This window comes from Microbispora sp. NPDC046933 (assembly GCF_040644635.1).
Taxonomy (GTDB): Bacteria; Actinomycetota; Actinomycetes; order Streptosporangiales; family Streptosporangiaceae; genus Microbispora.
The window spans coordinates 1-57,671 of sequence record NZ_JBEYWW010000001.1 but is presented as its reverse complement, the minus strand read 5'-3'; the positions used below and the strand labels follow the sequence as shown (position 1 = coordinate 57,671).

Here is a 57,671-nt window from a genome sequence, read left to right as displayed (position 1 = left end):
TCGCCAGTGCCGCGATCCTCGCCTCCGAGGGCAAGGCGCAGGCCGAGCTGCTGCCCGGGCTCGCGGACGGGTCGCTGACCGGCGCGGTGGCGCTCGACGCCGAGATCACCGGTGTCCGCGACGGCGACGCGCTGACGATCAGCGGCGCGGCCGGGTACGTCCTCGGCGCGGCGGTCGCCGACGTGCTGGTCCTTCCGGTGGCGGCGGACGGCGGCGAGGAGTGGGTGGCGATCGACGCGGCCCAGGCGACGGTCACCGCGGTCAAGCCGCTCGACCTCACCCGCGGCGTGGCCAAGGTCGAGCTGGACGGCGTACGGGTGCCCGCCGAGCGGGTGCTGACGGGCCTGACCGGCGCCGAGGTGCGCAACGTGGCCGCGATCGTCCTCGGCGCGGACGCGGTCGGGGTGGCCGCCTGGTGCGTGTCCGCGGCGGCGGACTACGCGAAGGTCCGCGTGCAGTTCGGCCGCCCGATCGGCCAGTTCCAGGGCATCAAGCACAAGATCTCGCGGATGCTGGTGGCGCTGGAGCAGGCCCGGGCCACGGTGTGGGACGCCACCCGGGCGGAGGGCGCCGAGCGCGACTACGCCGCCGCGATCGCCGCCGTCATGGCGCCCGACGCCGCCGTGCAGTGTGCCAAGGACGCGATCCAGACGTTCGGCGGCATCGGCTACACCTTCGAGCACGACGCCCACCTGTACTACCGCCGGGCGCTGACCATCCGCGCGCTGCTCGGCTCCTCCTCCGAGTGGTCCGACCGGGTGGCCGCGCTCGCGCTCCAGGGCGTCGCCAGGGAGATGGAGATCGACCTGCCGGAGGAGTCGGAGCCGCTGCGCGAGGCCATCCGGGCGGAGCTCGCCGAGATCGCCGCCCTGGAGGGCGTCGAGCAGAAGAGGGCCCTGGCCAAGGCCGGTTTCGTCATGCCGCACCTGCCCAAGCCGTGGGGCCGCGCGGCCTCCCCGCTGGAGCAGGTGCTCATCCACCAGGAGGTCAGGGCGGCCGGGATCAAGCCGCCGCAGATGATCATCGGTGCGTGGGTGGTGCCGTCGGTGGTCACGTACGGCACGCCGGAGCAGCAGGAGCGGTTCCTGCCGCCGACGCTGAGCGGCGAGCTGATCTGGTGTCAGCTCTTCTCCGAGCCGGGGGCCGGCTCCGACCTCGCGTCGCTGCAGATGAAGGCGGAGAAGGTCGAGGGCGGCTGGAAGCTCAACGGCCAGAAGATCTGGACGTCGGTGGCGCACGTGGCCGAGTGGGCCATCTGCATCGCCCGGTCCGACACCTCCAGGCCGAAGCACGACGGCATCACGTACTTCCTGGTGGACATGAAGGCGCCCGGCGTCACCGTGCGGCCGCTGACCGAGATGACCGGGGAGAACCTGTTCAACGAGGTGTTCCTCGACGACGTCTTCGTGCCGGACGAGATGGTCGTCGGCGAGGTCAACGAGGGCTGGCGGGTGGCCAGGAACACGCTGTCGAACGAGCGGGTCTCGCTGTCGTCCGGCTCGGGCGGCACCGGCGCCTCGGTGTCCGACCTGCTCGGCCTGGCCGGCCGGCTGGGCCGCGAGCTCACCGCCCCCGAGCGGCAGGACCTCGCCCGCGTCGTCTGCGAGGCGCACTCGATCAACGCGCTGTCGCTGCGGGTGACCCTCAAGCAGCTCGCCGGCAGCGAGCCGGGCGCCGACGCCTCGGTGCGCAAGCTGCTGTCCACCGCGCACGCGCAGCACGTCTCCGAGGTGGCGGTCTCGCTGCTCGGCCCGGCCGCCGTCACCGCCGCCGACTGGAAGCTCGGCGACGCCGGCTACTGGAACCGCGCCGTGCTCGCCACCCGCGCGATGACGATCTACGGCGGCACCACGGAGGTGCAGCTCAACATCATCGCCGAGCGCATGCTCGGCCTGCCCCGCGACCCGGAGCCGGGCAAGTAGCCCTGAAGGCGCCGGTCACGCGGGTCGTGAGCCCGCGTGACCGGCCGCTACCCGACCTTCCGGTAGGCGTAGCTCCACTTGCCGCACAGCTTCACCGTGCGGGTGACGGTGTCGAGGTAGCAGACCCGCACCGCGATGCTGTCGGGGATGTCCTCCTCCCAGACGCCCATGCGGTACGGCGCGTAGCCGACAGGACCGCACTTCTTGGCCGTGTGCAGATCCTTCACCCCGTCGACGTCCAACCTCATCTGCAGGTAGGCGCACAGCCGGGCCGGGGAGTTCCGGTCGTACAGCCGTGCCTCGAAGTTGAAGCTGCCGTCATCCTCGTTGTCCCACACCCTGCCGCGTGCCATCGCGCGGCCGTTGCCGTAGTACGCGGAGTAGACGGGACCCCAGTCGGCGGACAGGTCGTCGGAGCGGGCGGTGGTCGTCGCGGTGGTCGTCGTGGTGGTCGCCGCGTGCGCCGTCGAGGCGAGGGCGGGCAGGCCGCACGCGATGACCGCGGAGGCGGCGGCGAGACCGAGCAGGTGGCGGATCGAGCGGTGCATCTGGCTCTCCAGAGGGGCGGGTCGAGCTTCGTCGCCCCAGTCGTACGGCCGGCCGCTTGCAGTCGCCTTGATCGCCCCTTGCTCGTCCCCTTCGAGGACGCGGCTAGCCTGTACGGCATGCGGGGGCCCTTCCGGTTTGTGCGGCTTCGTCTCGCGCGGGTCGGGCCGGCCGTGCTGGGGTTGGCGTTCGGGGTGCTGGCGCTGGGGCCCGCCCTCGGGCCGGGGTTCGCGCTGCGCTACGACATGGTCTTCGTGCCGGACCCGCCGTTGCGTCTCGGCGGCGGCTTCCCCCGGGCCGTGCCGAGCGACCAGGTCGTGGCGCTGCTGTCGGCCGTGATCCCGGCCGAGATCGTGCAGAAGGCGATCCTGCTCGGGCTGTTCGTGCTGGCCGCGTCCGGGGCCGCGGCCCTGGCCGGTGACGCCCTGTCCTCGCGGGTCGCCCGCGGCGACGCGGCGGGGGGCACGGACGCGCGCGGGGTGGCTGCCGCGGGTGCGAGGGGCGCCGGGGCGAGCGGGACGGGGGTGCTCGTGCCCCGGCTGGCCGCGGCGGCGTTCTACGCCTGGAACGCCTACCTGGCCCAGCGCCTGCTCATCGGTCAGTGGGCGCTGCTGCTCGGATACGCCGGGCTGCCCTGGGCCGCCCGCGCCGCGGCGCGCGGCGGGGCCCCGCGGCTCGCGGTCGCCCTCCTGCCCGCCGCCGTGGGCGGGTTCCAGGCCATGCTCGTCAGCGCCCTGACCGTGCTCCCGGTGGCCGCGCTGCGGCTACTCCCCGCACATCCGCGGCCGGAGCCGCCCGGCCGCCTGACGGCGCGGCCCAGCGCGCCGGGAACAGGGAGGAACGCACGGGCCTACGGCCGTGGACGGCCGGTGCTGTCGTCGGTGCTGCCGCAGGTGCTGTCGTCGGTGGCGCCCCCGCTGGCCGTCGTCGCCGTGCTCAGCCTGCCGTGGCTCGTCCCTGCGCTCGTCCCCGCGCTCGGCTCGGACGCCGCGGCCGATCCCGCCGGGGTGGCCGCCTTCGCACCCCGGGCGGACGGGCCGTTCGGGACGCTCGGCAGCCTGCTCACTCTCGGCGGCATCTGGAACTCCCACGCGGTGGTGCCGGGACAGGGCATGCCCGCGCTCGCCGCCGCCCGCCTCGCCCTCACCCTCGTCGCGGTCGCCGGGTTCGTACGGCTCGGGTTCGTACGGCGGCCCGTGTGGCGGCCCGCGTGGCGGCCCTCGTGGTGGCCCGGCCTGGCCGCGGCGGCGTTCGCGGGTGTCCTGATCGCGTGCGCCGGGGCCTTCGCGCCGGGCGTGCCGCGCGCCCTGATCGGCTGGTGGGCGGGGTTCGGGCCGCTCCGCGACGGACAGGTGTACGTCGCGCCGTTCGCGCTGGCGCAGGCCGTGGGGATCGCGGTGGCGGTGGCGGCCCTCCGCGCGGCCATGCCGGCGCCGGTCGCGGCGGCCGCCCTCGCCGTGCCGGTGCTGGTCCTGCCGACGTTCGCGCTGGGCGCGTTCGGCAGGCTCGGGACGGCCGAATATCCCGAGGAGTGGCGCCGCGTCCAGGCCGTCGTCAACGCGGACCCCGCCCCGGGCGCGCTGCTGTCGCTGCCCTGGAGCGCCTATCGGGCGTTCTCCTGGAACGGCGGGCGGGTGGTCCTCGACCCCGCCATCAAGATGTTCTCCCGGCCGGTGGTGTGGAACGACGCGCTCGTCGTCGGCACGGGCGGCGGGAGCCGGATCCGGGTGGCCGCCGAGAGCCCCGGTGCGCGGCGGATCGGGGCGTTGCTGGCCGGGCCCGTGACGAATCCGCTTACCGGTGCGCTGGCGCGGGAGGGGGTGCGTTACGTGCTCACAGTCGGGTCCGATGAGAACACGTTCTTGTCCCGGCTGCCGGGGGCGACCCCCGTCTACAGAGGCCGGGAACTACTCCTGGTACGGCTGTGAGCAGTAAAGGTCAGCGACTCGCGGCATACTGGACGGTAAGTCTTTTTATCACGGTTTGACCAAGGCTATGGTGTAGGAGCTGTATCACGTTCTAGTCTCGGCGCACCCGCGCGTTCGAAGAGGAGGAAGCATCCGTGTTGAAGGTGCTGGCTGCTCTCGCGGTCGGGGCCGTGCTCGCCGGCGTCGCCTCCGTGGCGGTCGTCAACGTGGCCGCGCCCACCGCGGAACCGCCGAACAAGCCGCTCTACAACTACGGCGACAGGTGAGCGCACCAGACCTGACGCCCGTTCCATAAGGACTCCCTCGAAAAGGACTCCCCGCGAAGACCCAGTTCGTCAGGGGCGTGGTTTCGCCATGCCCTCATGCGTCCGTGCCCCGATTCGCCCGCACCGCCGCACCCGCCGCGCCCCAGGACCACACGTGCCGGCGGTCCGTCCCCGCGGTGCCCCCCGAACTCGCCGCCGAGACGCGTCACCCGAAGGAGTGGTCGTGGTCGCACAGGGTGCGAAGGCGAAGTCCTCGGGGCACCCGGCCCCCCTTCCCGAGCCGCCCGACAGGCCGCATCTGGCGGCCACCGGCGCCGGAGCGGCGCCGGTCGCGCTTCCCCTGCTCGACGGCGTGCGCGTGGCCGTGCTGAACTTCCGCGAACCGAGCCAGACGGTCGCCGGCGGCGCGGAGGAGTACGCCTGGCGGGTCTCCGCCTACCTCGTCGGCCAGGGGGCGCGCGTCCACTTCGTCACCAGCCGGGAGCGGTACCAGACCCGGGCCGAGTCGCGTGACGGCATCGAACTGCGCAGGATGGGCAACAAGTATCTGGTCTACCTTCTCGTCCCGCTCTGGCTGCTGCTGCGCCGCCGCCGGTTCGACGTCATCATCGACTGCATGAACGGCATCCCGTTCTTCTCGCCGGTCGTGGCACGCCGCCGTACGCGGGTGATCTGCGTGGTCCACCACGTGCACGACCGGCAGTTCTACGCCTTCTTCCCCCGGTGGCTGGCACGGATCGGCTGCTTCATCGAGGGGCCGGTGGCACGGCTGCTGTATCGGCGGTGCACGACGGTGACGGTCTCCGAGTCCTCCCGCGACGAGCTGCGCGAGCGCCTCCGCTGGCTGGCCCCGATCGCGGTGGTGCCCAACGGCAGCCCGGCCGCCAGGCCCGTCGCGAGGGAGCCGGTGCCGGGCGACCCGGCCGTCGTCTATCTCGGCCGCCTGGTGGGGCACAAGCGCGTCGAGCGGGTGGTCGAGCTCGCCGCCGAGCTGGCGCCCTGCCGTCCCGGCCTGCACGTGCACGTCGTCGGGCGGGGCCCCGAGCACGACCGGCTGTCCGGGCGGGCGGGCAGGCCCGACGTGGCCGGGCGCGTCCACCTGCACGGGTTCCTGCCGGAGGCGGAGAAGAACGCGGTGCTGAGCGGCGCCAGGCTCAACGTCACGGCCTCGGAGTTCGAGGGCTGGGGGCTGACCGTGATCGAGGCGGCGGCGCTCGGCGTGCCCACCGTCGCCTACGACGTGGCCGGCCTGCGCGACTCCGTACGGCACGGTGTGACGGGGTGGCTGGTGCGGGACGGCGAGCGGCTGGCCGACGTGGTCGGCCAGGCGCTGCGGGAGCTGGACGATCCCCTGACGAGGGCGCGCATGGCCCGGGCGTGCCGCCGCTGGGCGGGCGAGTTCACCTGGGGGAAGACGGGAGCGGCCATGACGAGGTTGGTCGCGGGCGAACTCGGCCGGCTCCCCGTGCGGATCCCCGGCGACCTCCATGAGAAGTCCTGAGCGCGCCCGTGTCCGTTGACGTTCCGGTCCAGCCGCGGGAGCCCGGTCCCACCCGGGAGACGGTGACCCCCGCGCGGGAGGAGATCGCCAGGGCCCCGGAACCGGCCCCCGCCGCACCTCCCGCGCCGCCGGGCCGGGCGCTGCGCCACCGGCTCCGGCTGCTGGCGGGCTGCCTGCTGCTGGCGGCCGTCGCCTTCAACACCGCGCCCGGCGCGGTGATCTCCGAGACCAAGCTCGACATGGCGGTGAACCCCCTGGGGTTCCTCTCGCGCGCGCTGCACCTGTGGGATCCGGCCTACTTCGGCCACCTGCAGAACCAGGCGTACGGCTACCTCTTCCCGATGGGGCCGTTCTACGTGCTCTTCCGGGCCATGGACATGCCCGCCTGGGACATCCAGCGGCTCTGGATGTCGCTCGTGCTGTGCGCGGCGTTCCTCGGGACCGAGCGGCTGGCCCGCGCGATGGGGATCGGCTCGCCCGGCACCCGGATCCTCGGCGCGCTCGCCTACGCCCTCGCCCCGCACGCGCTGGCCCTGATCGGGATCAACTCCTCGGAGTTCCAGCCGAGCGCCGTGCTGCCGTGGGTGCTGCTGCCACTGGTCCATGGGACGCGCGAGGGCGTGAGCCCGCGCCGGGCCGCCGCGCTGTCGGCCGCCGCGTTCCTGTTCGCGGGCGGCGTCAACGCGGCGGCGGAGCTGGCCGTGCTCGTCGTGCCGCTCGTCTACCTGCTCACCCGCCGCCACGGCGGGCGCACGTGGGCCCTGCTCGGCTGGTGGCTGCTGTTCGTCGGCCTCGTGTCGATGTGGTGGCTCGTCCCGCTGCTGCTGCTCGGACGCTACATCTTCTCGTTCCTGCCGTTCATCGAGACGGCGTCGGCGACCACCAGCGTCACCTCACTGGTGAACGCGCTGCGCGGCACGTCGAGCTGGATCTCGTTCCTGCCGGTGGACGGGCAGCCGTGGCTGCCGGCGGCCTACGACCAGGCGACCGTGCCGTGGCTGGTCGCCGCGACGGCGCTGGTGGCCGGGCTCGGGCTGACCGGAGTCGTCCGCAGGGCGACCCCCGAGCGGACGTTCCTGGTCCTGAGCGTGATCGCGGGCCTGCTGATCGTGACCGCGGGCCACGCTGGCGACCTCGCCCACCCCTGGACCGGCCAGGTCAGGGACCTGCTCGACGGCCCGCTCGCGCCCTTCCGCAACCTGCACAAGTTCGACGCGCTGATCCGGCTGCCGCTGGCGCTCGGCCTTGCCGCGCTGCCGCTCACGCTGCCTGCCGCGCTGCCGGTCACAGGGCCGGTGCGCCTGCGCGGGCCGGTCACCGCGGTGGCGGCCGGGCTGCTCGCGCTCACGCTCGTGCCGGTCGGGACGGCCGGGGTGACCGCCCGCGGCTCCTTCGCGGACCTCCCCGCCTACTGGCGGCAGGCGGCGGACTGGCTGAACCGCAACGCGGGCGACGGCATGGTGCTCGCCATGCCCGGCTCGGCGCGGGGCGAGTACCTGTGGGGCCGCCCGCTCGACGAGCCCATGCAGTCGCTGCTGACCGTGCGCTGGGCCACCCACGCCAACGTGCCGTGGGGATCGCCCGGCCTGGCCCGGCTCGTGCAGGCGGTGGACGAGCGCTTCGCCACCGGGCACGGCTCGCCCGGCCTGACCGAGGCCCTGCGCCGCGCCGGGGTGACTTACCTGCTCATCCGCAACGACCTGGTCAGGGAGACGCTCGGGACCGCCTGGCCCGCCCGGGTGCACCAGACCCTGCAGGACTCCGGGCTGTCCAGGACCGCCGAGTTCGGGCCGCTGGTCGGCCTGACCGCGAACGGCACCGCCTCGGGCTGGCTCGACCAGCCCTACCCGGCGCTGGAGGTCTACAAGATCCCCGGCACGGCCCCGCTCGCCTCGACCGTGCCCCGCGCGGGCACTTTGCGAGTGCAGGGCGCTCCGGAGGCCGTGCTCGACCTGGCCGAGGAGGGACTGCTCACCGGCGACCGCCCGGTGCTCGTGGGCGACGAGCCGGGCGCGGCGGCGATCCCCGCGGGCGACACGATCCTCACCGACACCCTGCGCAAACGGGACATCGTGTTCGGTGACGTACGGCGCATCGCGTCGGCCACGCTGCCGGACAACCGGGCGCCTGTCACCACCGATCTCACCGATCCGGCCTGGTCGGCGGCCACCTCGACGGCCCGCTACCTCGACGTGAAGGACGTCACCGCCTCGTCGGCGGACTCCGGCGTCACGGCCGCCGTGGGCCAGCGCGACCCGGGGCGGCAGCCGTACGCCGCGCTCGACGAGGGTCCGCGCACGGGGTGGCGGTCGGACGGCTGGAACGGCGCGGTCGGGGAGTGGCTGGAGGTCCGCTTCACCGGCCAGGTGGACCTGACCGAGATCTCGGCGGCCTTCGAGCAGGGGGCCATCGGGCCGCCGGTGGCCGAGGTCGCGCTGGAGACCGAGCGTGGCGTCGCCCGAGTGGCGGTGGCGCGCACCGACGCGCTCCAGCCGCTGCGCCCGGTGCCCGGGAAGAGCTCGTGGCTGCGGATCCGGGTGACCAGGCTCGCGTACGAGCCGAGGACCGCGCTCGGCAGCCGGGTCGGCATCACCGACCTGCGCATCCCGGGCGTTCGGGCGGTGCGGACGATCTCGGTGCCGGACACGTCCGACACGGGCACCGGCACGGGCGACCCGGGCACCCTGCTGCTCACCAAGCGGGGGGACGCCGACGCGTGCATGCGGGGCTCGGTCACCTGGACCTGCTCCTCCCGGCTGCGGATCGTCGGCGAGGACGGCTACGGGTTCGACCGGCTCATCCCGGTGGCGCGCGACGGCGTGCGCACGGTGCGCGGGCAGGCCGTGCTCACCGATCCGAAGGCGGCGGACCTGCTCACCACCCTGCCGAACCAGTATCCGCACGTCAGTGCGTCGTCCACGGCGACCGAGCACGGGGCCGTGCTGGGCCGCCAGGCGATGGACGGCGACCCCTCGACGCTGTGGTACTCCCAGCCGTTCGACCGGCATCCGACGCTGTCGATCGACCTGGGCAGGACCCGGACGTTCTCCCGGATCCGGGTGCTGTTCCCCGACTCGGCGCAGGGCATCCCGCCGGTGAAGCTCACGCTGCGCGCGGGAGCCGCGCTCACAGGGACACGGGCCGTGCAGGGGTGGGTGGACCGCGACGGCGTGTTCACGTTCCCCGCGCTGAAGACGCGGAAGTTCACCATAGAGTTCACCGCGCCCGCCTCCCGCGCGATCGAGGTGGCCGAGATCGCCATCCCCGGGGTGAAGCCCCTCGGCGGCCTCGGCGCCATCCCGCTGCGGCTGCCCTGCGGCTATGGCCCGACGCTGCGGGTGGACGGCGACGACGTGCCGACCCGGGTGGTCGGCGGCACGCTCGACGACGTGCTCAACGGCCGTCCGCTGACCTACTCGGGGTGCGCGCCCGTGCACCTGACCGAGGGCCGCAGCCGGGTCAGTGTGGCGCCGAGCGACGCCTTCCGGGTGCGCTCGGTGGTGCTGGCCGACGGAGCGGGAGAGGCCGGCGTGGGAGGAGAGAGGGCGGCGGTGACCGCGACCCCCGCCACGGTGACGTCGTGGGGGCCGCAGGAGCGCCGCCTCCGGGTCACCGCCGCCGCGCCCTCCTATCTCGTGGTCAACGAGAACTACAACGCCGGCTGGCAGGCGTACCTCGACGGCGCGCGGCTGACACCGGCGCGGCTCGACGGCTGGCGGCAGGCCTGGGAACTGCCGGCCGGCGGCGGCGAGGTGGTGTTGCGTTACGAGCCCGACCCGGCCTATCGCACGGCGCTGCTCGCCGGGCTGGGCCTGGCCCTCGTGGTGGTGGCCCTTGCGCTGGTGCGCGGCCGGTCGCGGCTGCGCGCCGTGGGGCCGGGCCGCGTCCGCGCGCCGTGGGCGTGGGCCGCCGCGCCGCTCGCCGGCCTGTGGGCCGGAGGCGTGGCGGGCGCGGTCGTCGTCACCGTCGCGCTGGCGGCGTTCCTGTGGCTGCGCGGGATCGCCGGCGCCCAGCACGCCGGTCCGAGCCGCCTGCGGGCCTTCGCGCGCCACGCCGCCTCCGCGTGGGTGGTGCTCGTCGCGCTCGGCCTCGCCGGGCTCGCCCAGGCCGCCGGGCAGGGCCCGGCCGCCGACGTGCTCTGTCTCGTCGTGCTCGCCCGGCTGCTAGCCGCCGTACGGGATCACCCGGTGCCGGATCAGGGGGAGGCAGCCCGATGACGGGCACGTTAGGGCGGCTTCGGCACACGCTCCTCCTGGCGGGTATCGCCTTCCTGATCACCGTGGGGGCGCTGTTCCACTTCTACGTCTATCCGCGGACCACGATCCTGCCGCTGGAGCAGACGAGGATCCAGCGGCTCGTCTCGCCCTCGGCCACCTATCTCGACACCGCCACCTTCCGTCTGCACCGGAACGTGCCGGTGCAGAACACGGTGGCCGTTTACGGGGATCCGCAGGCGGGTGACGACCGGACGGCCGTCTGGGTGGAGTTCTCCTCGCTCGACACGCGTGACGGCGAGCGCGTCGACTACCACGAGCGCCGCACGGCCTTCGACCGGCGGACCGGCCTCGCCGTCGAGTGCTGCGGGGAGTACGTCGACGAGGACCCCGGCGTACGGCAGACCGGGCTGGCCTTCCGCCTGCCCGCCGGGGCGGAGCCACGCTCGTACACCATGTTCGACCCGGTGCTGCGGCGGGAGGCGCCGATGCGGTTCGAGCGCGAGGAGACCGTCGAGGGCGTGCCGACCTACCGCTACACCTACTCGGCCGGGCCGGTGAAGACGGGCGACCTGCCCGGCCCGGTGCCCGGCCCGTCGGTGGGCATGCCGGACGAGGAGCGGGTCGCCGTGGCGAGGTACACCGAGATCACCCGCACGATCTGGGTCGAGCCGGAGAGCGGGCTGACCGTGCGCACGCAGGAGCGGCGGCGCGACACCCTGCGCACGCCCGACCAGGTCGAGCGGCAGGTCGCCTTCGACGCCGACCTGATGACGAGCAGCGCCGAGGTGCGCGCCTTCGCGGACGAGGCGGCCCGGTTCCGCCGGTGGATCCTGCTGGCGCGCGAGTGGATCCCGCTGGCGTGCGGCCTGCTCGCCGCCCTGCTCGCCGTGGTGCTCGCCGTCGGCTTCCGGATCGCGACCCGGCCGAGGAGGTCAGCGGCGGCGCAGCACCAGCAGCAGGTTCCAGGTCACGATCTCGCGAACGCCGGGTAGATGGATCACCGGGGTCGCCCAGCGAGGGTGGTAGCGCGGCAGGGCGTCGACGAGGTCGGCGCGGGGATGCCGCCTGGCCCACGCGAGCGCCCGGGCCACCGAGACGGCGTACAGGCTCGTGCCGTACACGTTCTTGGGGGAGCGGCCGTGGCGGCGCGTGTAGCGGCGCGCGGCGTGGTGCCCGCCCAGGTAGTGCCACGGCGAGGTCTCGTGGCCGCCCCAGGGCGACAGCCAGTTGGTGAACGACAGGTAGACGATGCCGCCCGGCCTCGTCACCCGCACCATCTCGTCGCCCATCCGCCACGGATCGGGCACGTGCTCCAGCACGTTGGAGGAGAAGCACACGTCCACGGAGCCGGTCTTCACCGGCAGATCGAGGGCGCTGCCGAGCACCGCGCCGTCGGGGATGGCGCCGGTGCGGGCGCTCATCTCCCCGGCGTCGCAGTCGACGCACACCGGCCGCGCGCCCACGGCGCGCAGTGCGTCGGTGAAGTAGCCGGGCCCGCCGCCCACGTCCGCGACGAGCGCGCCGTCGAGGTCGGCGTACGCCGCGAGCTGGGCGACGGTGTCACGGGCGAGCAGGCCGTAGAAGAAGTCGGGGTCGGTCTGCTCCTTGCGGAAGGCGCTGAACAGGCGAATCGAACGGGCCAGGTCGGCGCGGAACGGCTCGGCGTGCACGACGTCCCTCTCCTGTCGGGTGCGCCGGAGCATAACACCCCCTTTGTCCCATGGCGCTGGGAGAATCCCGATGACTCAGATCTCTTGGAGATCCCGATGACGCAGATCATGCGTACCGGACGGCCCGGCATCGCGCTGCCGGCATGGCGAGCGGGCCTGGCGAACCCTGTCATGATCGCGGCGGTCCTGCTGGTCGTGGCGTCGCTGGCGGTCCGGATCCCCGTCCTGACGTCCTCCTCCTTCGTCGAGGACGACTTCCTGTTCGTGGGCGACGCCTACGAGCACTCCCTCACGTTCGACTTCCTGTTCCGCGTCCACAAGGGCCACCTGATGCCGGGGGCGCTCGGGCTCACCTGGGTGCTGTCGCGGCTGTCGCCGTACGACTGGCTGCTGGTCTCGGCGGTGACGCTCGCCGTCCAGGCCGCCGTGGCGGTCATGCTGCTGCGGCTGCTCGTGCGGCTGTTCGGCACGCGGCCCGGCATCCTGCTGCCGCTCACCCTCGCCCTGTTCTCGCCGCTGACGGTCCCGGCCTTCGGCTGGTGGTCGGCCGCCGTCAACGCGGTGCCGCTCCAGCTCGCCATGGTCATGGCCCTGGCGGCCCAGGTCAGGTGGGCCAGGGAGGGCGGGGCGCGGCACGCCCGGTGGGCCTTCTCCTGGGTCCTCGCCGGTATGGCGTTCAGCACGAAGGGGGTCTTCGTCCCGTTCCTGCTGTTCGCGCTCACCACGTCGCACCTGCGGCCGTGGGCGGGCCCGTGGATCGCGCTCATGCTCCGCGAACTGCGCTCCCACTGGCGCCTGTGGGGCTCGTACGTGCTGCTGATGGGCGGATACGCGGCGCTGTACCTGGCCCGCCGCGGCACCGCGCCGGGCGAGGGCGCGGCCGTCCCGGCGCCGGGCAACGCGGCCGACCTGCTGGGCCGCCTGCTCGGCGAGGTCTTCCCGGCCGGAGTGGTCGGCGGGCCGCTGTCGTGGGGCCCGGTGCTGCCCAACGGCGGTCTTGCCGACCCCAGCCCGCTGCTGGTGGCCGCCGGATGGGCCGTGCTCGCCGCTCTGGTGGTCGCCACCGTGCTGTGGCGGCGGCGGGCCGCGCGCGCCTGGCTGATCCTGGCGGGCTACCTGGTGGCCGCGGACGGCGTGCCCACGGCGATCGCGCGGGGCACCGGGCTCACCCAGGTCGTCGGCTCCGAGACCCGCTACGTCGCGGACGCCGCGATCGTGCTCGCGGTCTGCCTGGGGCTCGCCCTGCTGCCCCTCCGGGACGAGGCCGAGCCCTACCGGCGGCCGGTGCCCGCAGGGAGCGGGCTGCCGACGGCGGCGGGGCTCCTCGCGGGCGCCTACCTCGCGATGTCGATCGTGTCGATCCAGAACTACCGCGACACGCTGTCGGGGGACCGGGTGCGGGCCTACCTGGCCGCCGTACGGGCCTCCCTCGCCAAGGTCCCGGACACGGCCGTGATCTTCTCCAGCCCACTGCCCGAGGACATCGTGCTGCCGTGGAACGGCAACCGCAGGCTCAGCCACCACCTGCTGGCCCCGCTCGCCCGGCCCGCGCTGCGCGCCAGGATGCGCGTGCCCGAGCCGTCTGAGCACGCGCTGGTCTTCGACGACAAGGGCGGGCTCGCGCCGGTCGACGTCAAGGCGTCGGTCGGGGTGGTGCCGCCGGGGGGCCGCTCGTGCTTCCCGCTCCTCGGCGACGCGATCTTCTTCCCCGACGTCCTGTCCTTCGGCGGGCCGGGGCCGGTCGCCGGGCTGGCCTACACCGCCAAGCGCGCCGGCACCGGCAGCTACGAGATGAGCGGGCAGCGGGGGCAGTTGCAGTTCCACGCCACCGGCTCCGGCGGCGCGCTGGTGCAGTTCCCGGTCATGGCCATCGGCAAGGGGCTGCTGATCCGGCTGGACGACCCGGCGGCGGTCTGCCTGAAGGGCTTCGCCTACGGCGATCCCGTGCCCGGCGCGCCCGCCCCTACGGCCGCGGCGACGCCGCCGCCGGCGCCGTCTCTGTCCCCGTCCCCGTCTCCGTCGCCCTCGGCCTCCCCTTCCGCGTCTCCTTCCGCGAAGAAGTCGCGAGGCGGGCGAGGCGCCTCGCCGGCTCCTCGACGTAGCGGTGGGTGAGCGTGGCGAGCAGCAGCGTGAGCGCGCCGACCACGGCCAGGTTGCCGGCGAAGTTCCCGCTCCACGCCTGCTGCTCCGTGAAGTCGTACCAAAGATAGAGGGCCACGAACTGCCACAGGAAGACGCCGTAGGACACCCGGCCGAGGAAGCGCATCACCCGGCTGCTCAGGAAGCGGCCGTACGGCGAGCCCTCGGCCGGCAGCAGCGCGGCCGGGGTCACCAGCCCGGCCGCCACGGTGGCGTACAGGGCCAGCTCCGACAGGTCGGCCCAGACGCCGTCCACGCCGCTGAAGCGCGTGCCGGTCAGCGGCGAGGCCGCCACGGCGTACGCGAGGGCGGCGACGAGCAGGAACGAGCCCGCCGACGCGCCCACGGCCCGGACGAACCGGTGCGCCGGGCCTTCGGGATCGCGTTCCTCCCGCGCCCACTCGGAGACGACGGCCAGCGCCATGCCGACCGCGAAGAACACCCAGGCCCGGGGGAGCCAGGTGTTCAGGTAGGGCCGGTAGACGGGGAAGTAGGTGAGCAGCGCCCACACGAACGACGAGGCGGCGAGCACGGCGACGCCGGTCAGCAGCCGCCGGGCGCGGGTGTCGAGACCCGGGCCGCCGCGCCGGGCGTACGCCGCCAGCACGGCGGCGACCAGCGGCAGCAGCACGTAGAAGGCGGCCTCGACGCACAGGCTCCACATCTGGGCGAGCCCGCGCGGCCCCAGGCCGAACCACCAGGGGTGGATCTCGTAGGTCTGGCCGAGCAGCAGCAGTTGCAGCCACGTCTTGACGTCGCCGAGGTGCGGCCCGGCCCACAGCACCATCGCCACGGCCACGACCAGCCAGTACGCCGGGAGGATGCGCAGGGCGCGCTTGACCAGGTAGACGCGGGTGTCCGGGGGGCGCTCGCCGAGCAGCGCGGCGCGCGCGTAGGGCCGGTAGAGGAGCAGCCCGGACAGCGCGAAGAAGATGGGGACCGCGACGTCTCCCCGGGCGAGCAGGCTGCTGAAGAAGTTGTCCCGCAACGCCGCCGCCGACTCGATCGCGACGTGGAAGACGAGGACGGCGACGGCCGCGAGCGCCCGCACGCCGTCGAGGGCGTCCACATGGCCGGATGGAACCTGACCGGAAAGCACGGGTGTGTCACGAACAGGTTGCGAACCGGCCGGTAACATGTCACGAGTCGCCGACGAGCTAGAACCTGTTTCGGTCACTTTTCCGCATCCCTCGTGACGTCGGTCACTGCCCCGTCTAACATACAGCGAAATAGGAACGTGTTTCAGGACAAATAGGCAGTAGCTGGCCTGCCCCAGGAGGAGCGATGCGCCGCGGATTAGGAGTGGTCCTCGTAGGACTCGGGGCGTTCCTTGTCGTTCTCGCGCCGCTGCTGAGGTTCCAGGTCGCGGACAAACTCGTGCAGGCGCCGGCGAACCAGTACAGCATCACGCGGCTGACCGCCGAGAACGCGCAGTACTTCAGCAAGCGGGATCTGAAGGTCCTCACCGGCACCCTCGACATCACGGTCACGACCAGGGGTGACGTCAAGGAGGCCAAGGACGACCACGTCGTGTGGGACCAGTTCACCAACGCCAACGACGTGACCAACAACAATCCGCAGATCTCCATGACGCAGTTCCGCAGCGCGTTCAACAAATTCAACGGCCAGGGCGTCACCTGCTGCGGCACGAGCGTGAACAGCGGGTCGGGAGCGCAGCCCGTGCAGTTGCAGGGCCAGGTCTTCCTGTTCCCGTTCGGCGTCGAGAAGAAGACTTACCAGGTGTTCAACACCGACACCCGCAAGGCGTACGACGCGACGTTCGACGGCGAGGACACGGTCAACGGCCTGCCGGTCTACCGGTTCGTCCAGAAGATCCCGCCGACGCCCATCGAGAAGCTCAGCGCGCCCGCCTCCGTGCTTCACATGAAGGGCAAGGGCGACATCCAGGTCGACCGCGTCTACGACGGCGTGAACACCTTCTGGGTCGAGCCGACCACCGGTGTCCCGGTCAAGCAGGAGCAGCAGCGCCACGAGGTGCTGAAGACGGCCGACGGCGTCGAGCGGATGCCCGCCCTCATCGCCACCGCCTCGTTCACGCCGCAGACCGTCGGCGAGCTCGTCCAGACGGCCCGCGACAACATGGCCCAGATCACGCTGATCAAGACGACGCTCCCGCTGGTGGCGCTCATCCTCGGGCTCGCGCTCGCCGTCGTCGGGGTGTGGCTGCTGCTGCGGCCGGGCCGCGTGGACTGACCAGGGAAAGCCGGCCGACCCGTGAAGCGGGACAGCGCGCTGAACCCGCCGATGGGCCCGCCTGTGGCGACGCCTCCGGCGGGCACCCCCTCCCGGCGTTCGCGCGCGGCGGGGCTGCTGCGGGCCTGCCGGCCCCGGCAGTGGCTCAAGAACGCGCTCGTCTTCGCCGCTCCGGCCGCCGCCGGCGTGCTGACCACCGGGGCGGGACTGCGCGGCTCGCTCGTCGCGTTCGCCGCCTTCTGCCTGGCCGCCGGGGGGTCCTACCTCTTCAACGACGCGGCCGACGTGGCCGCCGACCGGCGCCACCCGCGCAAGCGGCTGCGCCCGATCGCGGCCGGGATCGTGTCCGTACGGCTCGCGCGGACCGCGGGCGCGGTGCTGCTGGCGGCCGGCCTGCTCGCCGGGCTGGCGGGCGGGTGGCCGCTCGCCGCCGTCGTGGCCGCCTATCTGGCGCTCACCTTCTCCTACACCCTCTGGCTCAAGCACCAGCCCGTGGTGGACCTGGTCGCGGTGGCCGGTTGCCACGTCGTGCGCGCGTACGCGGGGGCGGTCGCCGTGGCCGTGCCGGTGACGAGCTGGTTCCTGGTCGTCGTCTCGCTCGGCTCGCTGCTGCTGGTGGCCGGCAAGCGGGAGGCCGAGCTCCGCGCCGGGCCAGGGGACGGCCAGGTCGCCCGGGCCACGCTGGAGACGTACACCGCGAGCTACCTCGGTCACGTGCGCGTCATGGCCTCGGGGGCGATGATCGTCACCTACTGCCTGTGGGCGCTCCAGGAGCACACCGGGCCGGCCAAGGCGTTCTGCGCGCTCAGCATCGTGCCGTTCGTGCTGGTCGTGCTGCGGCACGCGCTGCTGGTCGACCGCGGGGTGGGGGAGGAACCCGAGGAACTGGTGCTGCGCGACCGGCCGCTCCAGGTCTTCCTCACGCTGATGCTGATCCTGCTGGCATGCGGTATCCAACTGGCATGACGCTGCTGACGGGATGGGGGCGCACCGCGCCCACGCGTGCGACGGTGGCCCGCCCGCGCACCGCCGAGGAGGCCGCCGAACTCGTGGCGAAGGCGGGCCGGCGCGGGGTCGTGGCCCGCGGCCTCGGCCGCGCGTACGGCGACGCCGCGCAGAACGCGGGCGGGCTCGTGCTCGACTGCACGGCGCTCGAGCCGTCGTGGGGCCCGGGCCCGTGGCGCTTGGACTCGTGGCGCTTGGACTCTGGGGGCCTCGTCACCGCGTCGGCGGGGGTCAGCCTGCACGACCTCATGACCGCGCTCGTCCCGCGCGGCTGGTTCGTGCCGGTGACCCCCGGCACCCGGTACGTCACGGTCGGCGGGGCCGTCGCGGCCGACGTGCACGGCAAGAACCACCACGTGGACTCCTCCTTCGGGGCCCATCTGCGCTCGCTGCGCCTGCTCACCGCCGACGGAAGCGTGCGTACGCTCGAACCGGGCGACGACCTGTTCTGGGCCACCGTGGGCGGCATGGGGCTGACCGGCGTCATCGTCGAGGCGACGTTCCAGTGTGTGCCGGTCGAGTCCGCGTGGATGCGGGTGGACGTCGAGCGCACCCGCGACCTCGACCAGACCCTGGAGACGATGGCCGCGACCGACGACGGTCACCGCTACACGGTCGCGTGGATCGACCTGCTCGCGCGGGGCGGGCGGATGGGCCGGGGCGTGCTCACCCGTGGGGACCACGCCGCGCCCGGCGACCTGCCCGCCCGCGCGCGCGGCAACCCGCTCGCCTTCGCGCCGCGGCCCCTGCTGTCCGCCCCGCCCTGGGCGCCCGGCGGCCTGCTCAACCGGGCCACGGTGCGGGCCTTCAACGCCGCCTGGTACGGCAAGGCCTCCGCCGGCCCGCGCCGGGTCGTCCAGGGCATCGCGCCGTTCTTCCACCCGCTTGACGGTGTGGGCGGCTGGAACCGCATGTACGGCCCGCGTGGCTTCGTGCAGTACCAGTTCGTGGTGCCGCTCGGGGCGGAGGACACGCTGCGCCGGGTGGTCGAGCGGCTGTCCGGTGCGGGGGTCCTGTCGTTCCTGACGGTGTTGAAGAGGTTCGGGGCGGGGACGCCCGGCATGCTGTCGTTCCCGATGCCGGGGTGGACGCTGGCCCTGGACATCCCGGCCGGGCAGAGCGGGCTGGCCGCGATGCTGACCGAGTTCGACGGCTGGGTCGCCGCGGCCGGTGGCCGCCTCTACCTGGCCAAGGACTCCCGGATGTCGGCCGCCACCATGGCCGCGACGTACCCGCGGCTGGAGAAATGGCGGGAGATCCGGCGCCGGGCCGACCCGGACGGCGTCTTCGTCTCCGACCTCGCCCGTAGGCTGCGCCTGTGCTGAAGGAGTGGCGATGAGAAACGCGCTGGGATCGGTCGACACCGTCCTGCTGCTCGGCGGGCGCAGCGAGATCGGCCTCGCGATCGTGGAGCGCCTGGTCCGGCGGGGCGCCCGCCGGGTCGTGCTCGCCGCGCGTGACGCCTCTGCGTCCATGAAGGACGGCGGCACCGCGCCGGTGGATGACCTCGAACGGCTCGGGGCCGAGGTCCACGTGCTGGAGTTCGACGCCGCCCGCCCGGAGACGCACGCCGCCCTGATCGAGGAAGCCGCCGCCAGGGTCGGCGACCTCGACGTGGTGATCCCGGCGTTCGGCGTGCTCGGCAGCCAGGCGGTCTACGACGCCGACCCGGTGGCCGCCGCCCGCGACGTCGCGGTCAACTTCGGCGGCCACGTCTCGATCGGCCTGGCCGCCGCACGGCGGCTGCGGGAGCAGGGCCACGGCACGCTCGTCGTGCTGTCGTCGGTGGCCGGGGTGCGGGTGCGGAAGGCGAACTTCGTGTACGGCTCGGCCAAGGCCGGGCTCGACGGCTTCGCCCAGGGGCTGGCCGACGCGCTGCACGGCTCCGGGGCCCGGGTCGTGGTCGTCCGGCCGGGCTTCGTGATCGGCCGGATGACGCGGGGGATGACCCCCGCCCCGATGTCGGTGACGGCGGCCGAGGTCGCGGACGCGGTCGTGGAGGCCCTGGACACGCGGAAGGGGACCGTGTGGGTTCCCGCGCGGCTGCGGCTCGCGTTCGCCGTCATGCGGCTGCTGCCCCGGCCCGTATGGCGAAGGCTCCCCCGCTGAGCAGCTCCCCCGCCGAACCCGGAAACGGGCCGGCGGGGGAGCCTCCTGGTCGGCTGGGATCAGCTGGTGACGAGCGTCAGTCCGTAGACCGAGAGGGCCTCGTTGACGGGCTGGAAGTAGGTGGTGCCGCCGGAGGAGCAGTTGCCCGAGCCGCCGGAGGTCATGCCCTGGGCCTGGCTGCCCGAGATGAACGAGCCGCCGGAGTCACCGGGCTCGGCGCAGACGTTGGTCCGGGTCAGGCCGCTGACCGTGCCCTGGGAGTAGCGGACGCTGGCGTTGAGCTGCTGGACGGTGCCGCAGTGCCAGCCGGTGGTCGAGCCGGCCCGGCAGATCGAGGAGCCGACGGCGGCGACGCTGGAGCCGCTCACCCTCGCGTTGCCGTACGACACGATGTTCGTGGGCGTCCAGTTGCTGTTGACCGAGACCCAGGAGTAGTCGTTGCCGGGGAACGAGGAGCCCTGGAAGGTGCCCTGCGCGACCCGGTTGTAGCCGGTCGTGGTGTTGCCGGCGCGGCCGCAGTGGCCGGCGCTGACGAAGCCGGGCGTGCTGCCCCTGCGCACCGGGAAGCCGATGGAGCAGCGGGCGGAGCTGTTGATGTAGTACGCGTCGCCGCCCTGAAGGTTGTAGAAGGTCTGCGGCTGCTCGTTGGACTGCTCGACGCGTACGGCCGACTTGTCGGCGCCGCTCGCGGCCACGAACGCCTCGGCCTCGGCCGTGTTGGAGGACAGCACGACGACGCTGTTGCTGCGCACGTCGACGTACCAGACGGACGTGGAGGCGGGCGCACTGGCGGCGGCGCGGTCCAGCGCGGCCTCGGCGGAGTCGAGCGCGGCGAGGTTGCGGCTGACGATCTTCGGCTGCGCGCCGGCGGCCAGCACCGCGCCCGCCTTCGAGGCGTCGGAGGTGGCGACGATGAAGCTCTCGGAGGTGGCGCCGGAGACCCAGGATCCGGCGTAGGCGTCACCGATCGCGGCGCGGACCCTGGCGTCGGTGGACATGGCCTTCGCCTCGTTGGCCAGGCGGGCGTCGACCTGGGCGGGGGTGAGCCCGAGGTCGCGCTGCATGGCGTCCACCATCGCGGGCGGGGGCTTGACGGCGGAGGAGGCGGGAGAGTTGTTCGGCTCGGCCATGGCGGGGGTGGCGACCGTGGCGAGGGCCGTGACGGCCAGAGCGCATCCGGCGAGTACGGTGCGTCTGTGGAGCATGTGGGGCTCTCCTTGTCTTCGGGGGGTGCCGTCAACGTAACCGACCTCCGCTGTCAGGTGGATCTATCAATTCGCCCCTATCACCGAGTTATGGAACCGCCCTCGTCTGGGGATTCGCTGGCCCGGAAATAACCGCCCCCGAACCTCGGGCGTACGCGGGCACAGCGAGCTGCCTGAAGGCACGGCGGTACGCGTCTGCGTGTCAGGGGATCGCGCCGTATTCGGGGTTGGTGACGAGCCAGTCGGCGTAGCGGGCGCTGCGCCGCACCGCGTCGGCGTACGCGGCCCGGGCGTGGGCGGCGACGAGCGGGGCGGCGGCCCGCGCGCCGATCGAGTCGCCGTGCCAGCCGAGCAGGTGCCGCCAGCGCAGCGGCGCCCCGGCCAGCGGCATCATGACGAGCCCGGAGGTGAGCCGGAAGGTGGCCTGGCACAGGGCGACCGCCTTGCCGACCCCGACCAGGTGCAGGCAGGTCGCGACGTCCGTCTCGTAGATGGACTCGGGGACGAACCCGGCCCGCGCGCAGGCGGCGGCGAAGCAGTCGGCGAAGCAGCCGTCGCCGGGTGCGACCGTCCAGTGTCCGCCGGCGAGGCTGGACAGCTCCAGTTCCTTCTCTCCCGCGAGGGGGTGGTCCTCGGACAGGAGCACGAAGACCGGGTCGGTGCCGACCGTGGTCCAGTTCATCGCCTCGGCCGGGGGAGGCGGGCTGTCGCCGCACGTCCCGAGCAGCACGAAGTCGAGCCGGCCGGCCACCGCGAGCGCGGTCAGCTCACTGGCCGACCAGGACGTGCGGGTGGTGACGGGGATGCCCGGCTGGCCGGCGGTCAGGCGCTCGACGAGCCCGCCGAGTATGGGCCCGTTCGTCGCGCCGATGCGATAGCCGGGCAGTTTGACGGAGGTGTTGGCGAACCGCACCGCGTCCTCTTGGAGGTCCCGTACGGCGGGCAGCAGCACCCGGGCGCGGGACAGCACCATCTCGCCGAGAGGAGTGGGACGGGCGCCGTTGCGGTCGCGTTCGAACAGCGGACCCCCGAGTGAGCGCTCGATGCGCTTGAGCTGAGCGGTGAGCGACGGTTGGGCGAGGCCGAGCCGGGTGGCCGCTTTCGTGACGCTCCCGGCTTCGGCGACCGCGTGCACGATTCTCAGGTGCCGGATCTCCAGATCCATAGGGGGACGGTACGACCCCGGTGGTATGGCCGCAATCCCGCCTTGTCATGAAATCTGACTTTAACGGTGAGTCACGGCTGTCATCGGCCGTCCCAATGCTCTGGAACGTGTTCTCGCTAGAGTTGTGGCCCCATCCATTCCCGCTGAGTTACCGGCTGGTAGGAACCCATGCAAAGCGGATTACTAGAACGCGTTGCAGTTCGCTGAGGGCCGTCGTACGTTCGAGGCATGCGGACACGTGTCACCGACATGTTCGGTATCGAGTTCCCGATCTTCGCCTTCAGCCACTGCCGGGACGTCGTCGCCGCGGTCAGCCGCGCCGGCGGCATGGGGGTGCTCGGCGCCCTGTACTTCACCCCCGAAGAGCTCGAGATCGAGCTGAAGTGGATCGACGACCACGTGGACGGCCGTCCGTACGGCGTGGACGTTGTGATGCCCGCCTCCTACGAGGGGGCGGACCTCGACGTGGACTCCCCGGCCGAACTGGTGGCGCGGCTGCAGGGGATGATCCCGCAGGGGCACCGGGCCTTCGTGGAGGACCTGCTGGCCCGCCACGGTGTGCCGCCGCTGGACGGCTCCGACTCCGGCAAGGTGCTGCTCGGCTGGACCGACGCGACGGCACGGCCGCAGGTCGAGGTCGCGCTCCGGCATCCCATCGCGCTGCTCGCCAACGCCCTCGGCCCGCCGCCCGCCGACGTCGTGGAGCAGGCGCACGCGAAGGGCGCGAAGGTGGCCGCGCTCGCCTCCACGCCCCGGCACGCGATCAAGCAGGTCGAGGTCGGGGTGGACGTCGTCGTGGCGCAGGGCACCGAGGCGGGCGGCCACACCGGCGAGATCTCCACGATGGTGCTGATCCCGCAGGTGGTGGACGCGGTGGACGTGCCGGTCCTGGCCGCGGGCGGCATCGGCTCCGGCCGCCAGATGGCCGCGGGCATGGCGCTCGGCGCCGAAGGCGTCTGGACCGGCTCGATCTGGCTGGCCGTGGAGGAGGCCGACACCTCCGAGACCGTGCGGCAGCGCATCATCGCGGCCACCTCCCGCGACACGGTCAGGTCACGGAGCTGGACCGGCAAGCCCGCCCGCCTGCTGAAGAACGAGTGGACCGACGCGTGGGAGTCGGCCGAGTCGCCCGGCACGCTGCCGATGCCGCTGCAGTTCATGCTGATCTCCGACGCGCTGCGGCGGATCGGCAGGTCGGACGCGACCGAGCTGGCCACGTTCCCCGCCGGTCAGATCATCGGCGCGATGAACCAGGTCAAGCCGGCCGGACAGGTCGTCTTCGAGATGGTGGAGGAGTACATCGAGGCCATGGAGCGCCTCGGCCGCATCACCGGCGACGGGTGACGCCGCGGGCGGCAGGGCCCCTCGCGCGCCCGCTCCCCGCACCTCTGCCGCTGCCATTCACAGCTCGTTTGGCATCAGCGGCGGATCGCTAACCTGCCGGTTATGGAACGGCGTGACATAGAGATCTTTCTGACCCTGGCCGAGGAACTGCATTTCACCCGTACGGCCGAGCGGCTGGGCGTCAGCGGTGCCCGCGTCAGTCAGACGATCAAGCGGCTGGAGCGCCGGTTCGGTGTGGAGCTGTTCCGGCGCACCAGCCGCCAGGTGGCACTGACCCCGGTCGGCAGTGCGCTGCGCGAGGATGTGCAGGCCGGCTATCAACGCATACAAGAGGGCATCGCCAAGGCCGTCGCCGCAGGGCGCGGCTTCTCCGGGATCGTGCGGGTGGGCTTTTCCAGCCCGCTGGTGGGGGATGCCATCATGGCCGCCGCCGAGGTGTTCCGCACTCGTCATCCGGAATGCGAGGTGCGCATCCGCGAGGTGCACCTGTCGGATGCGTTCGGCGCGTTGCGAGCCGGCGAACTCGACGTGCAGATCACCGAACTGCCCGTGCGTGAGGCCGACCTGTCGAGCGGGCCGGCACTGGTGCGCGATAAGCGCATGCTGGCCGTATCCTCCCGGCATCCCTTCGCGCGGCGGGACAGCGTCACAGTGGAGGACCTCACCAGGGACACCGTTCTCGCGCCCACCGGCGCACCCGAGTATCTGCTCGACGCGCTGATCCCGGCGCAGGCGCCCAGCGGGCGTCCCATCCGGCGGACGCAGGTGATGACCTCGCGGCAGGAGTTGCTGACGCTGGTCAGCGGCGGCGCCGGGATGGCCGTGGTGGGCAACCAGGCCACTCGCTACCACGCCCGGCCCGACATCGTCTACGTGCCCATCGCCGACCTGCCACCCATCGAGTACGGGCCGGTCTGGCCGGCCGGCGCTCAGACCAGCAGGGTGCGTTCGTTCATCACGGTCCTCCGCACGGAGCTCGATCGCTGACCCGGAGGTTAACGATCGTTGCGGATCTCGTCGTTGTCGCAGGTAGACGGGCTGCCGAGGATGGAGACGCCAACGACGAGAGGAGCACATCATGACCAACCCCATCCCCCGGGAGTACAAGGGCGGCGTCCCCTACCTCAACGTGCACGACGCCAGGGCGGCCATCGATTTCTACAAAAGGGCTTTCGGCGCGGAGGTGAGCATCGAGATCCCGCGGCAGGGCGGCAAGATCGCTCACGCCGAATTCCGGATCGGCGAGGCGGTCTTCATGCTGCGCGACGAATACCCCGAATACCGCTTCCGCAGCCCGAAGACGATCGGCGGCACACCGGTCAACCTGCTGGTCTTCGTGCCGGACGTCGAGACGTTCGCCGAGCGGGCCATAGCTGCCGGAGCGCGCGTCATCCGGCCGCTGGAGATGCAGTTCCACGGCGATCTGCAGATCGAGGTGGAGGACCCGTTCGGCCACTCCTGGTTCTTCGCCAGCCGCGTCACCGACATGAACGCACAGGAGCTGCAGGAGGCCGCGTCAACGGTGGACCTCTGATGGCCACCATATGATCGGAAGGGATCCCGTCAATCGTCCTGACTTTACTGGCGGTGCGGTCCTGCGAGCCGAGGGAGGATGCCGGGATGAGTGGTGCCCGCGACGAGACCGTGGCGGACGCCCCGCCCATCATGGGGAACGTCCCCGGCTCCTATGCCCTGAGCGTCTTCAGGGAACGGCATCCCGTGCTCGTCCGCCAGGTCGCGCGGGCGCTGCCGTACACGCCGGACCGGCGGCGCGCGCTCGACCGGCTGCTCGACGAGGTCGTGCGCGACGTCATGGAGCCGCTGGAGCCGTCGGCGCACGACGGCGCCGCCTGGGCCGAGTGGGGGCGCGGCAAGATCGGCCGCCGCTACGTCGACGTGCCGTTCCTGTGGGGCGAGAGCTACTTCTACCGGAAGCTGCTGGAGGCCACCGGATACTTCGGCGACGGTCCGTGGCGCGGGATCGATCCGTTCGGCCCGATGAAGCAGGCCGAACTCGACGGCCCGGTCGTGGACGGGGAGCTGGCGGCGCTCGACGAGACGGCGACGCTTCCCCCGGGCGAGCGGGCCGAGGCGCTGCTGCTCGGCTCGCTCTGGGGCAACCGCGCCGACCTGTCCTTCGGCGTCACCCTCAAGGGCGACCACGAGAGGGCGGCAGACCTGGTGGTGGACGACCGCCCGCTGCTGTGGTCGCTGATCGAGGCCGCCGCGCCGGGAAGGATCTGCCTGGTCGCCGACAACGCGGGGCGCGAACTGCTGCCCGATCTCGTGCTGGCCGACCACCTCCTCGGCCACGGGCTCGCGGGCGAGGTCGTCCTGCACGTCAAACCGGTTCCGTACTTCGTGTCCGACGCCACCCCGGCCGACGTGCTCGCGTGCCTGCGGCGGCTCGCCGCGGCCCCCGGCCGGGCCGGAGAGGCGGGGGCCCGCCTCTGGGGCGCGATCGAGGAGGGACGTCTCACGCTGCGGGCGCATCCCTTCGCCTGCGCTCCGCTGCCCTACTCGGACATGCCGGACGACCTGCGGGAGGAGTTCGCGTCGGCCTCCCTGACCGTCATGAAGGGCGACCTGAACTACCGGCGGCTCGTCGGCGACCGGATGTGGCCGGCGACCACGCCGTTCGCCGAGGTCACCGCCTACTTCCCCGGGTCGGTCGTCGCGCTCCGCACGCTGAAGTCGGACGCGCTCGCCGGCGTGCCGGAGCGGACGCTGGCGGAACTGGACGCGGCCGGCCGCCCGTGGCGTACCACCGGCACCCACGCCATGGTCCAGGCCCGCCCCTGAACGGCTATCGGCCCTGATACACCGGCGGGCGCTTGTCGCGGAAGGCGCGGGAGCCCTCCTTGGCGTCCTCGGAGCCGATGACCGGCCAGCCGATCGCGTCGGAGACCTTGAACGCCTCGGCCTCCGGCATGCCCAGCGTCTCGCGGTAGGCGCGCAGGATCGCCTGGACGGCCAGCGGTCCGCAGGCGGCCACCTGGCCGGCGAGTTCCCGGGCCGCCGCGAGTGCCTGGCCGTCCGGCACGACCCGGTTGACCATGCCCATCGCGAGCGCCTCGGCCGCCGTGACCGCCCGGCCGGTGAGCAGCACGTCCATGGCGAACGCGTACGGGATCTGGCGCGGCAGCCGTACGGCGCTGCCGCCCATCGGGAACAGCGCCCGCCGGGCCTCGAACAGCCCGAGCGTGGCGCTCTCGCCGGCCACGCGCAGGTCGGTGCCGACGAGCAGCTCGGTGCCGCCCGCCACGGCGTACCCCTCGACCGCGCACACGATCGGTTTGGACGGCAGCGCCTTGGGATCCCGTAGCAGGCCCTTCCAGTGGTAGTCGGGGATCTCGGCGGCCCGGCGGCGCACGCGTTCGTCCTCGGACGGCGTGCCCATGGCCTTGAGGTCGGCCCCGGCGCAGAACGTGCCGCCCGCGCCGGTGAGGATGCCGACCCGCACCTCAGGCTCGTCCGAGATGTACTGCCAGGCCTCGGCGAGCCCCACCAGCATGTCCTGTGAGAGCGCGTTCCTGGCCTCGGGCCGGTCCATCGTGACGATCACCACGTGACCGTCGCGCTCGATCCGGCAGTGCGGGGTGCTGATGGGCAGGAGCTCCACAGGTGTCCTCCATCGGGGCGGCGTCACCGATTCGATCAAACGCTTGTTAGACATGGCGCGCGGGGTTAGTCTGCCCGCAAGAACTAGAACCGATTCTCATCTGAGTCGCTCCGCATTGCCAGGTCTTGTCAGCGTCGTGCCGGCGTGCTTCACTCCGGGGCCGCTCACGCCGCGGACGCCCGGTTGCGGAGCACGAGCGATCCGGAGGGGCGCGCCGCCGATCTGGACTGAGGAGCGCGCGGGAGCGAAGCGACCAAGCGCGACGAGGGACGTGCTCATTGCGTTCCTTCGGCTCGACCAGGCGGAAGTGAGCGCCCCGATGGTGAGCGGGAAACACAGCCGCATAAGGAGCTGGCATATGGGCTCACTCGGTTTCTGGAGGCTCGCGCAGGCCGACCCGGCGTGGATCGCCGCGGTCGATCCGGACGGAACGGAACATCCCGCGGGCGAACTGCTCGCCAGAGCCAACCGCCTGGTGCACGGCCTGCGCGAGCTGGGCCTGCGCCCCGGGGACGGCATCTGCGGCCTGCTGCCCAACGGCGCGGACGGCCTCGTGCTCTACCTCGCCGCCCTGCAGGCCGGGTGGTACTACACGCCGGTCAACTGGCACCTCACCGGGCCCGAGATCGGCTACATCGTCGCCGACAGCGAGGCCGCCGCGTTCTTCGCCCACGAGCGGTACGCCGCGGAGGCCGTCAGGGGCGCACAGGAGGCGGGAATCGCCGCCGACCGGTGCTTCGCGTACGGCGAGGTCGAGGGCTTCCGGCCGGTGGCCGAGCTGACCGACGGCAGGCCGGACACCATGCCCCCCGACCGTACGGCCGGGGCCACCATGCACTACACCTCCGGCACCACCGGCAGGCCGAAGGGCGTGCGCCGCGCGCTCACCGGCCTCGACCCCGACGACTCCGCCGAGCTGATGACGGGGCTGCTGCGGCTGTTCGGCGTGACGCCGGGCCGGCCGAACGCCCACCTGGTCACCTCTCCGAGCTATCACACGGCGGTCACCCAGTTCGCCGGTACGGCGCTGCACATGGGGCACACGCTCGTCTTCATGGACAAGTGGGACGCGGAGGAGACCCTGCGCCTGTGCGAGCGCCACCGTGTGACGAACTCCCACCTGGTGCCGACGCACTTCAAACGGCTGCTGTCGCTGCCCGAGGAGACGCGGCGCTCCTACGACCTGTCGTCGCTGCGGTGGATGATCCACGCCGCCGCGCCCTGCCCGGTGCCGGTCAAGTGGCAGATGCTGGAGTGGTGGGGCGACGTGATCTACGAGTACTACGCCGCCACCGAGGGCGGCGGCACGATCGCCACCCCCGAGGACTGGAAGAAGCGGCCGGGCACGGTCGGAAAGGCCTGGCCGGGCAGCGAGCTGCTGATCGTGGACGACGAGCTCGCCCCGGTGCCCACGGGCACGCCCGGCACCGTCTACATGAAGATGGGCATCTCCTTCGAGTACAAGGGCGACCCGGAGAAGACCGCGGCCAACCGGCTGCGCGATTACTTCACCGTCGGCGACATCGGCTACCTGGACGAGGACGGCTTCCTGTTCCTCTGCGACCGCAAGGCCGACCTGATCATTTCGGGTGGGGCCAACATCTACCCGGCCGAGATCGAAAAGGAGCTCATGGTCCACCCGAAGGTGGCGGACGTGGCCGTGTTCGGCATCCCGGACGACGAGTGGGGCGAGCGGATCATGGCAGTCATCGAGCCCGCGCCCGGCGCCGTTCCCGGGCAGGAACTGGCCGCGGAGATCGTCCTGTCGCTGGAGGGCCGCCTGGCCCACATGAAGTGGCCGAGCATGATCCAGTTCATCGACGAGATGCCCCGCGAGCCGAACGGCAAGCTGCTCAAACGCAAGCTCCGCGCCCCCTACTGGGAAGGCAGGGACCGTGCCATCTGAAGGGACCGTGCCATCTGAAGGGATCGTGCCATCTGACATGTCCGACGACCTGGTCGCGACGCACGTCCTGGAGTTCCCCGGCGGTTACACCCGGACGACCGGGCCCGTCATCGGGCGGTTCCTCACCGAACTGCGCGACCGGCGGCTGGTCGGGGTCCGTACGGCCGGGGGACGGGTGCTGGTGCCGCCGCTGGAGTACGACCCGGACACGGGCGAGTCGGCCACCGATGAGTACGTGGAGGTCGGCCCGGCCGGGACCGTCCAGGCGTGGGCCTGGGTCGGCTCCCCGCGCCCCGGTCACCCGCTCGACCGGCCGTTCGCCTGGGCGCTGATCAGGCTCGACGGCGCCGACACCGCCCTCGTCCACGCGGTGGACGCGGGGAGCCCGAAGGCGCTGCGGCCGGGGCTGCGGGTGCGCCCGCGCTGGCGGGCCGCCACCGCCGGGCACATCACGGACATCGAGTGCTTCCTGCCGGAGGTCACCTCGCTGATCGCGCCCGTACGCGCCGAGTATCGCGTCACGCCGGGCCGGGCGCTCACCCGGTTCCTTGAGGGCGTGCGCGACGGGCGGTTCGTGGGCGGCCGGTGCGCCGAGTGCGCCGCCGTCTACGTGCCCTACCGCGAGTCGTGCCCCGCGTGCGGCTCGGTCGTCGAGGAGGAGGTGGAGGTCGCCGACACCGGCACGGTCACCACCTTCGCGATCAACAACCTGCCCGACCCCCGGGCCCCCGAGGTGCCGTTCGTCTCCGCGTACGTGCTGCTGGACGGCGCGGACACCCCGATGATCGCGTTGATCGGCGGGGTGCCGGCGCACGAGGTGCGGCAGGGCATGCGGGTGCGCGCCGTGTGGGTGCCGCCCGAGGAACGGACGCTGTCGATGACCAACGTGAAGTGGTTCGAGCCGACCGGCGAGCCGGACGCCGACCTGGACGCCGACCTGGACGAGCCCCCGGGAGGTGGTGCCTGATGCGCGAGGTCGCCGTCGTCGCCTTCGCCCAGACCGTCCACACCGGTCACGACACCGGGCTGGCCGAGCCGGAGCTGCTGCTGCCGGTCATCGACGAGGTCAAGCGGGCGACCGGGCTGAAGAGGTTCGGCTTCACGTGTTCCGGCTCGTGCGACTACCTGGCCGGCGCGCCGTTCTCGTTCGTCTCGGCGCTCGACGCGGTCGGCGCCTGGCCGCCCATCAGCGAGAGCCACGTCGAGATGGACGGCGCCTTCGCGCTGTACGAGGCGTGGGTGCGGCTCCAGCACGGCGACATCGACACCGCCCTGGTCTACGGCTTCGGCAAGTCGTCGATGTCGGACATCCGGGAGATCATGACGCTCCAGCTCGACCCGTACTATCTGGCGCCGCTCGGGCTCGACCAGGTGTCGTACGCCGCGCTGCAGGCCGCAGCGGTGAACGCGGACAGAGCGGCGCTGGACGAGATCGTGCGGCGCAGCCGGGCGGACGGCCGGGCCAACCCCTACGCCCTCGACCTGCCCGACCCATCAGGGGAGGAGTTCGAGGTCGAGCCGTTGCGGCCGTACGACGTCGCGCCGGTCACGGACGGTGCGGCGGCCGTGGTGCTGGCCGCCGGGGACCGCGCCCGCGAGCTGGCCGGGCGGCCCGCCTGGATCAGCGGCATCGCGCACCGCGCCGAGCCCCATTACCTGGGCATGCGCGACCTCGCCCGGTCGGTGTCCACGGCCGAGGCGGGCCGGGCGGCCGGGGTGGACAAGGGCCCGGTCGACGTGGCGGAGCTGCACACCCAGTTCAGCCACGAGGAGCCGATCCTGCGCGAGGCGCTCGGTCTGTCCGCCGATGTGACGGTCAACCCGTCGGGCGGGCCGCTCGCCGCCAACCCGGTCATGGCCACCGGCCTGATCCGGATCGGGGAGGCGGCCCGGCGGATCCTCGACGCCGCGGCGGACCGCACGGTGGCACACGCCACCTCGGGCCCGTGCCTGCAGCAGAACCTCGTCGCCGTGCTCGAAGTCGCCGTGCTCGAAACGTCCGCGTAGGGAGTCGCCGTGGGAAACCGCTGTGCCGTCATCGGCGTGGGCCAGACCCGCTACCAGACCAGACGGCGGGACGTGTCGCTGGCCGGGCTGGTCCGCGAGGCCGCCCTGCGGGCACTGGAGGACGCCGGCCTGACGTTCGCCGACATCGACGCGGTCGTCATCGGCAAGGCCCCCGACCTGTTCGAGGGCGTGATGATGCCGGAGGCGTACCTCGCCGACGCGCTCGGCGCGGCCGGCAAGCCGGTGATGCGCGTGCACACGGCGGGCTCGGTCGGCGGCTCGACCGCGCTGGTCGGCGCCTCGCTGGTCCAGGGCGGCGTGCACGGGCGGGTGCTGGTGGTCGCCTTCGAGAAGCAGTCGGAGTCGAACGCCACCTGGGCCCTGTCCACGCACCTGCCCTTCAACGCCTCCCTGGTCGTGGGGGCGGGCGGCTACTTCGCGCCGCACATCAGGGAGTACATGCGCAGGTCGGGCGCGCCGGACCACATCGGCACGCTGGTCGCGGTCAAGGACCGGCTGAACGCGCTGAAGAACCCGTACGCCCACCTGCGCATCCCCGGGATCAACCGGGAGATGGTCGAGTCGACCCCGATGCTGTGGGAGCCGATCCGCTACCTGGAGACCTGCCCGTCGTCGGACGGCGCCTGCGCGATCGTGCTCGCCGCCGAGGACAAGGTGACCGGCACGCCCGCCTGGATCCACGGCACGGCGATGCGCTCGGAGCCCATCATGGTGGCGGGCCGCGACGTCGTCAGCCCGCGGGCCGGCCGCGACTGCGCCGCCGACGTCTACCGCCAGGCCGGCGTCACCGACCCGCGCCGGGAGATCGACGTCGCCGAGGTGTACGTCCCGTTCTCCTGGTACGAGCCGATGTGGCTGGAGAACCTCGGCTTCGCCCCCGAGGGGGAGGGCTGGAAGCTCACCGAGGCCGGATGCACGGCCCTCGACGGCGACACCCCGTGGAACGCCTCCGGCGGCGTGCTGTCGTCCAACCCGATCGGCGCCTCCGGCCTCATCCGCTTCGCCGAGGCGGCGCTCCAGGTGCGGGGCATGGCGGGGGAGCACCAAGTTGAGGGGGCGCGCCTCGCGCTCGGCCACGCGTACGGCGGAGGCGCCCAGTTCTTCGCGATGTGGATCGTCGGCAGCAGTAAACCCTGAGCGCGGGAGGTCCGCCGGATGGAGTTCAACCACGCCGATCTTTTCGAGGGGCTCGCCGACGCCATCGGGGACCGCGTCGCGGTGGTCTGCGGCGACGACCGCCTGACCTACGCCGAGCTCGACGCCCACGCCAACCGCCTCGCCCACCACCTGGCCGCGCACGGCGTCGGCCACGGCACGCACGTGGGCATGCAGCTCTACAACGGCGTGGAGTACGTCGCGGCCCTGCTGGCGACGTTGAAGCTGCGGGCCGTGCCGGTCAACGTCAACTACCGGTACGTCGAGTCGGAGCTGCTCTATCTCTACCGGGACTCCGGCGTCGCGGCCCTGGTGTTCGACGTGGAGTTCGACGACCGGGTCGCGGCCGTGGCCGCGCAGGTCCCCGGGCTGCGTCACCTCGTCGCCGTCGGCGGCCCCACCGCCGTGCCGGGCGCGGTGCCGTACGAGGAGGCGGTGGCGGGGCAGCCAGAGGGCAGGGGATTCCCGCCCCGGTCCGGCGACGACGTGTACGTCATCTACACCGGTGGCACGACCGGCATGCCCAAGGGCGTGATGTGGCGGTCGGAGGACCTGTTCTACGCCTTCGGCGGCGGCAACCCGTACGGCGAGCCGCTGAAGACGCCGGAGGCGGTGATCGAGCAGGCGAGCGCCGCGGCGTCCCCGCTGGTCATGATGACGGCGGCCCCGCTGATGCACGGCGCCGCGCAGGTGGGCACCTTCATCGCCTGGTGGATGGGCGGCACGATGGTGTACGTCCGCAGGTTCGACGCGGCCGCCGTGCTGCGCGCGATCGAGCGGGAGAAGGTCGTCAGCCTGAACATCACCGGCGACGCGATGGCCCGCCCGCTCGCCGACCACATCGCCGCCGGGTCCTACGACCTGTCGTCGCTGTTCGCGCTCAGCTCGACCGGGGCGATCCTCAGCGGGGCCGTACGCGCCCGGCTGGAGGAACTGCTGCCCGGCAGGATGATCCTCGACAACTTCGGCTCGACCGAGTCCGGCTACACGGCGTCCGCCGTCGACGGGTCGTCGCCCGAGACGGGCCTGCGCTACCGGCCCAACGCGGGCGCCTCCGTGGCCGTGCTGGACGAGACGCTCACCCCGGTCGAGCCGGGCTCGGGGCGGATCGGCACGGTGGCCAGGACCGGCCGGATCGCGTCCGGCTACCACAACGACCCGGACAAGACCGCCCGCACGTTCGTGACCGACGCCCACGGCGTCCGGTGGTTGCTCACCGGCGACCTCGCCACGGTCGAGGAGGACGGCACGATCCGCATCCTCGGCCGCGGCTCCCAGTGCATCAACACCGGCGGGGAGAAGGTCTTCCCCGAGGAGGTCGAGGCGGTGCTCAAGGGGCACCCCGCCGTTTTCGACGCCGTGGTCACCGGCATCCCCGACGAACGCTGGGGCTCGCGGGTCGCGGCCGTCGTCCAGCCATACGGCGGCACCGCGCCGACGGCGCAGCAGCTCGACGCCCACTGCCGCAGCCGGCTGTCGGGTTACAAGGTGCCGAGGACGTACGCGTTCGTGGAGGAGATCGTCCGCTCCCCGGCCGGCAAGGCCGACTACCGGTGGGCCGGTCAGGTGGCCGCCGCCGCGCGGTAGGCCTCCTTGTTGACCATCATCTGGATCGGCCCGGAGGCGAACGCGCCCGCGAGCACGAGCCCCACCACGATGGCGGCGATCAGCATCACGTTGGACAGCCAGACCATGGTGGACACCGGCAGCGTGAACGCGCCGATCAGCCGGGCCACGCACTCGGCGAGCAGCACGCCGCCCCAGATGCCGCTGAACCTCCGCTCGGCCCGGCGGAACCGGGCCGACCGCTCCGCGAGCCGGTCCCAGGCGGCCTCCTTCGCCGCGTTTCCCTTGGTGATGAACGGGCGCATGCCCGCCGTCATCACCGGCTGGCGGGTGAACGCCGAGAGCATGATCGCCAGGCTCAGCACGCCGCTGAGGCCGGAGTCCTTGGCGATCATCATGCGGGCGTCGCCGGTGACGAAGCTCAGCGCGATGCCCGCCACGTTCACCGCCAGCGTCAGCCCGGCGAGCCCGTTGAGGGTGCGGTCCCCGACGATCCCGGCGACCACCCGGACGGCCGGGATCACGCCGCTCACGGCCAGCGCGACCACCTCGCTCATACCGAACGCGCCGTGCAGGAGGTAGTAGCACGCCATCGGCGCGGCGACGTCGAGCGCCAGCGGCATGAGCGTCTTGCGGAGGTTGCCCCGCCGGGGCTGCGCGGCTCTCGCCGGGGCGGTGAGGGTCTGCGTCATCGGCTCCTCCGGTGCGTCTCCGTGTGCGCGTCAAGCGTCTCGAAAGCCGGAGGAGCCGGGCAGATTCAGCGATCCCGATTGCGGCAGTACAAATGTCCCGGTCGTCGTCAGAGCTTCCTGGCGCCCTCGGTCGCGAGCGCCGCCACGGCGCCGAGGCCGAGGTAGACGACCCCGCTACCCCGGTCGAGCCGCCGCCGGGCCCGCGCCGAGGAGCGCAGCCGCCCGGCCAGGACCGAGGCCAGCAGCGCGTACGAGCCGTCGCTGGCCATGCCGAGCGCGACCCACACGGCCCCGAGCACGAGCACCTGCGGGGCCACGGGACCGCGTGCCGGATCGACGAACTGCGGCAGGAACGCGAGGAAGAACATGGCCGTCTTGGGGTTCAGCACGTTGACCACGAATCCCTCGCCGAACAGCCGGCGGGGCGAGGCCACCTTGACCTCGGCGTCCTCCGCCTCCGTCCGCCGCACGAGCTTGCGGATTCCCAGGTAGACGAGGTAGGCCGCGCCCAGGTACTTCACGACGGCGAACGCCGTGGCCGAGGCGGCGAGCAACGCGGTGATCCCGAACGCCGCGGCGGCGATGTGGACCAGCGACCCCGCGTGGACGCCGAGGACCGACACCAGCCCCGCCGTACGGCCCTGGGCCACGCTGCGGGTGACGATGTAGAGCACGGCGGGTCCGGGGACCAGGAGCAGCGCCAGCGTGGCGGCCGCGAACAGGGCGAGCGTGGGCAGAGTCGGCATGCTCGGGATGGTACGGACATCGCGCCCGTTCCGGCACGTGGATTTAGAGCAGGGTGAGCACGCGGGGGCCGTCCTCGGTGATCGCGATGGTGTGCTCCATGTGGGCGGCCCGGCTGCCGTCCACGGTGTGCAGCGTCCAGCCGTCGGCGGCCGTGTGGTAACCGTCGCGGCCCCCGGCGATGAACATCGGCTCGATGGCCAGCGCGAGGCCGTGCCGCAGGGGGTAGCCCCGGCCGGGCCGGCCGTGGTTCGGCACCGACGGGTCCTCGTGCATGCGGCGGCCGATGCCGTGGCCGCCGAAGTCCCTCACCATGCCGTAGCCGGCCTCCCCGGCGACCGCGCCGATCGCCGCCGAGATGTCCCCGATGCGGTTGCCCACGGTCGCGGCGGCGATCCCGGCCTCCAGCGCCCGGCGCGTGGTGTCGACGAGCTCCAGGTCGCCGGGCCGGGGCGTGCCCACGATGAACGTGACGGCGGCGTCGGCCGCCCAGCCGTCCAGTATCGCGCCGCAGTCGACGCCGACGACGTCCCCGTCACGCAGCCGGTAATCGGTCGGGATGCCGTGCACGATCGCGTCGTTGACGGACACGCAGATCACGGCGGGGAACGGGGTCGGCGCGAAGGACGGCCGATAGCCGAGGAACGGGGAGCTCGCCCCGGCCTCACGCAGCACCGCCCGCGCCGTCTCGTCCAGCTCGGTGAGCCGCACCCCGATGGCCGCGGCTTTCCGTACGGCGTCGAGCGCGCGGGCCACCACGCGCCCCGCCTCCCGCATCGCGTCCAGCGCGGCGTCGGTCTTGATTTCCACCATGACATGCCCTCCCGGGGTGGCACCAATAGTTATACCGGTATTAGTATCACGGTCATGGTGAGAGTGCCTCTGACCCCCGAGGAGCGGCAGCGGGGGGAGCGGTTCGGCGTCCTGCTCCGGCAGGCGCGCGGCGAGCGCAGCATGGTCGAGGTCGCCGCGGCGGCCGGGCTGTCGGCCGAGACGCTGCGCAAGATCGAGACCGGCCGCGCGCCGACCCCGGCCTTCTTCACCGTCGCGGCGCTCGCCGCCGCGCTGAACCTGTCGCTTGACGAACTGGCCGCCGCCTGCGCTGAGGGCCAGTTCGGCCAGGGACAGGCCGCCGAGTTCCGCCAAGCCGGCTGACGCCCGCCGGCGTCGCCCGGCCAAGGGCGTACGGCGCGGCCCCTATGGCAGACGGGGTGCCAGGCCCTTGCCGTGCGCGCGGCGCCGTACCGCGACGAGCATGAGCCTCCTGATCAGGCCGCTGCCCGGCCGGATGATCCGCCAGTACCGGCGCATCGCCCGGTGCGCGGCAGGGCTCGTCGTGACCACCCTCGTCTCGGTCACCAGCAGCGTCCGCCCGCTGCCCAGGGGGTGCAGGGTGAAGGAGAACGTGCCCTTCGCGTAGCCCGGCTGTGCGAAGGCCGCGAAGTCGGCCGGCCCGGCAAGCCGGGGCTCGTTCACCTTGGCGGGTGGTCGCCACCACCGGCCGGCCAGGCCGACGGTGACCTCGTGTCCGGGCCTCTCCAGCAGGGGGACGAAGCCGCGGGTGAACCGCAGCGACGCCAGTGCGGCCCATACGCGGTCGGCGCTCGCCTCGATGGCGACGGCGTGCCGTTCGGCGAACTCGGGGTCGGGCAGGATCGGCGGTGTCCCCGAGATCTCCCGGTCCAGGTTGTCGAGCAGCGCCTCCACCACCGCGTTGTGCTTGCGCCGGATGACGAGCGGCCACAGCAGGCGCATCGCCCCCAGCGTGCGTCCCCTCACCTCGTGCCGGACCAGCGTGCCGCCCTCGGCCGGAGCGAGGGTGAAGCCGTGGCCCCCGCTGAAGGCGTCCGGGGTGTCGAACCAGAGCCGGCTGCCGGGCTCGACAACTCCGACCCGGTACCTCATCGGGCCATGCCGTACGGGTGCGCCCTCGGCGAGGCCCTCCGGCAGTGCGAACGTGCCGGGGAGCGGCCAGAGGCGGTCGCGCTCCGATCCGAGTGTGCCGAGCACGTCCCATACCTGGTCCGGAGTGGCGGAGACGACTCGTTCGTGCACGTTATGCACCATGGCTGACCTCCATACGCTTGCGTATGGTTCGACTATACGCAAGCGTATGGAAGACTGGCGGCATGGGGAGGGTGAGCGCGCAGGACTGGGCGAGGGCGGCGCTCGACGCCCTCGCCGACGACGGCTTCGCCGCCGTGGCCGTGGAGCCCGTGGCGGCCCGCCTCGGGGTGACGAAGGGCAGCTTCTACTGGCACTTCGCCAATCGTCGGAAACTCATCGAGGCCGCGCTCGGGCTGTGGGAGGCGGACTCCGAACAGATCATCGCGAACCTGTGGGAGATCACCGACCCGGCCCGGCGGATGCGTACTCTCCTCGGTGCAGCCTTCGGCGACCCACGTGACGCCGCGATCGCCTTCCGCCTGATCGGCGCGGCCGACGACCCCGCTGTCGCCGAGGTCGCGCGCCGCGTCACCGCGCGCCGCCTGGAGGTCATGCGGCAGACGCTCGAGGAGCTGGGTCAGCCTCCGGACCTCGCCCGGCGGCGCGTCCTCGCGGGGTACGGCGTCTACGTCGGCGTCGCCGCTCTCCGCCGGATCGGCATGCTCGACGACCCCGCCGAGTTCGTCGAGACGGCCGTCGCCGAGATGGGTCTCGACCTCCCGCCGTGATCCCGCGGCCCCGCTCGGAAGGAGCCGGTCCGCCGCCGTGGCGCGGTCCAAGCCGGCTGACGCCCCGGCCGCGCCGCGTCCCTAGGAGAGCTCGTACACCAGCGAGGTCGTCCCGCCGCCCGCGGGATCGGGCCGCCGTGTGTGCACCCAGAGCCGCGTCGTGCCCCGCACGGGCGCGATGTCGACGATCTGCTCGCCGGGGGCACCCGACGGCAGGGTGGACCTGGTCCATCCGCCGCCGTCGCGCAGGTTGAGGACGTAGGGCGCGCCGGAGGCGGGATGGGCGGCCATCCACACGCCGCCCTCGGGGCCCACGCGCACCGCCGTCAGGCCCGTCCTCGTCAGGTCCGTGCCCACCTGCACCCATCGGGTGCGGTCCCAGTGGAGGACGACGGGGCTGCCGCCGTCCGCCCAGGAGGGCCCGGCCGCCCACGCCTGGCCGTCCGGCCGCGCGGCCAGGTCCAGGTCGCTCAGGTGCGAACGCCCGCGGCAGGGCGGACGAGCGGAGTCGACGGCGCACGGGTAGGGCACGTCCTTCCATGACGCGCCGTCCCAGTGCAGCGTTCTGTCCCCCCGCTCCCGGCTGACGACCCACGCGTCGTCCGGGCGTGCCGCGGCGACCGCGGTGAGGTCGAAAGCCGGCGGCGACGGCTGCCGAGGCCAGGCGTCGCCGCTCCAGCGCAGCACGGTGGAGGGATCCCCGTCCGGGTCCATGCCGGTGACGAACCAGGCGCCGCCCCGCGAGTCGACGGAGATGTCGATCACTCCGTTCCACGTCGCGTTCCGGGAGAGCAGGCGCGCCCAGCGCCCGCCGGACAGCCGCCACAGGTGCTCTGCCACGGTGTCGTACTTCTGGGGGACGCTCACGGCCGCCCAGATCGTCTCCCCGGACGGAGATCCGCCGATCTCGAGCCCCCAGGCCTTGGCGAACTGTGCGGGCAGGCCGGCGCGTCTCCAGGAGGTTCCGTCCCATCGCAGCATCGACCAGCCGGGGCCCGGTCTCCTCCTGATGAACAGCGACACTCCGCCGTCCGCCGCGGGGACCATCGACAACGGAAAGTCCGCGTGGTCCTTGGCGGCGTACCTCAGGGTCCACCGCGACGACGACTCCACGGCGCGGCCGGCCGTCCACCCGGCGTCGTGCCGGGCCGTGTCGGAGGTCGTCGCGGATGCGCACACGAGCACCAGGGCGGCGACTGCTCCCACACCGGTACGCATCCAGACATGATCGCATGAGGGCCGGAGCCCGTCGGGGGGATCGTCTCATCTGAATCTTTCAACGGTCTTCACACGCGGCGGCCTCCCGCCCCGGCGGCCGTCGACGGCGTTCGGCGAGATGAGCGGGGGCGGCCGCCACGCGCCGGGCCGCCCAGGGCGAGAGCGGGCCGCCGGAGTTCCTGTACAGCGGGCGGAGGAGACCCGACGCTGGGAGCATCGCCGCCGATCAGCGGCAACCGGCCCCGGGCGGTTGGTCAGCCTGTCATGGAGGTGCTCGATGCGATCCCCCCACCGCCGGTTACGTCGCTCGGTCGTCCTCGCGGCCGTCGTGGCCGCGGCGTCCGCCGCGACCGGGCTCGTCCAGGGCACGGCCGACGCCGCGCCGTATGCGGCCCGCCTGCTGCCCACCCCGTCTCCGAGCGCCACGCCGAGCGCCACGCCGAGCGTCGTCGTCTCGCCCGCGGAGGTCGTCGTGCCCGAGGGAGGCTCGGCGCTCATCCACATGCGGCTCAGCCAGAGGCCGTCGTACGGCTGGGTGACCGTCGACAGCGAGCGGCTGCTCGGCGACCCGGACCTGTCGATCGGCCCCCGGCTGCTCTTCCCCGCGGACAGGTGGAGCACCTGGCAGTCCCTCATCGTCTTCGCGGAGGAGGACGACGACGCGACGGACGGCACGGCCACGTTCCAGTCCCGGATCAGTCAGCTGCCGGGCAGCGGCGTCGCCGTGTGGACCGCCAGGGAACTGGACAACGACGTCCCCACGCCGAGTCCCACCTGAGCCTGATCAGAAGTAGCGCGAGCTGAGGTCGCCGGTGGGCCAGCTCGTCACCTTCCCGATCTGAGCGTTGAACCGGTCGGCGAGCACGTCGAAGTCGGGGGACCCGCTCTCCTCCCGCCGGTTGAACAGGGCGGCGTAGGTGACGCCGTTCTGCAGGCGCGCGATGTAGGTGTAGGTGCCGGGCTGCGAGCCGTCGTGCCAGGTGTTGACGTGTCCGGTCACCTGGCGCACCCACAGGCCGGCGCCGTACCAGGAGCCGTACTGGTTCACGCCGATCTCGGGCTTGGCGAGCATCCTGCCGATGGAGGTCGAGTTGAGCACCGTGTTCGGCGCGTCGAGCACCTTCGCCAGGCGCACCAGGTCGACCGCGGAGGCGATCCAGCCGCCGTTGGGGCCCTGGCAGGCCATGCCGAACCCGCCGCCGTACGGCGCGGGCAGGACCTGGCCGGACTCGTCCAGGATGGTCTGGCCCGTCTGCTTCGACTCGTAGATCACCTCTCCGGAGGCGGCCTGCGACCGGAGCGTACGGCCCAGCCGCGGACGGGTGATGCCGAGGGGCGCCAGGACCTTCTGCCGGACGTAGGCCTCGTAGCCCGTCCCTGAGACCTTCTCGATGATCCGGCCCAGCAGCAGGTAGCCGTAGTTGCTGTAGGCGAACTTCGTGCCGGGGGCGAAGTCCAGTGGCCGGGCGCTCGCGTACTTCACGATGTGGTCCTGGGTGATCGGCAGTGGCACGCCGAGCGCCTTGGCGATGGCGCGGTCCATGTGCAGGTAGTCGCCGGAGACGTCCCGGTCCCAGCCCCCGGTGTGCTGCAGCAGCCGCCACACCGTCACCTGCGCCAGCCGGGGGTCGGCCGAGGTGGACATGCCGAGGAGCTTCGCGGCCGAGGCGGTCAGGCTGAGCTTGCCCTCCTGCGCGAGCCGCATGATCGCGATGGCGGTGATGTGCTTGCTCAGGCTCGCGATGCGGAACAGCGACGTGGGCGACACGGCGGGAACGGCATGGCTGCCGTCGGAGTATCGGTAGCCCCTGGCGAGCACCAACCTGCCGCCCTTGGAGACGGCGAGCTGCGCGCAGGTGATCCCTCGCTCCTTGACGTAGGTCTTCATCAGCGTGTCGAACCCGGCGAGCGAGGCGGGCGCCACCCCGGTGGCCTCCACGACGGTCGCGGGCAGCATCCTCGACCCGAACGCGAGGGCGGGCACCGTGATGGCGCCCATCTGGAGGAAGCTCCGCCTGCTCAAACCTCCCTGATCCTCAGATGCGGACGCGAACAGCGACATTTTCTGCATGTCCAATTTCTAGTGGATCAACGCCGCCGTCGCAGACGCTTCACGCGTCTGCCCGGGGGAGGAGGGCGGCGACCAGGGCGGCGACGGCGGGCGGGTCGGGCGGCTCGCCGTACGTCGCGGCGTAGACCCGGCGGGCCGATCCCGGCAGCTCGGACACCCGCACGTCCGGGTGGCGGTGGGCCGACAGCGCCAGCCGGGGGAGGATCGCCACACCCAGCCCGGCCGCGACCATGGCCTGCACGGCGACGTAGTCGTCCGTGGTGAACGAGACGCGCGGCTCGAAGCCCGCCTCGGCGCACAGCGTGAGCAGGTGCGCGCGGCACCGCTCGCACCCCGCGATCCACGGCCCGTCCGCGTACGCCGCCAGGTCCCCGGCGCCGCCGTACGCGGAGGGGGTGACGAGAAGGCTCGGGTCGTCGAGCAGGTGGACCAGGCGGACGCCGTCGTCCTCGGGAGCGGTCTCGCCATAGCGGAAGACCACCGCGACGTCCACCCGGCCGGCCCGCAGCAGGCGCAGCGCCTCGGGCGGCTCGGCCTCCATCAGCCGCAGGTCCAGCCCCGGATGGTCCTGTGCGAGCCGCGTGGCGGCGGCCGGGACGAACGTGCCGAGGGCCGAGGGGAACGCGGCCAGCCGTACCCGCCCGGCCCGCAGCCCGACGTGCGCGGCGAGCTCCGCCGACGCCGCGTCGAGGCGGCCGAGGATCTCCGCGCCCCGTTCGGCGAGCAGGCGGCCCGCCTCGGTGAGGCGGACACCGCGCCCCACGCGCTGCACCAGCTTCGCGCCCGTCTCCGCCTCCAGCCGGGCCAGGTGGTGGCTCACCGAGGGCTGCGAGTAGTGCAGCTCCCGGGCCGCCCCGGTCACCGTGCCCGTCCTGGCCACCGCCACGAGGACCCGCAGTCGTACGACGTCGAGCGGCATTCATCGATCCCGTCTATGGTTTCCCGTCGGAACTTCAGTTGGACCTATTGTCCCGTCGGCGGCCAGGCTGGGGGCCATGACCGACATCCGCGACATCCTGGACGCCCGGCGGCTCATCGCCCCGCACCTGCCCGAGACTCCCATGTGGTCCTATCCCGTGCTCGACGCGGCGGTCGGCGCCGAGGTCCACGTGAAGCACGAGAACGTCCAGCCCACGGGGGCCTTCAAGGTGCGCGGCGGCATCGCGCTGCTGGCCCGCATGGCCGGCCGCCGTCGCGGGGTCGTCACGTACTCGACCGGCAACCACGCTCAGTCCGTCGCGTACGCCACCCGCCTGTACGGCGTGCCGTGCGCCGTCCTGATGCCGGAGAACCCGAACCCCGCCAAGGTCGCGGCGGTCGAGGCGCTCGGGGCGACCGTCGAGGTCTGGGGGGCGACGATGGTGGAGGCCGCTTCGCACGCGCGCGACCTCGCCGAGCGCACGGGACGCAGGCTGATCAGCCCGGCCGACGAGCCGGACATCCTGGCCGGGGTGGGCACGCTCTACGTCGAGATGTTCATCGCCCGGCCTGACCTGGAGGCGGTGTTCGTGCCCGTGGGCAGCGGCAGCGGGGCCGCCGCCGCGTGTCTCGCCGCCGCCGCGCTCGCGCCGGGTTGCCGCGTGATCGCCGTCCAGTCGGCCCAGGCCCCGGCCGCGCACGACTCCTGGCGGTTGCGGGAACCGGTGACCCGGCCCGTCAAGACCGTCGTGGAGGGGCTCGCCACCGGTTCCGCGTTCGCGCTCCCGCAGGCTGTGATGCGGGACCGTTTGGCTGACTTCGTGCTGGTGGACGACGACGACATCCTGCGGGCCCAGCGCCTGCTGCTCACCGAGGCCCACACCCTGGCCGAGGGAGCGGGGGCCGCCGCCCTCGCCGGGCTGCTGGCCCGGCGCGAGGAGTTCGCCGGGCGCAAGGTGGCCGTGGTGTGCACGGGCGGCAACGCCGGCCCGGCCGAGTTGGCCCGCCTTCTGGGCACGATGAATTAGACGACCGACCGATCGGTCATATAGTTTGCAGGAGTGACAACACAAGACGGCCGGCGGCTGCGCGGGTTGCGCAGCCGCGAGACGATCCTGCGGCAGGCGGTGGAGCTGGCCTCCGTCGAAGGGCTCGACGGGCTCTCCCTGGGGCGGCTGGCGACGGCGACCGGCGTCAGCAAATCCGGGCTTTTCGCGCACTGGCGTGACAAGGAGCAACTGCAGCTCGACGCCGTGGAGTGGGCCGTCCGGCAGTGGACCGAGCAGGTGGTGGGGCCGGCTCTGCGCGCCCCCGCGGGCGTACGGCGCCTGTTCGCGCTGCACGAGGCACGGCTGGCCTTCTACGACGACGGCGTGCTGCCCGGCGGATGTTTCTTCTTCGCCGTGCAGGCCGAGTTCGACGACCGTCCCGGAGCCGTCCGCGACCGGCTCTCGCGGGCCATGCGCGAGTGGCAGGGACTCATCCGCCGGCTGGTCGCGGAGGCCGTGACGCTGGGCGAACTGGCCGACGGCGTCGATCCGGCCCAGCTGGCCTACGAGATCGACGCGCTCGGCGAGATGGTGATCATCCATTCCCGGTTGCACGACGGGGCGCAGGCCCTCGTCCACGCCCGCCGTGCCGTGCTCGCGCGTCTGCGTGCGCTCTGCCCCGACCCCGCACTTCTCCCGGAGGACTGACATGACCGCAGGTGGCGTCCACGAGACCGTCCAGGTGCATTTCGACGACCTCGACGCGATGGGGCTGCTGCACAACTCGCGCTACGCCGTGCTGGTCGAGCGGGCGATCGGCGCGTTCTGGCGCCGGCTCGGCTGGGCGGCCGACCCCGCCCGGTCGGCCTTCAAGGACGTGCTCATGGCCGTACGCGAGTTCAAGGTGACCTACCACGTGCCCATCGCGGAGCCCGGCGAGCAGTCGGTGCACTTCTGGCTGGAACGGATGGGACGCACCAGCGGGGTGTACGGCTTTCGCGTGCTGTCCGCGGACCGCGCCACCGTGCACGCCGAGGGCTACCGCGTCAACGTCAACCTGGATCCGGCCACTTTCCGGCCGACGCCGTTCAGCGACGAGATCCGCGAGGCCGCCGCGCCTCTGCTGCTCACGGCGCTCACGGCGCTTCCGGAGGCGGCGCCGTGCTGAGGACGCGCCGGACGAAGCAGTGGCTTCGGAAGGACACGTGGACACGGCCGCCCTGCGGCATGCGCTGACCGCCTCCTCCGGCTGAGCGAGAAAATCAGGGCCCGATGTCGTTGCGGGTGGCCTCCTCGACCTCGTGCAGGCTCTGCCGGGTCAGTTCGAGCTCCGAGGTCAGCTCGTCGAGAGCCCGGGCGCCGCCGCCCGCGCCGTCGGAGGTCGCCGTCATGGTGGAGATCTCGACGGCCCGCGCGACCAGGCCCTCCAGGCTGATGGCGCCCGACTGCAGCCGGGCCAGCACCCGCTCCCGCGCGCCCGACAACCTGTCGTACACCTCGCGCTGCGCGTCCAGGGCGGCGATCGACCGGTCGAGCTCGCCCGCGACCTCCTGCCGGGCCGTCTGCCGCGCCTGCGTGAGCCGTGCGCGCTCCTGCTCCAGGAACCGGGGGTCGAAGCGGGCCAGCGCGGCGCCGGTGACGGAGGCGTGCCCGGCCAGCCGGCGCAGCGTGCCGACGGTGTCGTCCACCTGCGGGCGCATCGCCGCGATCCGGTCGAGCAGGAGCTGCCCGCGCATCGAGGCGGTCAGGTCGGCGAACGACGCGGCGGCCCGCTCCGCCCGCCGCAGCCACGCCTCCTCCGCGCTGCCCTTGGTCACGGGCGGGGCCTGCGGCTCCGTACGGCTCTCGCCTCCGGTGGACTGCCACGCGGAGGCGAACGCCTTGATGAGCCAGACCGCGACCCCGGCGACGGGCACCCCCACAGCAGGGACGCCGACCGCCCAGGCCGCGCCCGCGGCGGTGGCGCCCAGGAGCAGCGCCCAGGGGTCGCGGAGTTCCTCGGTGAAGCGGGACAAGGGGGCTCCCAGGTCGGACGGTGGGGGTCGGTCAGAAGTTGGAGATGACGGCGGTGAACACCTCGTCGATGCTCCCCGGCTTGCGCGAATCGTAGGCCGCCGCGTCGGTCGTCTGCGAGATGCGCCGCAGGACGTTGAGGTCGGCGTCGCCGCCGTACGCGATGGTGAACATCCGCACGGTCTCCTGCCCGGCCTCCTTGCGCAGGTCGGGCAGCAGGTTGTCGAGCGAGATGGAGTTGTTGTCCTCGTTCTTGCCGTCGGTCAGGAACACGACCGCGTTGATCGCGTCGCCGTTCTGGTGCCGCAGCACGTGCCGGTAGGACGCGAGGGCCGTGTCGTACAACCCCGTGCCGCCGTTGGGGATCAGGCCGTTGATGCGGCTCTTGAGCCGTGACTGGTTGTCCCTGCCCAGGGGGACGAGCTCGCGGTAGTCCTTGTCGCCGTCCTGCTTGAGGCTGAACATCCACAGGCCGACCCGGTCGTTCGGGCCGAACTGCGGCAGTGCGTTGATCGCGGCCTGCTTCGCGAGGTCGAGCTTGGTCTTGCCGGTGCCGGGGACGTCGGCGCCCATCGAGCCGGAGACGTCCATCACCATCAGCACGTTGGCGGGCTTGCGCAGCTCGGCCCAGCTCTTGAGGATCCGGTCCAGCACCTGCGGAGTCGGGGTGCTGAGCGTGGTCGCGGGCTGCTTGGGGTCGAGGCCGTTGGCGGTCGTGATGAGGTCGCCCGGCTTGCTGTCGAACGACCGGAAGGCGTACTTCTCGAACTCCCGCTGCCGATCGGGCTCCCGCAGGTATTTCAGGAAGTCCGCCGCCGCGGCCTTCTTCGCGGCGTCCGCCCAGGACAGCACGGCGTACGGGTGGTCGGAGAAGAGCGTGCCCTCCTTGGGGTAGATCGCCACCAGCGGGACCTTCGGCTTGGCGTGGTCGCCGAGCGTTTTGGGGTCGCCCGTCGGGTTGCCCTGGTTGTAGTCCCACACCGACTTCTCCTCCACCGTCACGGCGGAGATGTACGACATGGCAGTTCCCGAGTCGTCGGCGTGCTGGAGGTTGGACAGGAAGGTCAGCGTCGTGTCGCCGTAGTGGACGATGGACCGCTCGACCCCCCTGACGAAGTCACGCGTCTTCGCCGCGGCGACGTCCCGCTCCGTCAGGTCGCCCGACAGCCCGGTGGCCGCGAAGTACGCCCCGATAGTCGCGTTCAGGCCGGAAGTGGAGAAGTTCGGGTTCGTCTTGCCGAGGCGGAACTTGCCCCACTCCGGGTGGTCGTACTTCGCCCAGCCCTTGGGGTCGTTGGCGAGGTCCAGGATGTCCGACCAGCCGATCTTCTTGGACGGCCAGCCGAGCGCCTGGGCCATCGGCTTGGGCATCGCGATGACCAGGGGAGAAGTGGCGATCGTCGGGGGGTCGGCGGACACCGGCGACGCCTGGTCGCCGCCCTCGACGCGCTGCCGCAGGAGGGTGACCCAGCCGGTGCTCGCCGGTGTCCAGACGTCCGGCTTCGGGCCGTCCTGCCGCTCGTCCCAGCCGCGCGCCAGGGCCTGCATCGCCCCGCCGGACGCCTTGGAGTTCACGATTACGTCCACGCACTGCCCGTCCACCTTGTGGCCGTTGTAGCCGTTGGCCATCGTGCGCAGCAGTTCGGCCTTCTCGCTGGAGGCGGCGATGGTCAGCGTGATCCCGTCGTCGCCGCAGGCACGTCTGCTCGCGTTCCCGTCCTCGTCGTCACCGGCCTTCCCGCCGCCGCCCGAGGCCCCGCCGAACAGCAGTCTCAGCCCGACGATGAGCGCTCCCGCGAAGATGACCGCGATGACGAACGGAGCCACGCTGCGGCGGCGCTTCTGCTGCGGTGGGGGGTACACGGTCTCCTCCATTGTCACGGGATACCTGCATTCATCCCGACGAACGGCGGATCACGTTAGTTGCCGATCATCTCGTCCTGCTAACGCCCCAGCCCCGTTCTCCCACTCATCCACAGGATCTGCTAATTCTCCGTAGTGAGTCGAATACTCTGAGTAAAGTCTGCCGCGTGCCGAACCTCATCCATCAGCAGACCGTCGATTTCTTCCACAACCAGCCCACCGCCGCCGTGGCGCTGTTACGTGAGGTCGGCGGCATCGAGCTGCCCCGGTTCGCCATGGCCACGACAGAGGCGGTGGACGCCACACAACTGACCCCCGTGGAGTATCGCGCGGACGCGGTCGTGGTGCTCCGCGACGGCTCGGGAACGGCCCGCCTGGCAGTGATCGTCGAGGTGCAGTTGCGTCGTGACGCGGACAAGCGCTTCAGCTGGCCTGTGTACGCCGCCGCGCTGCGGGCCCGGCTGAAGTGTGACACCGCCCTGCTGGTGGTCTGCCTGAACCGGGCGGTGGGCCGCTGGTGCGAGCAGCCCATCTCCATGGGGCCGAGCGGGACCGTCACCCCGGTGGCGATTCACTCGGACCGTCTACCTTTGATCACCGACCCGGGCGAGGCGCGCAGGTGCCCCGAACTGGCCGTGTTGTCGGTGGCCATGAACGGCGACCACCCCGACATCGACAAGGGGATGGAAGTCATGCTGGAGGGTCTGAACGAGCTGGACCGGCAGGGTGCCCAGCTATATTTGAGTTACGTGTTCGGTCTGGTACCCACAGTAGTGGGTGAGCGCCTGAAGGAGCTTCTGATGACAGCGTCAGCCGACTACGAGAAGGTCATCGCCGAACGCTACTTCTCAGAGTGGGTGAACAAGGGTCTGGAACAGGGTCTGGAGCAGGGTCTGGAGCAGGGTCTGGAGCAGGGGCTGGAACAGGGCCGCGCGGAGGGTGAGATCGAGGCGATCCTCACCGTGCTCGACGCCCGTGGGCTGGACATTCCCGACGAAGCACGTGAGCGGATCAGCCGATGCTCCGACCTGCATCTACTGGAGAAGTGGATTCGCCGGGCGGTGACGGTGACGTCGGTCGACGAACTCTTCGCCTGAGGCCCCGCGCTTCCCTACGTCATGCCGGCGACGAGCCTCGGCTCGGGCGGGAGTCGTCGCCGGGCAGGCCGGTCATCGAGGGGCGGTCAGGGCGAGATGCGGCGGTGGACGAGCTCGGCCAGGGTCGCGTGCACGTCCTCGACCGGTTGGTCGGGACGCAGCGCGCGGCGCTCGATGGCGACGGTGAGCACCATGCCGAAGACCGCCGTGGCCGCGGTGCCGGTGTCGAACCCGGGGCGCAGCTCGCCGGCCTCCACCGCGTCCGCGAGAACGCGCTCGTACACCGCGAGCACGCTCGTACGCAGCCGCAGGACGGCGTCCTGCCACGCCGCCCGCCACATCTCGGCCAGCAGCACCCGGGCGAACGGCCCGTACTCGTCGAAGAAGCGGAGCTGGGCGAGCATGAGCGCGTCGAGCACGGCGATCGGCGAGGCGGCGGGGCCGCGCGCGGCCTCGGCGAGGGCGTCGGCGAGCCGTTCGATGCCGTGGTCGAGCAGGCCGGCGAACAGCGCCTCCTTGCTGCCGAAGTTGTAGAAGACGGTGCCCTTGGCCACCCCGGCGCGTTCGGCGATCGCGTCGACGGTCGTGGCGGCGAAGCCCTGCTCGGCGATGAGGTCGGCCGCGGCCCGGTAGAGCCGCTGCCGGGTCTCGGCCCGCCTGCCGCCCTGCTCTTTCGGGCCGTCCACGGGGCGGCTCACAGCGACAGCTCCGGCTTGAGGCGGCGCATCGACCAGGTACGGCCGCGGTGGACGGCGAGCACGGTGAGCGCGAGACCGAGGGCGACGAACGCGGACAGCACGCCGCAAGCCTGCCACACCACGGCGGTGTCGCCACCGCTGATGAGGCGGCGCATCGCCGACACCACCCAGCTCATCGGCAGCCACGGGGAGATGGCCTGGAAGAACCCGGGGGAGGTCTCGATGGGATAGGTGCCCGCCGACGAGGTGAGCTGCAGCATGAGCAGCGCCAGCACCGCCACCCGTCCGGGCGGTCCCAGCAGCGCGTTGACCGCCTGCACGACGGCGAGGAACGCCGCCGTGACCAGCACGAGGAAGGCCACCACACCCGGCCAGTTGTCCGCCTCCAGGCCCAGGCCGAAGCGCAGCACGGCGAGCAGCACCGCCACCTGGAGCGTCCCCATCGCGAGCCCCGGCAGCCAGCCCGCGAGGGCCGTGCGCCACGCCGGCGCCGACCCGGCGAGCAGGCGCGGGTTGAGCGGCCGCAGCAGCATGTACGTCACCATCGCGCCGACCCACAGCGCGAGCGGCACGAAGAACGGCGCGAAACCGGTCCCGTAGTTGGGCACCTCGTTGTCCACCTCGGTGGCGAGCCGGACGGGGTCGCTCATCATGTCCGTACGGCTGTCGCGCTCCTGCGTGCCGTAGTCGGGGATCTGGGCGGCCCCGTCGCCGAGCTTGCCGGCCAGCTCGCCCGAGCCGTCGGTCAGCTTGACCAGCCCGGAGTCGAGCTTGCCGGCCCCCCGCTGCAGCTTGCCGATGCCGTTGTCGAGCTTGCCCGCTCCGGAGGCGAGCGAGGCGAGGCCGGTGTTGAGACTGCTCGCTCCGTTGTCGAGCCTGGCCAGGCCGGTGGACAGGCTCCGCGCGCCGCTGTTCAGCGTGCCGAGACCGCGAGACAGCGAGGAGGCCCCGCCCAGCGCCTTGCCGGTGCCGTCGCGGAGGTCGGACGCTCCGTCGGCCAACTGCTTGAGACCCTTGTCCAGCTGGTTGAACTTGTCACGGGCGTCGCCCAGCGCGCCGCCGAGGCCGGGTGCGGCGGCGGCCAGCTCGCGGGCGTCGTCCGACACCGCCCGTGCCGTACGGGCGAGGTCGTCGAGCCTGCCCGTTTGGGCGCCGAGGCGGTTCTGCAGCCGTCCGGCGGCCGACGCGAGGTCGCCGGCCGACCCGGCGGCCCGCTCGACCAGCGCGCGCAGCTCGGGATCGGCGTCGGGATGGGCGTTCAGCCAGCGCTGGACGGCGCGCAGGTCCTGCCTGGCCGTGCCGGCCGAGCCCTGCACCTCCTGCGGCAGGCCGTCGAGCGCGTCGGCGAAGCCGTCGGCGCCCTCCGCGAGGGTGAGCGCGGCCTGCCGGATGCGGTCGCCGTTCTTCTCCAGCACGGGGACGTACTTGTCGGCCGCCCGGTTGACGGTGGGAGACAGGGTGTGGACCTGGCGGTAGACCTCGCGGTTGCCCTCGGCGAGTTTGGCCGCACCCTTGTCGAGCGCGGACAGGCCCTTGCGCAGGTCGGCCGCGCCCGTGGCCGCCTTCGACAGGCCGGCGGACAACGCGGCCGAGCCTGTCCTGGCCTGGTGCAGCCCGCTCGTCAGCTGCTTCGACCCGCCGTACAGGGCGTCCGCTCCGGACGACAGCTTGCCGGTCGCGTTCTGCGCGGAGCCGAGCCCCTTGGCCAGCGAGGCGGCGCCGTCGCTCGCGGCGGCGGCTCCGTCGTGCAACCGGTCGGCGCCGTCGGCCGCCTGGGTGGTCTTGTCGTGCAGCTCGCCGAAGGACAGGAAGATCTGGTCCAGGTAGTCCTTGACCGCGCTGCGCCCGGCCGCCTCCTTGACCTCCCGGAACACGGCGTCCGAGATCGTCCGCATGATGTAGCTGCGCCCGGTGTCCACCCGTACGCCGAGCTGGGCCGGGCGCGGCGTGCCGTCACCGGAGGGTGAGGCGAGGTCGGCGCTGAAGTCGGCCGGGATCGTGAGCGACAGGTAGTAGCGGCCCTCGCGCACGCCCCTGTCGGCCTCGGCCGCGTCGACCCGGTGCCAGGCGAAGACCTTGCGGTTCTCCAGTTCGGTGGCGAGTTCGCGGCCCGCGTTCACGGTGCTCGGGGGGCCTCCCGCGGCGCCGGCGGCGGTGGCGGGACGGTCCTCCACGACGAGGGCCACCGGTACGCGGCTCAGGTTGGCCTGGGGATCCCAGAACGACCACAGGTAGAGCCCGGCGTACAGCAGGGGCAGCATGATCACGGCGACGAGTGCGGCCCTGGTGAGCCGCGAGCGCATGAACCTGCGCAGTTCGAGCCGGCCGGGGAGGGGGGCCCTCATCGACGTTCTCCTTCCTCGGCCTCATCGCGGCGCGCCGCCCTGGTGTCGTCCGCGGTGCCGTCCCCGCCGTCGTCCTCGGTGTCGTCCTCGGTGTCGTCCCCCGTGATGGTTGGAGGGGGAGGCGGCGGGGGAGCGGGGACGGGCAGCGGCAGCAGTGTGGTGGCCACGCCGGCCGCCTCCTCGGCGTCGGTGCAGGCCGCGATGACGGTGAGCCCCTCATCGGCGAGGCCGCGTAGGACGTCCCACAGCTCGTGCCGCCTGCCTGCGGGGATGCCGGTGTCGGCGTCGTCCACGAGGAGCAGGCCCGGCTGGTCGAGCAGGGCGAGGGCGACGCCCAGCCGCACCGCCTGGTCCCGGGTGAGCTCTCTGGTCAGCGTCCCGTCGCCGTGCGGCAGCGCGTCCGGATCGAACCCGGCGTGGGCGAGCGCCGACCGCGCCGCGTCCGGGTGCCGCCTGCGCCACAGGAACCCGTGCGGGCGCAGCCGCTCCTGCAGGTGCTCCCGTACGGACAGCGCGTCGTCGAACGGGTTCACCTGGGCGAAGAGCCCGAGGGCGGCGACCTGCCTGATCCTGCGGGGTGCCGCCAGGCCGCCGACGGTGAGCGTCCCCTCGGTGGGCTTCATCCGTCCCGCGAGGGTGAGCAGCAGGCTCGTACGGCCGCTGCCCGCCTCGCCCGTGACGACGGTCAGCGTCCCGGGGACGGCGTGCAACGAGACGTGCCGGTAAACCCAGCCGTGACCGCCCCGCACGCCCAGCCCGCGCGCCACCACCTCGACACCGTCGAAGACGCCGCCGAAGTCCCCGCCGAAGTCCCCCCCGAAGACCTCGCCGGACGGGCGGGCGGGAGTTCCGGCAGAGGGTGTGGCGTCCTCGGTCCGCGCGGCATCCACGTCCCTGCTCCATTCTTTTGCACTGACCAGTCGGTACAAAAGAATAGCGCCCGGGGCTCCTCGCCCTATGCCCCCTAATGGTGTGATTTCACCTACATGAGACGAGGCCCGGTCACCAGTGACCGGGCCTCGTGGGTGCGGGGAAAAGGGGCTACGGGAGGAGAAAGGGGGCTACGGGGAGAGCGGCACGGCCGCCGCCCGCTGCCGGGGCGTCCGGGCCGCGTCGGCCGATCGCGCGGCGGCCGTGCCGGGCCGATGGCCGGTGGCTAGCCGATGCGCTGCCACAGGGACGGCACGTTCGGCGGCTCCCAGCCGGTCTGGGCGGTGTGTCCCTGATGCAGCGGTAGGTCGAGCCGCCGTAGGTGACCGTGTCACCGGCCGCGTACGTCCGGCCGGCCTGCCAGGTCCCACCGGGGCCGGTGGTCGGGCTGGTGGTCGGGCTGGCGGACGGGCTACTGCTGGGCGGCGCGCCCTGGACGTTCAGCACGAAGTCGAACGTCGCCTCGAGGCCGGCGCCGTTGCTGCGGACGTTCATCAGCAGCCTGGCGTCGTAGATCGTGTCGGTGTTGTTGCGCGGCTCGCCGGGGAAGTACAGCTGCGTCGTGAGGACGGGCTTGTTGGGGGCCTGCGCCTTCACGTGGATGTGCCGTGTCCGTCCCGGGTACAGCCCGGGGACGATCGTGGTCAGCTTGTACGAGCCGTCGGCGCCGGTGTACTGGTGGCCGCGGAAGTTGAAGCCGACGTTGTCGTAGGCGCCGTTCCTGTCCGCCTGCCAGAAGTCCAGCAGCACGTTGGCGAGCGGCCGGCAGGAGAGCCCGAAGACGAAGCCGCTGACCGTCAGGGGGGTGCCGCTGCCCGGCAGCGTCGTGCGCTGCGGCGAGTTCGGCTTGAAGTACGGCCCCTCGATCTGCTCCACCGTCGGATCGTCGTCGTCGTCGCAGAAAGGGGTGGGGAGCAGCGGCCCGCCGGTGACCGCGGCGTCGCGGGCGAGCGAGGCATGGGCCGCCGTGCCCGCCAGGATCGACATCGGGGCGCCGATCAGCGCCGCCTTGAGCAGGGTCTTGCGGGTGATCCCGCCGGGCCTTTCCTCGTCTCCGAGGTCTACGGGTTCCATGGCTTCCTCCATGTGATGGTCGGCTTGTGGAGGAGCCAGGACGACGGCCCCCCTCCGCGAGGTACGCCGCCCTGACTCCTCCCCGGGCGGACGGCTTTCGCCCGGTGGGGAGACATCGCCCCGGCTTCCGCGAGTCAGGCCGGGGCGACGTCGTGTGGTCAGACGGGCTGCCAGAGGGCCGGGACGTTCGGCGGCTCCCAGCCGGGCAGCGAGGTGTGCGACTGGAGGCAGCGGTAGGTCCTGCCCGCGTACGTCACCGTCTGGCCGGCGGTGTACGCGGTCCACTCCTTCCAGGTGGTGTCGCCCTGGTCGCCGCCGACGGTGAGGGAGAAGGAGGCCGAGTGGTCGGCGCTGCTCCCGTCGGCGTCGAGGCCGATGGAGTACGTGCCCGGCGCCGCGGCCGCGGTCGTCGAGATCGTCACCTGGGACGACTGCCCCGCGGTGATCGTCTGCGGCGAGAACGACACCGACACCCCGGCGGGGACCCTCGACGCCGACAGCGTCACCTGCTGGGCGTTGCCCGAGCTGACCTGGGTGAACAGCGTCGTGGTCGTCGACTGCCCCGCCTGCACGGACGCCGAGGACGGGTTCGCCGAGACGGTGTAGTCGTCCGCGGGGGCCGGGCCCTGCCCGACCGCGAGCTTCCACAGCACGTAGGCGATGCCGTCGGCGTTGCGGTCCAGGGCCGTGGTGTTGACGTTGGACGGGTAGGTGTCGCACGCGGAGTGGTAGCAGCGGTCGAACGCCTGCCCGGCCGTGCCGCCCCACTTCTGCGCCTGGGCCGCCGACTTGATCGTCTCGGCGCCGGTGAAGACGCCGCCGACCCGTACGCCCGCGTTCTTGAACGGTGTGTGGTCGCTGCGGCCGTCGCCCTCGGTCTCGATCTCCGTCGGGACGTTCAGCGTCGCGTAGTAGTCGTTGAACAGCTTCTGGAGCGCGGGGTCGTCGTCGTAGACGAAGTAACCGGCGTTGGGCGAGGCGGTCATGTCGAAGTTGAGGTAGGTCTCGACCCCGGCGGCGCCGCCGTTCTGCACGTAGTACGTCGAGCCGCGCATGCCCAGCTCCTCGGCGCCCCACCAGGCGAACCGCACATGCTTGGTGAGGGTGGGGTTGCGCGCGGCGAGGGTGAGCGCGACCTCCAGCAGTGAGGCCGAGCCGGACCCGTTGTCGTTGATGCCGGGGCCCGCCGCGACGCTGTCGAGATGACCGCCGAGCATGACGGTCGGGCTCGCCGGCCCGCCGGTCCAGTCGGCGATCAGGTTGGTGTGCGTCTGGCCGTTGTAGGTGAAGCTCTGCGTCCGCGTGGTGTATCCGGCGGCGTCGAGTTTGGCCTTCACGTAGTTCAGCGCGCTGGTGTACGCGCCGGACGGCGAGGGCCGGTTGCCGATCGCCTGCAACTGCTGCAGGTGCGCGTTGACGTTCGCCACCGGGATGTCGGGCGTGGCCGGGTCGGGATTGCCGGACCCCACCGTGAGCGAGTAGGTCGCCTGCCTGTCGACGTCCGTGCCGTCCGCCACGATCGTGATCGGATAGGCGCCCGCGGGCGTGCTCGCGGACGTGGCCAGCCTGAGCTGCGCGGTCTGCCCGGCGGTGACGGTGGCCGGGGTGAACGTCGCGGTGACGCCGGTGGGCAGGGTGCCGGTCCGCAGCGTGATCTGCTGGGCGCTGCCGGTGGTGACCGTCGTGCTCACCGTGGTGGTCACGGCCTGGCCCGCCTGCGTGCTGCCGGAGGCCGGGTTGACCGAGACGGAGAAGTCGTTGCCGCCCGGGTTCGGCGTGCAGGTCGGGTCGTTGGTCGCCGGGACGTTGACCGCGGTCCAGGCCGCCTTGACCGCGTTGAACTCCACGCAGCTGCCCGGGAACAGCGACTTGGCGGCGTTCAGCGTGTTCACCCGCGCCTTGGCGTGCGTACGCGGGAGGGTCTTGAGGTTCAGTGAGGCCAGGAAGATCATTCCGGCCTTCTGGATGCCGATGCCGGTCAGCGTCGAGGGGCCGCTGCAGACGGGGCTGCCCGGCTTGCCGCCGCCGGGGTTGGTGCCCTCGGCGAGCAGGTAGAACCAGTGGTTCTGCGGGCCGGCCGCCGAGTGGACCTCGGTGTTCGGGATCGAGGCGCTGTAGCAGTCAGGGTCGCCGTTGGTCGAGGGCCGGTACATGTACCGGATCGGCCCGCCGCCCACCAGGTTGACCTCTTCGCCGACCTGGTAGTCCGGCGGGTCGTTCGGGTTGTTCGCGTACGCCTCGGTCAGCGCGCCGAAGATGTCGCCGGTCGACTCGCCCATGCCGCCGGCCTCGTTGCCGCTGCCCGCGCCGGCGCCGGTGAACTGGTCGATGGCGTGGCCGAACTCGTGGCCGACCACGTCCATCGACGTCGCCTGCTGGTTGTTCGCCTGGTTGTGGCCGAACGTGGTGTAGCTGCCGTTCCAGTACGCGTTGACGTCGCCCAGGCCCACCCGGATCGGGAAGCCGCCGCCGGAGCCGTTGATGCCGTTGCGCCCGAGCCAGTCACGGAGCATGTTCCACTCGGTCTGCACCGCGTAGAGCGCGTCGACGCACGCGGTTTCGAGGCTGGTGCCCGAGGCGTTGCCCCAGTCGTCGTCGGGCCCGGTGTAGGCGGCGCCGTTCTGGCCGCCGCAGCGCAGGCCGGGGCGGGTCGTGTCGGTCATCGAGTAGTTGCCGGCCGACCCGGAGGTCTGGATCGTCACCGGGTTGCCGTTGTAGTAGCTGTGCCCGACGCCGGCCTTGACGTCGTCGTAGGAGTCGAGCACCGTGCCGGTCACGGCGTCGACGAAGACGTGCAGGACGCTCGGGACGTCGCCCTTCTTCCTGCCGGTGACCACCGTCTCCCACGCCAGCCTGGGCGTGTCGAGGGCGGCGTCGACGAGGAGCGTGGGAGTGCCGACGGACTCGACCGACGCCAGCAGGCCGCGCGCCTTGACGGCGGCCTGTGCCCCGGTCACGCGGGGCACCTCGGAGACGTTCAGCTCGGTGCGCTGACCCGTGGTGACGACCTGCACCGCCTGCCCGGACGCGTCGGTGGACACGATGACGTCGCCGCCGTGGACGGGCAGGCCCGCGTGGGTGCGGGCGTAGGTCAGGTACCGCAGCCCGCCCGCGCCGACGACGGTGCGGGCGAGCGTGAACTCGTCCGAGGGCGCGGTGTGCAGCGCCTGAGCCGAAGCGGCCAGAGCGCCCGCCGCGCTGGCGAGTGCGCGCGCCTCGGGGCCGGGTGGGGCCGGGGCGCTCGACGCGGAAGCCGGCGTGGTGGCCGTTCCCGCGAGGGATGACGAGGTCAGGGCTACCGCCGTCAGTACGGCCAGCGCCGCTGACCTTGCAGGGGGTCTCACTCCTGGTGACTCCTGTCCCTTGGGGGGTTGAGGGGAGGAGCCCGGCCGGGGCTGAGACACACCGTGACATCCGCGACGGGAGACGGGTAACCCCGCACCTTCCTATACGGTCGCGATATAGGGCGCTATGGCTGGGCAAGCGGCCCGTGCCGCCCGAGCCAGTCCTGGTAGACCGCCGACTTCTTCGCGTCGGCCCAGTACGCCCGGCGCACCGCCGCCACGAGTTCGGCGATGTGCGGATCGACGGGACCGGCCTCGGTCCAGCCGATCAGGTGGCGGAAGCTGAGCGGCGTCCCGGCCAGCGGGCGGATCGTGATGCCCGGGTAGCCGCGGCTGGTGGCCTGGAACATCCCGACGCAGCGGCCCGCGGCGATCAGGTCCACCGCCACGCTGAGGGTGGCCTCGCAGCCGATCTTCGGCACGAACCCCGCCCGCGCGCAGGCCTCGCCGAAGTGCTCGCGGTGGCCGACCTCGATCATCACCGGCAGCGACCACTCCTCCTCGGCGAGGTCGGCCAGGTCGATCTCCCGCCGGGCGGCCAGGGGATGCGACTCGGCGACCCCGACGAAGATCGGCTCCCACGCGACCGGCGCGTACCCGACTCCGGCGGGCGGCGTGAGCGGGAGGCCGGGGTAGTCGGCGAGCGTCGCCAGCTCCAGCCGCCGTGAGCGCAACAGGCTCGGCAGCACGTCCATCGCCTCCTCCGTCCGCAGGGTGACCTCGGCGTTCGGCAGCAGCTCCCGAAGCGTTCCGATGATGTGCAGCGCGAGGTGGCTGGACATGCAGCCCACGCGCAGCACCCTGCGGCCGGCGAACCTCATGCCGTCACGCCGCAGTTCCTCGAACGCGGGCAGCAGCGAGCGGGAGCGTGCCAGCACCCATTCGCCGAGCGGCGTGGGCGAGGCTCCCTCCCTTCCGCGCTCGAACAGCGGGCTGCCGAACATCGACTCGATGCGCCGAAGCTGAGCCGCCAGGGACGGCTGGGAGGTCTTCAGCGCGGCAGCGGCCTTGGAGATGCTCCCGTGGTCCGCGATGGCGCAGACCGCGCGCAGATGACGCACTTCTAGCTCCACGCCACGAGCGTAATAAGTAAAGAAACCTTGCAGTAGACCCAACAGCGGCTCGTCAGCCCTGGTGGCCTCCGCGCAAAGGGGCGTCTGGCGGTTATCCGGCGCCGCCGATCGCGCGAGTGAGGCGCTCCGCCTGTGTGTCCGTGTTTCATGGAAATTTCACTGCCTGGCACGGGGTGCATCGGCTCTCACCTGCTCGAATCGGCCGACGTCCGATCGATCCGTCAGCCGGCCGACACCGGAGCATTGACCGGCGTTCCCGAGGTCCGTAATTTTGGCCGTGTTCCGGTTCATGGATGTCGTTCACATTCATGAACACCCCCCTTCGTGGGACCAGGAGTCGCCCCCTCGGTCAGGGGTCCTGCACGACTTGCAAGGAGCTCGGCTTTGAGAACCAGAACCAGAACCGGAGTCGGGGTGAT

At 72.4% G+C, this 57,671-nt stretch carries 47 protein-coding genes (1 of these 47 running past the window's edge); 26 read left to right on the top strand and 21 right to left on the bottom strand.

The window, feature by feature from the left end; genetic code table 11:
* On the top strand, positions 1–1,922 hold the 3' portion of the coding sequence (locus tag ABZ857_RS00235; RefSeq protein WP_357034999.1) for an acyl-CoA dehydrogenase. Its footprint begins 286 nt before the window's first position; only the last 1,922 of its 2,208 coding nucleotides appear in the window; the start codon falls outside the window, past its left edge; it ends in the stop codon at positions 1,920–1,922.
* Positions 1,923–1,969: 47 nt separating this feature from the next.
* On the opposite strand, the gene ABZ857_RS00230 is transcribed toward ABZ857_RS00235, so the two are convergent.
* Positions 1,970–2,470, bottom strand: a complete 501-nt coding sequence (locus ABZ857_RS00230) for a hypothetical protein (protein ID WP_357034996.1) — start codon at positions 2,468–2,470, stop codon at positions 1,970–1,972.
* Positions 2,471–2,587: 117 nt separating this feature from the next.
* On the opposite strand from ABZ857_RS00230, the gene ABZ857_RS00225 reads away from it, so the two are divergent.
* From ABZ857_RS00225 to ABZ857_RS00205, 5 genes are all read left to right on the top strand, one after another.
* On the top strand, positions 2,588–4,396 hold the full coding sequence (locus ABZ857_RS00225) for a hypothetical protein (RefSeq protein ID WP_357034993.1): 1,809 nt from the start codon (positions 2,588–2,590) through the stop codon (positions 4,394–4,396).
* 134 nt (positions 4,397–4,530) lie between these two features.
* Entirely contained in the window at positions 4,531–4,662 is a 132-nt protein-coding gene (locus tag ABZ857_RS00220; RefSeq protein WP_256862666.1) for a hypothetical protein, read from the top strand.
* Between the two features lie 223 nt (positions 4,663–4,885).
* Positions 4,886–6,163: a glycosyltransferase family 4 protein gene (locus tag ABZ857_RS00215; RefSeq protein WP_357034990.1), complete on the top strand. Its 1,278-nt coding sequence runs from the start codon at positions 4,886–4,888 to the stop codon at positions 6,161–6,163.
* 8 nt (positions 6,164–6,171) lie between these two features.
* Positions 6,172–10,380, top strand: a complete 4,209-nt coding sequence (locus ABZ857_RS00210; RefSeq protein ID WP_357034987.1) for an alpha-(1->3)-arabinofuranosyltransferase family protein — start codon at positions 6,172–6,174, stop codon at positions 10,378–10,380.
* Complete coding sequence (locus ABZ857_RS00205; RefSeq protein WP_357034985.1) at positions 10,377–11,372, top strand: DUF3068 domain-containing protein; 996 nt, start codon at positions 10,377–10,379, stop codon at positions 11,370–11,372. Before ABZ857_RS00210 ends, ABZ857_RS00205 begins: the two co-directional genes overlap by 4 nt.
* Here the strand turns inward: ABZ857_RS00205 and ABZ857_RS00200 are convergent.
* Together ABZ857_RS00200 and ABZ857_RS00195 are read right to left on the bottom strand one after the other, a co-directional pair.
* Entirely contained in the window at positions 11,313–12,083 is a 771-nt protein-coding gene (locus ABZ857_RS00200; RefSeq protein ID WP_357034982.1) for a class I SAM-dependent methyltransferase, read from the bottom strand. The two genes, ABZ857_RS00205 and ABZ857_RS00200, sit on opposite strands and share 60 nt — an antisense overlap.
* Before the next feature lie 1,930 nt (positions 12,084–14,013).
* On the bottom strand, positions 14,014–15,258 hold the full coding sequence (locus tag ABZ857_RS00195; protein ID WP_357034979.1) for an acyltransferase: 1,245 nt from the start codon (positions 15,256–15,258) through the stop codon (positions 14,014–14,016).
* Positions 15,259–15,473: 215 nt separating this feature from the next.
* Here ABZ857_RS00195 and ABZ857_RS00190 point away from each other — a divergent pair, with 215 nt between their 5' ends.
* From ABZ857_RS00190 to ABZ857_RS00175, 4 genes are read left to right on the top strand one after another with little or no spacing between them, the layout of a single operon-like run.
* Positions 15,474–16,403 carry a DUF3068 domain-containing protein gene (locus tag ABZ857_RS00190; protein WP_357034976.1) on the top strand — a complete coding sequence of 310 codons (930 nt, stop codon included), beginning with the start codon at positions 15,474–15,476 and terminating at the stop codon, positions 16,401–16,403.
* A 51-nt stretch (positions 16,404–16,454) separates the two neighbouring features.
* Positions 16,455–17,369, top strand: coding sequence for a decaprenyl-phosphate phosphoribosyltransferase (locus ABZ857_RS00185; protein ID WP_357036188.1), 915 nt, complete (start codon positions 16,455–16,457; stop codon positions 17,367–17,369).
* A complete protein-coding gene (locus ABZ857_RS00180) occupies positions 17,348–18,733 on the top strand; it encodes an FAD-binding oxidoreductase (RefSeq protein WP_357034973.1) in 1,386 nt (461 codons plus the stop codon). Before ABZ857_RS00185 ends, ABZ857_RS00180 begins: the two co-directional genes overlap by 22 nt.
* 10 nt (positions 18,734–18,743) lie before the next feature.
* The gene (locus tag ABZ857_RS00175) at positions 18,744–19,517 is read left to right on the top strand and encodes a decaprenylphospho-beta-D-erythro-pentofuranosid-2-ulose 2-reductase (RefSeq protein WP_357034970.1); all 774 of its coding nucleotides are present in this window, start codon (positions 18,744–18,746) and stop codon (positions 19,515–19,517) included.
* Between the two features lie 59 nt (positions 19,518–19,576).
* Here ABZ857_RS00175 and ABZ857_RS00170 read toward each other — a convergent pair whose 3' ends face one another.
* Positions 19,577–20,722, bottom strand: a complete 1,146-nt coding sequence (locus ABZ857_RS00170; RefSeq protein WP_357034967.1) for a S1 family peptidase — start codon at positions 20,720–20,722, stop codon at positions 19,577–19,579.
* A 202-nt stretch (positions 20,723–20,924) separates the two neighbouring features.
* Positions 20,925–21,887, bottom strand: coding sequence for a LysR family transcriptional regulator (locus ABZ857_RS00165; RefSeq protein ID WP_357034964.1), 963 nt, complete (start codon positions 21,885–21,887; stop codon positions 20,925–20,927).
* 228 nt (positions 21,888–22,115) lie between these two features.
* On the opposite strand from ABZ857_RS00165, the gene ABZ857_RS00160 reads away from it, so the two are divergent.
* From ABZ857_RS00160 to ABZ857_RS00145, 4 genes are all read left to right on the top strand, one after another.
* Complete coding sequence (locus ABZ857_RS00160; protein ID WP_357034961.1) at positions 22,116–23,231, top strand: nitronate monooxygenase family protein; 1,116 nt, start codon at positions 22,116–22,118, stop codon at positions 23,229–23,231.
* A gap of 102 nt (positions 23,232–23,333) precedes the next feature.
* Complete coding sequence (locus ABZ857_RS00155) at positions 23,334–24,218, top strand: LysR family transcriptional regulator (protein ID WP_357034958.1); 885 nt, start codon at positions 23,334–23,336, stop codon at positions 24,216–24,218.
* 91 nt (positions 24,219–24,309) lie between these two features.
* Positions 24,310–24,765, top strand: a complete 456-nt coding sequence (locus ABZ857_RS00150; RefSeq protein WP_357034955.1) for a VOC family protein — start codon at positions 24,310–24,312, stop codon at positions 24,763–24,765.
* 86 nt (positions 24,766–24,851) lie between these two features.
* Entirely contained in the window at positions 24,852–26,033 is a 1,182-nt protein-coding gene (locus tag ABZ857_RS00145) for a damage-control phosphatase ARMT1 family protein (protein ID WP_357034952.1), read from the top strand.
* Positions 26,034–26,037: 4 nt separating this feature from the next.
* Here the strand turns inward: ABZ857_RS00145 and ABZ857_RS00140 are convergent, their stop codons facing one another.
* Positions 26,038–26,853 (bottom strand): crotonase/enoyl-CoA hydratase family protein, encoded by an 816-nt coding sequence (locus ABZ857_RS00140; protein WP_357034950.1) that lies wholly within the window; start codon positions 26,851–26,853, stop codon positions 26,038–26,040.
* A gap of 358 nt (positions 26,854–27,211) precedes the next feature.
* Here ABZ857_RS00140 and ABZ857_RS00135 point away from each other — a divergent pair, with 358 nt between their 5' ends.
* The 5 genes from ABZ857_RS00135 to ABZ857_RS00115 are packed head-to-tail and all read left to right on the top strand — an operon-like array spanning position 27,212 to position 33,529.
* Positions 27,212–28,759: an acyl-CoA synthetase gene (locus ABZ857_RS00135; RefSeq protein WP_357034947.1), complete on the top strand. Its 1,548-nt coding sequence runs from the start codon at positions 27,212–27,214 to the stop codon at positions 28,757–28,759.
* Positions 28,760–28,796: 37 nt separating this feature from the next.
* The gene (locus ABZ857_RS00130) at positions 28,797–29,726 is read left to right on the top strand and encodes an OB-fold domain-containing protein (protein ID WP_357034944.1); all 930 of its coding nucleotides are present in this window, start codon (positions 28,797–28,799) and stop codon (positions 29,724–29,726) included.
* The gene (locus ABZ857_RS00125; RefSeq protein WP_357034941.1) at positions 29,726–30,766 is read left to right on the top strand and encodes a lipid-transfer protein; all 1,041 of its coding nucleotides are present in this window, start codon (positions 29,726–29,728) and stop codon (positions 30,764–30,766) included. Before ABZ857_RS00130 ends, ABZ857_RS00125 begins: the two co-directional genes overlap by 1 nt.
* Before the next feature lie 9 nt (positions 30,767–30,775).
* Positions 30,776–31,924: a thiolase domain-containing protein gene (locus tag ABZ857_RS00120; RefSeq protein ID WP_357034938.1), complete on the top strand. Its 1,149-nt coding sequence runs from the start codon at positions 30,776–30,778 to the stop codon at positions 31,922–31,924.
* An 18-nt stretch (positions 31,925–31,942) separates the two neighbouring features.
* On the top strand, positions 31,943–33,529 hold the full coding sequence (locus ABZ857_RS00115) for an acyl-CoA synthetase (RefSeq protein ID WP_357034935.1): 1,587 nt from the start codon (positions 31,943–31,945) through the stop codon (positions 33,527–33,529).
* Here the strand turns inward: ABZ857_RS00115 and ABZ857_RS00110 are convergent.
* The 3 genes from ABZ857_RS00110 to map form a co-directional block, all read right to left on the bottom strand.
* On the bottom strand, positions 33,505–34,200 hold the full coding sequence (locus tag ABZ857_RS00110; RefSeq protein WP_357034932.1) for a VC0807 family protein: 696 nt from the start codon (positions 34,198–34,200) through the stop codon (positions 33,505–33,507). The genes ABZ857_RS00115 and ABZ857_RS00110 overlap by 25 nt on opposite strands.
* Before the next feature lie 107 nt (positions 34,201–34,307).
* Complete coding sequence (locus ABZ857_RS00105; protein WP_357034929.1) at positions 34,308–34,946, bottom strand: LysE family translocator; 639 nt, start codon at positions 34,944–34,946, stop codon at positions 34,308–34,310.
* A 43-nt stretch (positions 34,947–34,989) separates the two neighbouring features.
* Positions 34,990–35,757, bottom strand: a complete 768-nt coding sequence (map, locus tag ABZ857_RS00100; protein WP_357034926.1) for a type I methionyl aminopeptidase — start codon at positions 35,755–35,757, stop codon at positions 34,990–34,992.
* A gap of 54 nt (positions 35,758–35,811) precedes the next feature.
* Here map and ABZ857_RS00095 point away from each other — a divergent pair, with 54 nt between their 5' ends.
* Positions 35,812–36,099, top strand: coding sequence for a helix-turn-helix transcriptional regulator (locus ABZ857_RS00095; RefSeq protein WP_357034923.1), 288 nt, complete (start codon positions 35,812–35,814; stop codon positions 36,097–36,099).
* A 42-nt stretch (positions 36,100–36,141) separates the two neighbouring features.
* Here ABZ857_RS00095 and ABZ857_RS00090 read toward each other — a convergent pair whose 3' ends face one another.
* Positions 36,142–36,999: a hypothetical protein gene (locus tag ABZ857_RS00090; RefSeq protein WP_357034920.1), complete on the bottom strand. Its 858-nt coding sequence runs from the start codon at positions 36,997–36,999 to the stop codon at positions 36,142–36,144.
* 74 nt (positions 37,000–37,073) lie between these two features.
* Between ABZ857_RS00090 and ABZ857_RS00085 the strand changes: the two genes are divergently transcribed.
* Positions 37,074–37,619 (top strand): TetR/AcrR family transcriptional regulator, encoded by a 546-nt coding sequence (locus tag ABZ857_RS00085; RefSeq protein ID WP_357034917.1) that lies wholly within the window; start codon positions 37,074–37,076, stop codon positions 37,617–37,619.
* 81 nt (positions 37,620–37,700) lie between these two features.
* Here ABZ857_RS00085 and ABZ857_RS00080 read toward each other — a convergent pair whose 3' ends face one another.
* Positions 37,701–38,837 carry a hypothetical protein gene (locus ABZ857_RS00080; protein ID WP_357034914.1) on the bottom strand — a complete coding sequence of 379 codons (1,137 nt, stop codon included), beginning with the start codon at positions 38,835–38,837 and terminating at the stop codon, positions 37,701–37,703.
* Between the two features lie 277 nt (positions 38,838–39,114).
* Between ABZ857_RS00080 and ABZ857_RS00075 the strand changes: the two genes are divergently transcribed.
* Positions 39,115–39,615 carry a hypothetical protein gene (locus ABZ857_RS00075; RefSeq protein WP_357034911.1) on the top strand — a complete coding sequence of 167 codons (501 nt, stop codon included), beginning with the start codon at positions 39,115–39,117 and terminating at the stop codon, positions 39,613–39,615.
* A gap of 6 nt (positions 39,616–39,621) precedes the next feature.
* On the opposite strand, the gene ABZ857_RS00070 is transcribed toward ABZ857_RS00075, so the two are convergent.
* Positions 39,622–40,860, bottom strand: a complete 1,239-nt coding sequence (locus ABZ857_RS00070) for a serine hydrolase domain-containing protein (RefSeq protein ID WP_357034908.1) — start codon at positions 40,858–40,860, stop codon at positions 39,622–39,624.
* A gap of 88 nt (positions 40,861–40,948) precedes the next feature.
* Positions 40,949–41,827, bottom strand: a complete 879-nt coding sequence (locus ABZ857_RS00065) for a LysR family transcriptional regulator (RefSeq protein ID WP_357034905.1) — start codon at positions 41,825–41,827, stop codon at positions 40,949–40,951.
* 76 nt (positions 41,828–41,903) lie between these two features.
* Here ABZ857_RS00065 and ABZ857_RS00060 point away from each other — a divergent pair, with 76 nt between their 5' ends.
* Genes ABZ857_RS00060 through ABZ857_RS00050 form a run of 3 tightly spaced genes read left to right on the top strand, consistent with a single transcriptional unit; the run spans position 41,904 to position 43,983 of the window.
* Positions 41,904–42,854: a pyridoxal-phosphate dependent enzyme gene (locus ABZ857_RS00060; RefSeq protein ID WP_357034902.1), complete on the top strand. Its 951-nt coding sequence runs from the start codon at positions 41,904–41,906 to the stop codon at positions 42,852–42,854.
* 33 nt (positions 42,855–42,887) lie between these two features.
* Positions 42,888–43,523, top strand: a complete 636-nt coding sequence (locus tag ABZ857_RS00055) for a TetR/AcrR family transcriptional regulator (protein WP_357034899.1) — start codon at positions 42,888–42,890, stop codon at positions 43,521–43,523.
* 1 nt (position 43,524) lies between these two features.
* Positions 43,525–43,983, top strand: a complete 459-nt coding sequence (locus tag ABZ857_RS00050) for a thioesterase family protein (protein ID WP_357034897.1) — start codon at positions 43,525–43,527, stop codon at positions 43,981–43,983.
* 94 nt (positions 43,984–44,077) lie between these two features.
* On the opposite strand, the gene ABZ857_RS00045 is transcribed toward ABZ857_RS00050, so the two are convergent.
* Together ABZ857_RS00045 and ABZ857_RS00040 are read right to left on the bottom strand one after the other, a co-directional pair.
* The gene (locus ABZ857_RS00045; protein ID WP_357034894.1) at positions 44,078–44,830 is read right to left on the bottom strand and encodes a hypothetical protein; all 753 of its coding nucleotides are present in this window, start codon (positions 44,828–44,830) and stop codon (positions 44,078–44,080) included.
* A gap of 31 nt (positions 44,831–44,861) precedes the next feature.
* Positions 44,862–46,703 carry a substrate-binding and VWA domain-containing protein gene (locus ABZ857_RS00040; RefSeq protein WP_357034891.1) on the bottom strand — a complete coding sequence of 614 codons (1,842 nt, stop codon included), beginning with the start codon at positions 46,701–46,703 and terminating at the stop codon, positions 44,862–44,864.
* Positions 46,704–46,858: 155 nt separating this feature from the next.
* On the opposite strand from ABZ857_RS00040, the gene ABZ857_RS00035 reads away from it, so the two are divergent.
* Positions 46,859–47,788 (top strand): hypothetical protein, encoded by a 930-nt coding sequence (locus tag ABZ857_RS00035; protein ID WP_357034888.1) that lies wholly within the window; start codon positions 46,859–46,861, stop codon positions 47,786–47,788.
* 86 nt (positions 47,789–47,874) lie between these two features.
* Here the strand turns inward: ABZ857_RS00035 and ABZ857_RS00030 are convergent, their stop codons facing one another.
* The 6 genes from ABZ857_RS00030 to ABZ857_RS00005 form a co-directional block, all read right to left on the bottom strand.
* Positions 47,875–48,474, bottom strand: coding sequence for a TetR/AcrR family transcriptional regulator (locus ABZ857_RS00030; protein ID WP_357034885.1), 600 nt, complete (start codon positions 48,472–48,474; stop codon positions 47,875–47,877).
* A gap of 8 nt (positions 48,475–48,482) precedes the next feature.
* Entirely contained in the window at positions 48,483–50,831 is a 2,349-nt protein-coding gene (locus ABZ857_RS00025) for a YhgE/Pip domain-containing protein (protein WP_357034882.1), read from the bottom strand.
* Entirely contained in the window at positions 50,828–51,721 is an 894-nt protein-coding gene (locus ABZ857_RS00020) for an ATP-binding cassette domain-containing protein (RefSeq protein ID WP_357034880.1), read from the bottom strand. The genes ABZ857_RS00025 and ABZ857_RS00020 overlap by 4 nt, the downstream gene beginning before the upstream one ends.
* Positions 51,722–51,872: 151 nt before the next feature.
* Positions 51,873–52,835 carry a carbohydrate-binding protein gene (locus ABZ857_RS00015; protein WP_357034877.1) on the bottom strand — a complete coding sequence of 321 codons (963 nt, stop codon included), beginning with the start codon at positions 52,833–52,835 and terminating at the stop codon, positions 51,873–51,875.
* A 158-nt stretch (positions 52,836–52,993) separates the two neighbouring features.
* Entirely contained in the window at positions 52,994–56,179 is a 3,186-nt protein-coding gene (locus ABZ857_RS00010) for a M28 family peptidase (protein WP_357034874.1), read from the bottom strand.
* 125 nt (positions 56,180–56,304) lie between these two features.
* Positions 56,305–57,252: a LysR family transcriptional regulator gene (locus ABZ857_RS00005; RefSeq protein ID WP_357034871.1), complete on the bottom strand. Its 948-nt coding sequence runs from the start codon at positions 57,250–57,252 to the stop codon at positions 56,305–56,307.
* Positions 57,253–57,671 lie beyond the last annotated feature (419 nt).

Bases quoted from the DNA above. Each gene is read 5' to 3' on its own strand.
- ABZ857_RS00025 (WP_357034882.1), bottom strand. From the start codon at position 50,831: ATGAGGGCCCCCCTCCCCGGCCGGCTCGAACTGCGCAGGTTCATGCGC.
- ABZ857_RS00230 (WP_357034996.1), bottom strand. From the start codon at position 2,470: ATGCACCGCTCGATCCGCCACCTGCTCGGTCTCGCCGCCGCCTCCGCG.
- ABZ857_RS00080 (WP_357034914.1), bottom strand. From the start codon at position 38,837: ATGCGTACCGGTGTGGGAGCAGTCGCCGCCCTGGTGCTCGTGTGCGCA.
- ABZ857_RS00135 (WP_357034947.1), top strand. From the start codon at position 27,212: ATGGGCTCACTCGGTTTCTGGAGGCTCGCGCAGGCCGACCCGGCGTGG.
- ABZ857_RS00085 (WP_357034917.1), top strand. From the start codon at position 37,074: ATGGGGAGGGTGAGCGCGCAGGACTGGGCGAGGGCGGCGCTCGACGCC.
- ABZ857_RS00185 (WP_357036188.1), top strand. From the start codon at position 16,455: ATGGGCCCGCCTGTGGCGACGCCTCCGGCGGGCACCCCCTCCCGGCGT.
- map (WP_357034926.1), bottom strand. From the start codon at position 35,757: ATGGTGGAAATCAAGACCGACGCCGCGCTGGACGCGATGCGGGAGGCG.
- ABZ857_RS00180 (WP_357034973.1), top strand. From the start codon at position 17,348: ATGCGGTATCCAACTGGCATGACGCTGCTGACGGGATGGGGGCGCACC.
- ABZ857_RS00175 (WP_357034970.1), top strand. From the start codon at position 18,744: ATGAGAAACGCGCTGGGATCGGTCGACACCGTCCTGCTGCTCGGCGGG.
- ABZ857_RS00060 (WP_357034902.1), top strand. From the start codon at position 41,904: ATGACCGACATCCGCGACATCCTGGACGCCCGGCGGCTCATCGCCCCG.
- ABZ857_RS00130 (WP_357034944.1), top strand. From the start codon at position 28,797: ATGTCCGACGACCTGGTCGCGACGCACGTCCTGGAGTTCCCCGGCGGT.
- ABZ857_RS00015 (WP_357034877.1), bottom strand. From the start codon at position 52,835: ATGGAACCCGTAGACCTCGGAGACGAGGAAAGGCCCGGCGGGATCACC.
- ABZ857_RS00150 (WP_357034955.1), top strand. From the start codon at position 24,310: ATGACCAACCCCATCCCCCGGGAGTACAAGGGCGGCGTCCCCTACCTC.
- ABZ857_RS00075 (WP_357034911.1), top strand. From the start codon at position 39,115: ATGCGATCCCCCCACCGCCGGTTACGTCGCTCGGTCGTCCTCGCGGCC.
- ABZ857_RS00170 (WP_357034967.1), bottom strand. From the start codon at position 20,722: ATGCTCCACAGACGCACCGTACTCGCCGGATGCGCTCTGGCCGTCACG.
- ABZ857_RS00065 (WP_357034905.1), bottom strand. From the start codon at position 41,827: ATGCCGCTCGACGTCGTACGACTGCGGGTCCTCGTGGCGGTGGCCAGG.
- ABZ857_RS00040 (WP_357034891.1), bottom strand. From the start codon at position 46,703: ATGGAGGAGACCGTGTACCCCCCACCGCAGCAGAAGCGCCGCCGCAGC.
- ABZ857_RS00115 (WP_357034935.1), top strand. From the start codon at position 31,943: ATGGAGTTCAACCACGCCGATCTTTTCGAGGGGCTCGCCGACGCCATC.
- ABZ857_RS00205 (WP_357034985.1), top strand. From the start codon at position 10,377: ATGACGGGCACGTTAGGGCGGCTTCGGCACACGCTCCTCCTGGCGGGT.
- ABZ857_RS00200 (WP_357034982.1), bottom strand. From the start codon at position 12,083: ATGCTCCGGCGCACCCGACAGGAGAGGGACGTCGTGCACGCCGAGCCG.
- ABZ857_RS00165 (WP_357034964.1), bottom strand. From the start codon at position 21,887: ATGGATCTGGAGATCCGGCACCTGAGAATCGTGCACGCGGTCGCCGAA.
- ABZ857_RS00110 (WP_357034932.1), bottom strand. From the start codon at position 34,200: ATGACGCAGACCCTCACCGCCCCGGCGAGAGCCGCGCAGCCCCGGCGG.
- ABZ857_RS00145 (WP_357034952.1), top strand. From the start codon at position 24,852: ATGAGTGGTGCCCGCGACGAGACCGTGGCGGACGCCCCGCCCATCATG.
- ABZ857_RS00225 (WP_357034993.1), top strand. From the start codon at position 2,588: ATGCGGGGGCCCTTCCGGTTTGTGCGGCTTCGTCTCGCGCGGGTCGGG.
- ABZ857_RS00050 (WP_357034897.1), top strand. From the start codon at position 43,525: ATGACCGCAGGTGGCGTCCACGAGACCGTCCAGGTGCATTTCGACGAC.
- ABZ857_RS00105 (WP_357034929.1), bottom strand. From the start codon at position 34,946: ATGCCGACTCTGCCCACGCTCGCCCTGTTCGCGGCCGCCACGCTGGCG.
- ABZ857_RS00190 (WP_357034976.1), top strand. From the start codon at position 15,474: ATGCGCCGCGGATTAGGAGTGGTCCTCGTAGGACTCGGGGCGTTCCTT.
- ABZ857_RS00160 (WP_357034961.1), top strand. From the start codon at position 22,116: ATGCGGACACGTGTCACCGACATGTTCGGTATCGAGTTCCCGATCTTC.
- ABZ857_RS00095 (WP_357034923.1), top strand. From the start codon at position 35,812: ATGGTGAGAGTGCCTCTGACCCCCGAGGAGCGGCAGCGGGGGGAGCGG.
- ABZ857_RS00155 (WP_357034958.1), top strand. From the start codon at position 23,334: ATGGAACGGCGTGACATAGAGATCTTTCTGACCCTGGCCGAGGAACTG.
- ABZ857_RS00125 (WP_357034941.1), top strand. From the start codon at position 29,726: ATGCGCGAGGTCGCCGTCGTCGCCTTCGCCCAGACCGTCCACACCGGT.